The organism is Stenotrophomonas sp. CFBP8980 (assembly GCF_034046095.1).
In the GTDB taxonomy this organism is placed as follows: domain Bacteria; phylum Pseudomonadota; class Gammaproteobacteria; order Xanthomonadales; family Xanthomonadaceae; genus Stenotrophomonas; species Stenotrophomonas lacuserhaii.
In genome coordinates this window covers 1-57,671 of the sequence record NZ_JAXCXF010000002.1, presented here as the reverse complement: position 1 = coordinate 57,671, position 57,671 = coordinate 1, and the positions used below count along the sequence as shown (strand labels likewise).

Annotated in this window: 42 protein-coding genes, 1 pseudogene and 1 riboswitch (1 of these 44 running past the window's edge); of the genes and pseudogenes, 20 read left to right on the top strand and 23 right to left on the bottom strand. The window is 67.5% G+C overall.

Features of this window, described 5'->3' with window-relative positions:
- The 4 genes from SOM47_RS06305 to hflK all read right to left on the bottom strand — a co-directional run.
- A protein-coding gene (locus tag SOM47_RS06305) for a gluzincin family metallopeptidase (protein WP_320505096.1) crosses the window boundary here: on the bottom strand, nt 1–505 show its start. It extends 1,736 nt beyond the left edge of the window; 505 of the gene's 2,241 nt are visible here — the first part of the coding sequence; it begins with the start codon at nt 503–505; its stop codon lies off the left edge, out of view.
- Nucleotides 506–639: 134 nt separating this feature from the next.
- On the bottom strand, nt 640–825 hold the full coding sequence (locus SOM47_RS06300) for a DUF2065 domain-containing protein (RefSeq protein ID WP_042613512.1): 186 nt from the start codon (nt 823–825) through the stop codon (nt 640–642).
- 64 nt (nt 826–889) lie between these two features.
- The gene (hflC, locus tag SOM47_RS06295) at nt 890–1,753 is read right to left on the bottom strand and encodes a protease modulator HflC (protein WP_042613511.1); all 864 of its coding nucleotides are present in this window, start codon (nt 1,751–1,753) and stop codon (nt 890–892) included.
- A complete protein-coding gene (hflK, locus tag SOM47_RS06290; RefSeq protein WP_042613510.1) occupies nt 1,750–2,886 on the bottom strand; it encodes an FtsH protease activity modulator HflK in 1,137 nt (378 codons plus the stop codon). Before hflK ends, hflC begins: the two co-directional genes overlap by 4 nt.
- A 143-nt stretch (nt 2,887–3,029) precedes the next feature.
- On the opposite strand from hflK, the gene SOM47_RS06285 reads away from it, so the two are divergent.
- Together SOM47_RS06285 and pilH are read left to right on the top strand one after the other, a co-directional pair.
- Nucleotides 3,030–4,025, top strand: a complete 996-nt coding sequence (locus SOM47_RS06285; protein ID WP_320505095.1) for a YhdH/YhfP family quinone oxidoreductase — start codon at nt 3,030–3,032, stop codon at nt 4,023–4,025.
- Nucleotides 4,026–4,113: 88 nt separating this feature from the next.
- Complete coding sequence (pilH, locus tag SOM47_RS06280; protein WP_101099900.1) at nt 4,114–4,485, top strand: twitching motility response regulator PilH; 372 nt, start codon at nt 4,114–4,116, stop codon at nt 4,483–4,485.
- A gap of 523 nt (nt 4,486–5,008) precedes the next feature.
- Here pilH and SOM47_RS06275 read toward each other — a convergent pair.
- Entirely contained in the window at nt 5,009–5,908 is a 900-nt protein-coding gene (locus SOM47_RS06275) for a DnaJ C-terminal domain-containing protein (RefSeq protein WP_320505094.1), read from the bottom strand.
- 190 nt (nt 5,909–6,098) lie between these two features.
- Here SOM47_RS06275 and SOM47_RS06270 point away from each other — a divergent pair, with 190 nt between their 5' ends.
- Both SOM47_RS06270 and SOM47_RS06265 read left to right on the top strand, forming a co-directional pair.
- Nucleotides 6,099–6,581: a peroxiredoxin gene (locus SOM47_RS06270; protein ID WP_320505093.1), complete on the top strand. Its 483-nt coding sequence runs from the start codon at nt 6,099–6,101 to the stop codon at nt 6,579–6,581.
- 41 nt (nt 6,582–6,622) lie between these two features.
- Nucleotides 6,623–7,192 carry a ferritin-like domain-containing protein gene (locus tag SOM47_RS06265; RefSeq protein WP_042613477.1) on the top strand — a complete coding sequence of 190 codons (570 nt, stop codon included), beginning with the start codon at nt 6,623–6,625 and terminating at the stop codon, nt 7,190–7,192.
- 7 nt (nt 7,193–7,199) lie between these two features.
- Here SOM47_RS06265 and pbpC read toward each other — a convergent pair whose 3' ends face one another.
- The 6 genes from pbpC to prpB form a co-directional block, all read right to left on the bottom strand.
- Nucleotides 7,200–9,572, bottom strand: coding sequence for a penicillin-binding protein 1C (gene pbpC, locus SOM47_RS06260; RefSeq protein WP_320505092.1), 2,373 nt, complete (start codon nt 9,570–9,572; stop codon nt 7,200–7,202).
- 46 nt (nt 9,573–9,618) lie between these two features.
- Nucleotides 9,619–14,553, bottom strand: a complete 4,935-nt coding sequence (locus tag SOM47_RS06255) for an alpha-2-macroglobulin family protein (protein ID WP_320505091.1) — start codon at nt 14,551–14,553, stop codon at nt 9,619–9,621.
- A gap of 145 nt (nt 14,554–14,698) precedes the next feature.
- Complete coding sequence (gene prpF, locus SOM47_RS06250; protein WP_320505090.1) at nt 14,699–15,883, bottom strand: 2-methylaconitate cis-trans isomerase PrpF; 1,185 nt, start codon at nt 15,881–15,883, stop codon at nt 14,699–14,701.
- Between the two features lie 36 nt (nt 15,884–15,919).
- Nucleotides 15,920–18,535, bottom strand: a complete 2,616-nt coding sequence (gene acnD / locus SOM47_RS06245) for a Fe/S-dependent 2-methylisocitrate dehydratase AcnD (protein WP_320505314.1) — start codon at nt 18,533–18,535, stop codon at nt 15,920–15,922.
- A gap of 149 nt (nt 18,536–18,684) precedes the next feature.
- On the bottom strand, nt 18,685–19,842 hold the full coding sequence (prpC, locus tag SOM47_RS06240; protein ID WP_101099894.1) for a bifunctional 2-methylcitrate synthase/citrate synthase: 1,158 nt from the start codon (nt 19,840–19,842) through the stop codon (nt 18,685–18,687).
- Nucleotides 19,843–19,872: 30 nt separating this feature from the next.
- Nucleotides 19,873–20,763, bottom strand: coding sequence for a methylisocitrate lyase (gene prpB / locus SOM47_RS06235; RefSeq protein ID WP_320505089.1), 891 nt, complete (start codon nt 20,761–20,763; stop codon nt 19,873–19,875).
- A 153-nt stretch (nt 20,764–20,916) separates the two neighbouring features.
- Between prpB and prpR the strand changes: the two genes are divergently transcribed.
- Nucleotides 20,917–22,506, top strand: coding sequence for a propionate catabolism operon regulatory protein PrpR (prpR, locus tag SOM47_RS06230; protein WP_320505313.1), 1,590 nt, complete (start codon nt 20,917–20,919; stop codon nt 22,504–22,506).
- A gap of 189 nt (nt 22,507–22,695) precedes the next feature.
- Here prpR and SOM47_RS06225 read toward each other — a convergent pair whose 3' ends face one another.
- Both SOM47_RS06225 and pdxH read right to left on the bottom strand, forming a co-directional pair.
- Nucleotides 22,696–23,163, bottom strand: coding sequence for a DoxX family protein (locus tag SOM47_RS06225; RefSeq protein ID WP_320505088.1), 468 nt, complete (start codon nt 23,161–23,163; stop codon nt 22,696–22,698).
- A gap of 134 nt (nt 23,164–23,297) precedes the next feature.
- Nucleotides 23,298–23,897, bottom strand: coding sequence for a pyridoxamine 5'-phosphate oxidase (gene pdxH, locus SOM47_RS06220; protein WP_320505087.1), 600 nt, complete (start codon nt 23,895–23,897; stop codon nt 23,298–23,300).
- Between the two features lie 39 nt (nt 23,898–23,936).
- Here pdxH and SOM47_RS06215 point away from each other — a divergent pair, with 39 nt between their 5' ends.
- Nucleotides 23,937–24,764 (top strand): kinase, encoded by an 828-nt coding sequence (locus SOM47_RS06215; protein ID WP_042613486.1) that lies wholly within the window; start codon nt 23,937–23,939, stop codon nt 24,762–24,764.
- A gap of 26 nt (nt 24,765–24,790) precedes the next feature.
- On the opposite strand, the gene SOM47_RS06210 is transcribed toward SOM47_RS06215, so the two are convergent.
- Nucleotides 24,791–24,994, bottom strand: coding sequence for a dodecin family protein (locus tag SOM47_RS06210; RefSeq protein ID WP_320505086.1), 204 nt, complete (start codon nt 24,992–24,994; stop codon nt 24,791–24,793).
- Nucleotides 24,995–25,092: 98 nt separating this feature from the next.
- On the opposite strand from SOM47_RS06210, the gene SOM47_RS06205 reads away from it, so the two are divergent.
- The 5 genes from SOM47_RS06205 to SOM47_RS06185 all read left to right on the top strand — a co-directional run bounded on the left by SOM47_RS06205 (nt 25,093) and on the right by SOM47_RS06185 (nt 29,693).
- Entirely contained in the window at nt 25,093–25,635 is a 543-nt protein-coding gene (locus SOM47_RS06205; protein ID WP_192083995.1) for a shikimate kinase, read from the top strand.
- Complete coding sequence (gene aroB / locus SOM47_RS06200; protein ID WP_320505085.1) at nt 25,632–26,744, top strand: 3-dehydroquinate synthase; 1,113 nt, start codon at nt 25,632–25,634, stop codon at nt 26,742–26,744. The genes SOM47_RS06205 and aroB overlap by 4 nt, the downstream gene beginning before the upstream one ends.
- 88 nt (nt 26,745–26,832) lie before the next feature.
- Entirely contained in the window at nt 26,833–27,072 is a 240-nt protein-coding gene (locus tag SOM47_RS06195) for a WGR domain-containing protein (RefSeq protein ID WP_320505084.1), read from the top strand.
- A gap of 54 nt (nt 27,073–27,126) precedes the next feature.
- The gene (hemE, locus tag SOM47_RS06190) at nt 27,127–28,200 is read left to right on the top strand and encodes a uroporphyrinogen decarboxylase (RefSeq protein WP_320505083.1); all 1,074 of its coding nucleotides are present in this window, start codon (nt 27,127–27,129) and stop codon (nt 28,198–28,200) included.
- Between the two features lie 95 nt (nt 28,201–28,295).
- Nucleotides 28,296–29,693, top strand: a complete 1,398-nt coding sequence (locus SOM47_RS06185) for a multidrug transporter subunit MdtD (RefSeq protein WP_152620622.1) — start codon at nt 28,296–28,298, stop codon at nt 29,691–29,693.
- A 54-nt stretch (nt 29,694–29,747) separates the two neighbouring features.
- Here the strand turns inward: SOM47_RS06185 and SOM47_RS06180 are convergent, their stop codons facing one another.
- Complete coding sequence (locus SOM47_RS06180) at nt 29,748–33,284, bottom strand: sensor histidine kinase (RefSeq protein WP_414715771.1); 3,537 nt, start codon at nt 33,282–33,284, stop codon at nt 29,748–29,750.
- A 144-nt stretch (nt 33,285–33,428) separates the two neighbouring features.
- Nucleotides 33,429–36,977, bottom strand: a complete 3,549-nt coding sequence (locus SOM47_RS06175) for a hybrid sensor histidine kinase/response regulator (protein ID WP_052811920.1) — start codon at nt 36,975–36,977, stop codon at nt 33,429–33,431.
- 207 nt (nt 36,978–37,184) lie between these two features.
- Between SOM47_RS06175 and SOM47_RS06170 the strand changes: the two genes are divergently transcribed.
- Genes SOM47_RS06170 through SOM47_RS06160 form a run of 3 tightly spaced genes read left to right on the top strand, consistent with a single transcriptional unit; the run spans nt 37,185 to nt 38,975 of the window.
- Nucleotides 37,185–37,829 (top strand): YceI family protein, encoded by a 645-nt coding sequence (locus SOM47_RS06170; protein WP_320505082.1) that lies wholly within the window; start codon nt 37,185–37,187, stop codon nt 37,827–37,829.
- Nucleotides 37,826–38,395, top strand: a complete 570-nt coding sequence (locus SOM47_RS06165; RefSeq protein ID WP_042613495.1) for a cytochrome b — start codon at nt 37,826–37,828, stop codon at nt 38,393–38,395. The genes SOM47_RS06170 and SOM47_RS06165 overlap by 4 nt, the downstream gene beginning before the upstream one ends.
- A 4-nt stretch (nt 38,396–38,399) precedes the next feature.
- On the top strand, nt 38,400–38,975 hold the full coding sequence (locus tag SOM47_RS06160; protein WP_042613496.1) for a YceI family protein: 576 nt from the start codon (nt 38,400–38,402) through the stop codon (nt 38,973–38,975).
- Nucleotides 38,976–39,012: 37 nt separating this feature from the next.
- Here the strand turns inward: SOM47_RS06160 and SOM47_RS06155 are convergent, their stop codons facing one another.
- Entirely contained in the window at nt 39,013–39,243 is a 231-nt protein-coding gene (locus SOM47_RS06155; RefSeq protein WP_042613497.1) for a glutaredoxin family protein, read from the bottom strand.
- Nucleotides 39,244–39,339: 96 nt separating this feature from the next.
- Between SOM47_RS06155 and SOM47_RS06150 the strand changes: the two genes are divergently transcribed.
- Nucleotides 39,340–40,722, top strand: a complete 1,383-nt coding sequence (locus tag SOM47_RS06150) for an L-serine ammonia-lyase (RefSeq protein ID WP_042613498.1) — start codon at nt 39,340–39,342, stop codon at nt 40,720–40,722.
- Between the two features lie 77 nt (nt 40,723–40,799).
- Nucleotides 40,800–41,792: an alpha/beta fold hydrolase gene (locus SOM47_RS06145; protein WP_320505081.1), complete on the top strand. Its 993-nt coding sequence runs from the start codon at nt 40,800–40,802 to the stop codon at nt 41,790–41,792.
- 45 nt (nt 41,793–41,837) lie between these two features.
- Here the strand turns inward: SOM47_RS06145 and SOM47_RS06140 are convergent, their stop codons facing one another.
- Nucleotides 41,838–43,682, bottom strand: coding sequence for a S8 family peptidase (locus SOM47_RS06140; protein WP_320505080.1), 1,845 nt, complete (start codon nt 43,680–43,682; stop codon nt 41,838–41,840).
- Nucleotides 43,683–43,754: 72 nt separating this feature from the next.
- Nucleotides 43,755–48,419 carry an ESPR-type extended signal peptide-containing protein gene (locus SOM47_RS06135; protein WP_320505079.1) on the bottom strand — a complete coding sequence of 1,555 codons (4,665 nt, stop codon included), beginning with the start codon at nt 48,417–48,419 and terminating at the stop codon, nt 43,755–43,757.
- 338 nt (nt 48,420–48,757) lie between these two features.
- Here SOM47_RS06135 and SOM47_RS06130 point away from each other — a divergent pair, with 338 nt between their 5' ends.
- The gene (locus SOM47_RS06130) at nt 48,758–50,023 is read left to right on the top strand and encodes a sensor histidine kinase (RefSeq protein WP_320505078.1); all 1,266 of its coding nucleotides are present in this window, start codon (nt 48,758–48,760) and stop codon (nt 50,021–50,023) included.
- Here the strand turns inward: SOM47_RS06130 and SOM47_RS06125 are convergent, their stop codons facing one another.
- Genes SOM47_RS06125 through metX form a run of 4 tightly spaced genes read right to left on the bottom strand, consistent with a single transcriptional unit; the run spans nt 50,024 to nt 54,131 of the window.
- A complete protein-coding gene (locus SOM47_RS06125) occupies nt 50,024–50,728 on the bottom strand; it encodes a winged helix-turn-helix domain-containing protein (RefSeq protein WP_192084002.1) in 705 nt (234 codons plus the stop codon).
- Between the two features lie 51 nt (nt 50,729–50,779).
- Nucleotides 50,780–51,868 (bottom strand): homoserine dehydrogenase family protein, encoded by a 1,089-nt coding sequence (locus SOM47_RS06120; protein WP_320505077.1) that lies wholly within the window; start codon nt 51,866–51,868, stop codon nt 50,780–50,782.
- The gene (locus SOM47_RS06115; RefSeq protein ID WP_320505076.1) at nt 51,865–53,103 is read right to left on the bottom strand and encodes an O-succinylhomoserine (thiol)-lyase; all 1,239 of its coding nucleotides are present in this window, start codon (nt 53,101–53,103) and stop codon (nt 51,865–51,867) included. Before SOM47_RS06115 ends, SOM47_RS06120 begins: the two co-directional genes overlap by 4 nt.
- Nucleotides 53,100–54,131, bottom strand: coding sequence for a homoserine O-succinyltransferase MetX (gene metX / locus SOM47_RS06110; protein WP_042613502.1), 1,032 nt, complete (start codon nt 54,129–54,131; stop codon nt 53,100–53,102). The genes SOM47_RS06115 and metX overlap by 4 nt, the downstream gene beginning before the upstream one ends.
- Before the next feature lie 79 nt (nt 54,132–54,210).
- Nucleotides 54,211–54,328, bottom strand: a riboswitch (SAM riboswitch).
- Between the two features lie 236 nt (nt 54,329–54,564).
- Between metX and SOM47_RS06105 the strand changes: the two are divergent.
- From SOM47_RS06105 to trhA, 3 genes and pseudogenes are all read left to right on the top strand, one after another.
- Nucleotides 54,565–55,059 (top strand): annotated as a pseudogene (locus SOM47_RS06105) (M23 family metallopeptidase); the annotation flags it as partial.
- A 112-nt stretch (nt 55,060–55,171) separates the two neighbouring features.
- Complete coding sequence (locus tag SOM47_RS06100) at nt 55,172–56,773, top strand: peptide chain release factor 3 (RefSeq protein ID WP_320505075.1); 1,602 nt, start codon at nt 55,172–55,174, stop codon at nt 56,771–56,773.
- 55 nt (nt 56,774–56,828) lie between these two features.
- Nucleotides 56,829–57,497, top strand: coding sequence for a PAQR family membrane homeostasis protein TrhA (gene trhA / locus SOM47_RS06095; RefSeq protein WP_320505074.1), 669 nt, complete (start codon nt 56,829–56,831; stop codon nt 57,495–57,497).
- Nucleotides 57,498–57,671: the final 174 nt, after the last annotated feature.

The following is a 57,671-nucleotide window of genomic DNA, read 5'->3' as shown; positions in this document are numbered from 1 at the left end:
GGTCGGTACACGGATCGGCGAACCAGGCCGCGATGCCCTGCCACAGCAGCGACCGACCGCCGCCCACGCTCTCTTCGGCCACCAGCAGCGCCTCCTGTTCGGCCAGCTCCGCCAGCGGATGCCTGATCTGCGGCAACACTGCGGGATGGAACGCATGCAGCGCGGGGGCCTGTTGCACATCAGACTGCGTGGCCCCAGCGGACGGGTCGCTTGGCGAGACGACGCTGCGCGGCAGCAGCCTGCCGATTCCAGCGGCTGATCGGCCGGGCTGCAACGGGGGTGTGGCCAGCGAAGGCGCCGGGGCGTCGCTGATCCTTGCGGCAGCACCGGCGAGATGGCTCCCCGCCAGCAACATCACCGTACCGGCGGCCAAGGTGGCGCGCGCGTTCCAGGGCTGGTTCGCCACCCGCCACACCATGCCAGCGGGCTGCCGCGGCACACGCTGCAGATGGCCGGAGACCGGCCTGCCCCGTTGCATCTGGAGATACTCGTTACGTCCGTTCATGTCGCGTGCAACGCCATTGCTCACTGGCATCGTTCGTTCCCCCACACCATGGAGGTTCCGACGCTAGCAACGGGATTTTCAGCGAGACATAGCCGGACACGACAACGCGCGAATTCTGCAGGAAAGGCGCATTCCTAGTGGCGTGCCCACCACAACAGGCTCAAGCCCGCCAGCAAAACCAGCCCGCCGAAGCTGCGCAGCGCCGGCCCGGGCAGGTCCATCAAACGCTCGGCCATGCGTTTCCACGCCAGTGGCGCGGCAAACAACAGCAGGCCTTCCAGCACGGCCACCAGGCACAGCGCGGCGAACAGGTCTTTCATCCAACTGCTCCACAAAAAGCACGGGGCCCGGACATGCCGGGCCCCGTGCGGAAACGATGGCGACTCAGCGGTCGCTTTTCAGGTACTGCAGGAACGGATCATTTTTGTCCAGCACGATCACCCCGTTGCCATCGGTCAACGAGTTGCGATAGGCCTCCAGGCTGCGGGTGAACGCAAAGAACGACGGATCGGCCGAACCGGCCTGGCCGTAGATCCGCGTGGCTTCGGCATCACCTTCACCGCGCATGCGCTGGGCATCGCGCTCGGCTTCGGCCACCAGCACCGTCGCCTCGCGGTCGGCCTGGGCGCGGATGGTGAGCGACTGCTCTTCGCCCTCTGCCCGCAGCTTGGCCGCTTCCTGCTTGCGCTGGGCGCGCATGCGCTCGTACACGTCGTTGATTACCTGGCTGTCGGTTGGCAGGTCGATCTGCTTGATGCGCAGGTCGATGATCTGCATGCCCAGGCCCTGCACCGCTTCGTTGATGCCGGTCAGCTGGTCGGCGATCAGTTCGCTGCGGTCACCGGACACCAGCTCGGTCAGCGAACGCGAGTTGATCTGGTTGCGCAGCGAATCGGTGATGATCGGTGCCAGGCGGGCGTTGGCCACGCGCGGATCGCCGCCGGTGGCGCGGAAGTAATCGCCCACGTTGGAGATGTAACCGATGGCGAAGAAGTCGACGCTGACGTCCTTCTGTTCGGCGGTGAAGTAACGCGCCGGCGCGGTGTCGAGCACCTGGAAGCGGCGATCGAACACGCGCACCGTTTCCACCAGCGGCACCTTGAAGTGCAGGCCCGGCTTGATGTCCGCACGGACCACGCGGCCCAGGTTCAGCACCATGCCGGTCTGGTCCTCACGGACCACGAACACCGACCCCAGCAGGCCGAACAGGATCACGACCACCAGGCCGATCCACAGTGAACTCCTCATTGGCTGCCCTCCTCACGGCCGCTCGGTCGCCCCGTCGGACGGCCTGTCGGCCGGCCTGCATCACGCGGGGTGGGGCTTGCACTGCTGCCGGTCACGGCAGGCAGCACGACATCCGGATTGGACAACGGCAGCTGCGCTGCACCGGTCGGGCGTGTTTCGCCCGGGAACGGCACGTACAGCACCTGGCGGCTGTCGCCACCGATCACCTTGCGGTTCTCGGCCAGCACCTGCTCGACCGTTTCCAGCCACAGGCGCTTGCGGGTCACGTCCGGCGCGTTCTTGTACTGCTGCTGCAGCAGCGTGAAGCGCTGGGCATCACCTTCTGCACGCGAGACCACGGCGGCCTTGTAGCCTTCGGCGGTGGTACGGGTGCGGGCGGACTGGCCGCGCGCTTCCGGAACCACCTTGGCCGCGTAAGCCTGCGCTTCGTTGATCAGCCGTTCCTTGACCTGCTGCGCACCATTGACCTCGTCGAAGGCCGGCTTCACTTCTTCCGGCGGACGCGCATCTGGCAGGGTCAGGCCGGTCACGGTGACGCCGGTGCGGTACGCGCCCAGCAGGGTCTGCAGGCGGGTTTCGGCGGCGGTCGCCAACGGGCCACGGTTGTTGAGCACCGAGTTCAGGTCGGCACGACCGACTTCTTCGCGCACCGCGCTCTGCGCCGACTGCTCCAACACCTGGTTGGCATCGAAGGTGCCGAACAGGAACAGGCGCGGGTCATCGATGCGGTACTGCACGTTGAGCGAGACGTTGACGATGTTCTCATCGCGGGTCAGCACCGGCACCGAGACCGAGAAGGTCTTGATCTCCGTGGCGTTGACCTTGGTCACCGACTCGATCGGCCAGGGCAGCTTGAAGCTGGGGCCTGGCTGCAGGATGCGCGAGAACTGGCCGAAGCGCAGCACCACGCCACGCTGCTGTTCGCCGATCAGCTGGAAGCTGGAGAACAGCAGCAGCAGGACCGCCGCAATGACGATCCAGCGGACGATGCCGCCATCGAACATGTCTTTCAACGGCCCCGGGAACCCACCCCAGCCACCACCAAATCCGCCGCCGCGGGGCTTGGAAGGCCCCCGCCGGTTGTCTTCGGGACGTTGTCCGTCCCTGTTGCCGCCGGGTGTATTCCAGGCCATGCACGCTCCATCTGAATTGGGCCGCGCCACGGGCCCTTCCCGTGACACCAGCCTTGTACCGGTTTCCCTGATTCTACAAGATGGGGCGGACCAGAAGAATTGGAAGGGGGTAAGGTGACATTTCCCCGTCAGCGAGCGTTCCAATGTCCCTGCCCGACAGCTTCAGCGCCTTCCGTATCCACAAGGACGAGCACGGCCACCACAGCGGCCTGGCGCCGCTGCAGGTGGACGATCTTTCCCCCGGGCAGGTGCTGATCCGCGCGCAGTGGTCATCGGTCAACTACAAGGACGCCCTGGCCGGGACCGGCCGCGGCCGCATCCTGCGCCGCTTTCCGCTGGTCGGCGGGATCGACGTGGCAGGCGTGGTGGTCGCTTCGAGCGTCCCGGCCTGGCGCGAGGGCGATGCGGTGCTGGCCACCGGCTGCGGCCTGAGCGAAACCCGTGACGGCGGCTACAGCCAGTATGTACGGCTGGAATCGAGCGCGGTCATCGCCCTGCCGGCCGGGCTGACCCCGCGCGAGGCGATGGTTCTCGGCACGGCCGGCTTCACCGCAGCGCTGGCCCTGCTGCGCATGCAGGACAACCGCCTGACGCCCGGGCATGGGCCGCTGGCGGTGACCGGTGCCAGCGGCGGCGTCGGTAGCCTGGCCGTGGATATCTTCAGCCGCGCCGGCTATGCCGTGCATGCGGTGAGCGGCAAGCCGGAGCAGGCCGACTGGCTGCGCGCGATCGGTGCCAGCGAGGTGCTGCCGCGTGAAGCGCTGGCCGACACTGCGCCGCTGCAGTCGGCCCGCTTTGGCGGTGGGCTGGACAATGCAGGCGGCCCGATGCTGGCCAGCCTGCTGGCACAGACCGTCGGCTACGGCAGCGTGGTCAGCGCGGGACTGGCCGCCGAGCCTTCGCTGGAGATGACCGTGATGCCGTTCATCCTGCGCGGCGTCTCGCTGCTCGGCGTGTCCTCGGCCAGTGCACCGCGGGCGCTGCGCGAGCAGGTCTGGGAACGGCTGGGCGGCGACTGGAAGCCGGTGCACCTGGACGCGATCTGCACGCGGGAAATCGGGCTTGCCGAGCTGCCGCCGGTCTTTGACAGCATGCTTTCAGGCGGCTCGCGCGGGCGCACCGTGGTACGGATCGACTGAACGTCGCAGGCGGGCGACGGACGGCACGTTGTCGGCTTCTCCCCGGGGCAAGCGGCACACTACACTGCGGCATCACCTGGGGAGCAACATGGCACGCATCCTGATCGTCGACGATTCACCATCGCAGCTGTTGGGGATACAGCGCATCGTCGAGAAGCTGGGCCACCAGATCCTGACCGCCACCGATGGGGCGGCCGGCGTGGAAACCGCGCGCGCCGAACTGCCGGACCTGGTGCTGATGGACGTGGTGATGCCCAACCTCAACGGCTTCCAGGCCACCCGCACGCTGGCCCGCGATGAAACCACCCGCCACATCCCGGTGATCCTGGTGACCACCAAGGACCAGGACACCGACCGCATGTGGGGCATGCGCCAGGGCGCGAAGGCGTATATCACCAAGCCGTTTTCCGAGGACGAACTGTCCGAGGTACTGGAGCGCGTGTTCGCTGGGCAGCCCTGACGGGGCGTTGGTCGAACGGGTGAGACCCCCTCGCGGGTGACTGCTGTTTGAAGCTGCAGCTGGGTTTGGGCCGGGCGGTGGGGCTGGTCGGGGGACGGGTACACGTCATCGCATTCGCGCTGCCGCTCCCACGCTTTGCTGCGCAAACCGTGGGCCCCGTCTCACCAGCCCCCACACCCCGCCGCTTCGCGGCCGCCCCTGACTCAGGGGCTCCCTCCACCCGACGCATGGCGCGGCCTTGGTAGCGCCGACCCATGGTCGGCGGAATGTTCCCGCCGACGGCCCGCTGCGCTCGCCGACCATGGGTCGGCGCTACCAAAGCGCCATGGCCGCCATGGACCTGTCGAAGGTGGGGCGGGGTGGCTGTGCAGGACCGTCTTTTCGCATGGATGCGAAAAGCGAGCCTACACGGACGTACTTGTGGCGTGTCCTGCACACCCACCCCGTCCCGCAAACACGCAGCCATGCAGCTTTTGACGTTGCTGTTGGCTGCGCTTCAAGCCGTGCGCAGCACAACACCCCCTCAGATCGACTCGCCGAACGCTTTGGCCAGGTTTCGGTAGGCCTCGGCCTGGGCCTCATCGCTGGCCGCCGGCGCCACGATCTCCAGCTCCACGATCTGGTCACCGTCCGGATTGCCCGGCAGGCCCCGCCCGCGCAGGCGCAGCCTGCGCCCGGCATCGGATCCAGCGGCTACCTTCAGTTCCACCGCACCGCCCAGCGTCGGCACGCTGATGCTGGTGCCCAGCGCCGCCTGCCACGGCGTCACCTGCAGGGTGTACAGGATGTTGCGGCCGTCCACTTCGAACTGCGGGTGCGCGGCATATTCCACTTCCAGCAGCAGGTTGCCGCCGTCGGTGCCCTGCCCGCCCAGCCGGATCACCTGGCCCGGCTTGATGCCCTTCGGCACGCGCACGTCCAGCTGGCGGCCGTTGACGGTGATACGCAGGGTATCGCCGTTGTAGGCCGCTTCCAGCGGGACGGAAAGCTTGGCCCGGGTGTCGCGCTGCGGGGCATGGCCGCCACTGCTGAAGCCCGGGCCCGGGCCGCGCGCGGCGCCGCCGCGCTGGCGCGCGAACAGGCTTTCGAAGAAATCGCTGAAGCCGCCGTTGGCACCGCCTGCGCCGCCGCCGAACACTTCCTCGAAATCGAAGCCACCGCCCCCGCCGTAGTTGGGCGGGACGTTGAACTCCTCGCCCGGCCGGTAACCCTGGGCCTTCAGCTGGTCATACGCCGCGCGCTTCTGCGGGTCGCGCAGCGCCTCGTACGCCTCGTTGATGCCCTTGAATTTTTCTTCCGCGCCGGCTTCCTTGCTGACGTCCGGGTGGTACTTGCGCGCCAGCCGCCGGTAAGCGGTCTTGATCTCAGCGTCGCCCGCGCTGGGCTCCACGCCCAGGGTGGCGTAGTAATCCTTGAATTCCATCGTGCTACCTCGATTGATCCGTCGGCACCGGGGGCGCCAACCCGCGCCTATTCTAGCGGCTGCCATGTGCAGGCCCAGCCCAGGCTGCCCCGTGACCCGCCAGATCGGGCATGCACACGGGATTTTCAATCCGTTGACACGGCCATCCCATCGGCGTGCCTACGCTGCTCGCTTACCAGGAGCCCCCCCGATGAGCATCCAAGCCGGCGAGCCGATTCCCGAAGTAACCCTCAAACGCATCCGCGACGGCGTGGAGACGATCGACACCAAGTCCCTGTTCGACGGCCGCAAGGCGGTGTTGTTCGCGGTGCCCGGTGCCTTCACCCCGACCTGCTCGGCACGTCACCTGCCCGGTTTCATCGAGCACTTCGCCGAATTCCGCCAACGCGGCATCGAGGTCTACTGCGTGGCGGTCAACGATCCGTTCGTGATGAAGGCGTGGGGCGAAAGCCAGCACGTGCCGGACGGGCTGCTGATGCTGTCCGACGGCAACGGTGAACTGGCCCGCGCACTCGGCCTGGAAATAGACGCCAGCGCGTCCGGCATGGGCATGCGTTCGCGTCGGTTCGCCCTGTACGTGGACAACGGCACGGTGCGCGAAGCCTGGATCGACGCGCCCGGCAAGTTCGAGGTGTCCTCGGCCGAGCACGTACTCCAGCACCTGCCTCACTGATCGACGCACCACCGCAACCAACGAAGGAGAAAAGGCCAGCCATGTCAAAGCCAGCCAAGCACCCGCATCCCGCCCATCCCGCCGGCATCAGCGATCGCCAGGTCCTGCGCGACAACGCCCGGCGCAACATCGAAGATGGCGCGATCACCGATACCTACAACGCCGACCGCAAGGCGGTGATCCAGTTGCTCAACGATGCGCTGGCCACCGAATACGTGTGCGTGCTGCGCTACTACCGCCACTACTTCATGGCCAAGGGCATGCTCGCCGATGCGGTCAAGGCCGAGTTTCTGGAGCATGCCCAGCAGGAGCAGGCACATGCCGGCAAACTGGCCGAGCGCATCGTCCAGCTGGGCGGCGAGCCGGACTTCAACCCGGACACCCTGACCGCACGCTCGCATGCCGAGTACAAGGAAGGCACCGACCTGCGCGACATGGTGCGCGAGAACCTCATCGCCGAGCGCATCGCCATCGACAGCTACCGCGAGATGATCAACTTCGTCGGCGACAAGGACACCACCACCAAGCGCATCCTGGAAGAGATTCTGGCCCAGGAGGAAGAGCACGCTGACGAATTCGCCGACCTGTTGGATGGCTGGATCGGCAAGTAGACCGCCCTCAACGCACCACGTTGAACCGCACCTGGGTCCAGGCCCCATCGCTGGCCAGTGCGGTCAACGTATGCCGTCCCGGCTGTCCGAAGCGCTGACTGAAAGGCTGGGCGCCGCGGGTGCGGGCGATCCAGCGCCCATCCAGCAACCAGTCGATGTCGTGCTCGCTGCCGAGCGCGCGCAGCTGCAGGCGCACGCCATCGACGGCACCCGGCGCGCGCGCCACCGACGCCCCGTCGTTGAGCCCGTCGATGTGCAGGGCGATGCTGGCCTGGCGCCCGTCGTCGCGGCAATCCGGCGCCAGCGCAGGCAATTGCGAGGCCGCACGTGCCGCCTGCGGCAACCACGGTGACAGCAGCGCCGGCCAGCGCGCGACCTCGCGGTCTTCCACCGCGTGCGGCGCAGTGCAGTCGGCGGACAGGCGCAGGCCACTGTGCGGGTCGGCCTGGTAGCGCTGCCGGCCCGGCTGCCAGCGCCGCGCATCGCGCTCGGCGAAGGTCGGCGGCACGTTGCCGTCGAGCAACCATGCAGTCAGTCGCCGCTGGCACAATCCATCGGGCAGTTCGCTGGCCAGGCCACCGGTAGGCCAGCACACATCGCCCTGGCTGACGCTGGCCGGGCGCGGCGGTGGGGCGCTGGCACGACCCTGCCGCGGCAGGCTGTCGACCACCTCGAACATCAGCGGCAGTGCAGTCACCGCACCGTACTGTCCCGGCAACGGTGTGCCATCCGGCCGCCCTACCCAGACTCCCACGGTGTACTGCCGCGTGCTGCCGATCGCCCACGCGTCGCGGTAGCCGTAGCTGGTGCCGGTCTTCCACGCCACCCGCGGCCGGCCCCCAAGGTCGAAGGTATCGGTGCCCTGCCCGGGGCGCGGATTGGCTTCCAGCATTTCGCGCACGATCCACGCTGCCCCCGGCGACACCAGCCGGCGATCCAGCACCGGATCCGAATCGGTGTAGCGCACGCGGCCGGCGATGCCATCGCGGTTCAATGCCGCGAAGGCACCGACCAGGTCCTCCAGCCGCGCGCCGGTGCCGCCCAGGATCAGCGACAGATTGGGCGAGCTTCCGCGTGGAAAGCGCAGCTGGATCCCGGCATGCGACAGCCGCGCGGCGAAGCGCGCCGAACCGACCCGGTCCAGCAGGTCCACCGAAGGCACGTTGAGCGAAAGGCGCAGTGCGGTGGCTGCGCTCACCGGGCCATTGAAGGCCTCGTCGAAGTTGCCGGGGCGGTAGCCGCCGAAACTCTGTGGTGCATCCACCAGCAGGCTTTCGGAGTGGATCAGCCCGTCATCCAGCGCCATCGCGTACAGGAACGGCTTGAGCGTGGAACCCGGCGAGCGCCAGGCCTGCACCATGTCCACGTGGCCCAGCCGCTGGCGGTCACCGAAGTTCAGCGTGCCAACATACGCGCGTGCCTGCAGGGTCTGGTTGTCGACCACCAGCAACGCCGCCGACGTCCGCTCGGGCAGCGTGGAGAAGTAGCTGGAAAGCCGGCCTTCCAGCGTGCGTTGCAGGTCGATGTCGATGCTGCTTTCGATGCGTGGTTGGCCCGGTTGCGCGGCATGCAGGCGCTGCGCCAACAAGGCGGCATGCAGCGGTGGACGCAGCGAACGGGTGACCACCGTTTCCACGCGTGCATCCTCCACCTCTTCGGTGGACCAGCGCCCCAGCGATGCCATCCGTGCCAGCACCTTGTCACGCGCCTGCTGCGCTGCCTGCGGGTGGCGGTCCGGACGCAGCCGGCTGGGCGCCTGCGGCAGCACCGCCAGCAGCGCGGCCTCGGCGTGCGACAGCTGCGCCGCCGGTTTGCCGAGGTAGGCCCAGCTGGCCGCTTCCACGCCCTCGATGGTGCCGCCGTAGGGCGCGCGCTCCAGGTACAGGGTCAGGATCTCGCGCTTGGACAGGTGCGCTTCCAGCTGCAGCGCGCGCAGCATCTGCTTGGCTTTGCCCCATGGCGTGCGCGTGTGCGGGTCGAGGATCCGCGCCACCTGCATGGTCAGCGTGGATCCGCCCGACACGATGCGCCCCTGCCCCAGCATCTGCGTGCTGGCGCGCAGCAGCGCGATCGGGTTGATGCCGGGATGGCGCCAGAACCAGCGATCCTCGTAGCCCAGCAGGGCCTGCAGGTAAAGCGGCGAGACCTGGTCCACCGATGCGGGATAGCGCCACACGCCTTCTGCATCGGCGAAGGCACGCAACGGGCTGCCGTCGCGCGCGACCACCAGCGTGCTGGTGTCACGCTGCTTCGGCAACGGCGGCGGGAACGCGAGGTCCAGCAGCAGCACCGCCAGCAGCAGCGCCGCGGTGCCCCAGCGCAGCCACGGCCACAACGGCCGCAGGCTGCGCCGCAACCGGCGCAGGCCGCGTTTGATCACCGGCGGCCCCGAGGGCAGGCCGCAGCGTGGCGGCCCGCCCGCCGGCTCACGGTTGCACCACCGTGATCGTGCTCGGGTTGCTGCGGCCGACGCCGCGCAGCTGCGGACGGTACATGTCTTCCACCAGCGACGGCGGCACCGTGTAGGTGCCCGGGGTGACCGCGCGCACCAGGTAGAACAGCGTCGCCTTGCTGCCGCGCGACAGGTTCAGCGCCGCCACGTAGCGGTCATCGCGGAACTCTTCGTGCTTCACGTCGGCGGCATCACCGCGTGCGCTGATGCCGATGCCGTCCACCACCACGTCGGCCCACTGCTTGGCATCACCGAGGTTGAAATTCTCGATCTCCAGCCCGGCCGGCAGCAGGTCGGTCAGCAGGGCATCGGGCATGCTGCTGTCCGGGGTGACGGTGACGCGCACGATCAGCGCCTCGCCTTCCTTCAGCGGACGCGGCGTCCACGGCTTGCCGTCGGTGCCGAACCAGCTGCGCTCCACCCCGATCACGCTGTTGTCCGGCGCCGGCGCGGTGCGCGGAATGCCCGCCACGTCGATGCTGGCGAACATCGGCGGCTCGCCGGCGGGCGCGAAGCGCACGCCACTGACCAGCTGCGCGGCATCGAAGCTGCGGCCGAACAGGCGCCGCTCGCCGATGCTTTCGGTCTGCGCGCCGATCACCAGCTCACCGGCCACCAGCTTCTTCTGGTTCGCGGCCAGCGCCTTGCCCAGGCGGGCGATGGCCACCTGTTCCTGGGTGCTCAGCCACATCCAGCCGCGGTTGCGACGCGTATCCAGCTCGCGCCCCAGATCCACCGAACGCGCATCCCAGGCCGGTTTGGCCAGGTTGTGCTCGTGGGTCAGCGCGATCATCAGCGCGTCATCGCGGATCGCGCTGCCGTAGTCGCCGAAGTACGACGGCCGTTCGCTGCTCGGCTTGGCGAAGCCGGCCGTGATGGCCGCTTCTCCGCGCTTGCGGTCGCCCTGCAGCGACAACGCCACGCCCAGGTGCACCAGCGGCAGGCCGCCGATGGCCTTGGCCCGTTCGTTGTCATACAGCGTACGCAGCGTGCCCAGCGGGGCGCGGTTGACCCGTGCCAGCACGTAGCCGGAGTAGGCCTGGTTGGCGAACTTCAGGTTGTCGCGACGGTCCTGGCCGTAGAACTGGTTGCCGCCGGACAGCAGGTCCTCGCTGAGCCGGTTCAACGCCTTCTGCAGCACGTTGTCGGGCACGGCGAAACCGGCATCGCGGGCATCCAGCAGGAACTCGGTGATGTACGGTGTCAGCCACGGATTGACGTAGCCGTCGTCGCCCCACATGGAGAAGTTGCCGTTGGCCACCTGCATCGAGGCCAGGCGACCAAAGGCACCTTCCATGCGCTCGCGGCGCACCTTGGCATCCAGCCCGTCGGCGCCGAGCATGGCCGAAGTGGCCTGGTCCAGGATCAGCGCGGCGTAGCCCTTGCTGGTGGTCTGCTCGGCGCAGCCATACGGATAGTTCAGCGCGCCCTGCAGCGCGCTGGCGAACGGGATCGGCGGCAGCGGGCTGACCAGCAGGCGCGCGGTCACCGATTCCGGCATCAGCCCGTCCAGCAGGCTGCCGTCCAGGCTGACCGCAGCCAGCGGATCCAGCGTGCGTACCTGCGAGCGCAGCACCTGCGGCCACGCCGCGCGCACCGGCAGGTCGTAGCGGCGATCGGCCTTGAAGCCGTTGCCGTCCACCCGCACGCGCACCTTGGCCACGCTGTGCCCTTCGCGCGCACTCAGCGGGAAGCTGAGCGTGGTCTTGGCGTCGGTCGCCAGCTGGACGGAGCGGGTGCCCTCGGCCAGGCTCAGCGGGCCTTCGGTTTCCACCCGCACGTTGAACTGCCCCGGCTTGCCGGTGAAGTTCTGCACATCCAGGGTGACCGTGCTGCGGTCGCCCGGGGCCAGCACGCGCGGCATGCTGGCTTCGGCCAGCAGCGGGGCGCGCACCACGGTCTCGACATCGCGCTTGCCGTAGCTCTCATCGGCATACACCAGCGCTGATACCCGTAGCGTACCGTTGAAGTCCGGCACCTTCAGCCGGACCCGGGCATTGCCCTTGGCATCGAGCTTCATCGGCCCGGTGAACAGGTCCACGGTCTGCACCCGCGCCGTCGGCCGCTTGGCCTGCGGCAACGCCGCCAGCGCCATGTCGCCGCCGAATTTCAGCTTGCCGCTGCTGCCGTCGAAGCTCTCGATGACGCGGCTGTAGATGTCATAGGCATCGATGCCCAGCCGGCGCTGCGCGAAGAAATGCGCCGCCGCATCGGGCACCGGGAAGCGGGTGATGTTGAGGATGCCCACGTCCACCGCGGACACGGTCACGTGCGCGACCTTGCCGGCCAGCTGCGGCACGCTCACGGTGACCGGCAGGTCCTGTTCCGGACGCATCTGCTTCGGCGCCACCAGGCCCACGGCCACCGTGCGCGCCTTGCGGTCCATCGGCACGTGCACCACGCCCACCGCGCGTGCCGGGGTCACCTTGCTCGGTGCGCTGCCGCCACGGAACACCAGCGCGGTGATGTACACATCGTGGCGCTCCCACTCAGCAGTGACCGGGATCTTGAAGGTGCTGCCCGGCTTGGCGTCGATATCCTGCACGTAGATCATGCGATCGGTTTCCACCATCAGCAGGCCACGGCCTGCGTGCGGCGGCGTCACCGTCACTTCCAGCGTGTCGCCGGCCTTGTAGCCGGTCTTGTCCAGGCCCAGCTTGACCTTGTCCGGGCGCGCATCCAGGCCACGGTTGTCATCACCCCAGCTCCAGCCGGCACGGAACGGGTAGCGGCTGGTCAGGCCGGTGGCCGGATCGAACACATCCACCCGGTACTCGCCCCACTCCACCGGCACGTCGAAGGCCACCGCGCTGGAGCCGGCATCGACGGTACGGGTGTCCTTGTTCTCGAAACGACGGGTGAAATCGTAGTCCCAGCGATTGTCGTTGAACGCCCAGTGGTAGTCGCGAAGCTCGCGTACCAGCGTTACCTTCAGCCCCTTGGCGGGCTGCGGCGTGCCGGCCGCATCCACGCGCATCAGCTCGAAGCGCGCGGTGCCGTTGGCATCGGCGCCATCGTCCGGGTTGAACAGCGGGCGCACGCCGACCAGCGCCGCGGCCGGCCACATCACCCGCTTGAGGGTGCGATTGACCGTGCGTCCACCGCTTTCATACAGGCTGCCCGACAGCACCACCGCCACCGGGGTCTTCGCCTTGGCGGCTTCTTCCGGCAGGTCCACATCCTGCTTCAGCCTGCCATCGGCCGGCAGCGTGGTATCCACCACATCCTTGGCTTCGCGCGGCAGGCTCACCGTCGGGTCGCCGAAGAAGTAACCCGGCAGGCCTTCCACCGGCTTTTGTTCCACCGCCACCGCCAGGCGCGCGGTGAAACGATTGCCATCGGCCGGTGCGCCATACAGATAGGCACCGTCGGCCTGCAGGCGCAGTGCATCACCGGGTTTGAGGCTCTTCTGTGCGCTGTCCAGGTCCAGCTTCATCCGCTCAGGCAGGAATTCTTCGATGCGCAGGGTCATGCCCTGGATCGCTTCCTTGCTGGCCGGATCGGTGCGGAACTCGACCTGCCAGCGGCCGGTCGGCGCATCGGCCGGGATCAGCTGCTCGAAGTTGAAGTAACCCTGTTCGCCGGGCTGCAGCTGGGTCTCGCGGAAGATCTTGCCATCGGGCTGCTTCAGCCGCAGGAACACCGGCTGGCGTGCCTTGGCATCCTTGCCCGGTGCCACCGGCTTTCCATCGTTGTCGCGCAGCAGCGCGGACAGCCGCACGGTCTCGCCGGGACGGTACAGGTCACGCCCGGACCAGGCGAACACATCGAACCAGGCGTTGTCCCGACCGGCCACCGCGAACTCGCTCAGGTCCAGCGCAGGCTGGTTGAACGGCAGGAAGCTGGTGTCCTTGCCGCTGCCGGCGACCAGCACGTGACCGGCATCCAGGGTGTAATCCAGCAGCGCGTTGCCATTGCCGTCGGTGCTGCCGCGCAGGACCACTTCGCCCTTGCCGTCCAGCACGCGCACGTCCACCTTCTTCAGCGGCGCACCGTCCTTCAGCGAGGCGGTGTGGACGAACAGCTTGTCCTTGTAGGCCCGGGTATGCAGGCCGATGTCGCTGACGCTGAAGAACGCCGTATCGAACTCACCATCAAAGGCACCGGTGCGCTTGAGCACGGCGAAGTACAGCCCCGGCTCCTGCAACTCCTTGATGTCCTGGGTCGGCAGGTAGGTCAGCACGCGCTCGTTCTGCTTGCCGCCCAGGATGAAGCGGTTGACGTAGACCGGCTCGGCCAGGCGGCTGATCGGCGTGCGTTCGCTGTAGTCGCTGTCCAGTTCCCAGCTGCCGCGGCGGCCGCCGCGCTGGTACTGGCTGAAGAAGGTCGGCAGTTCCTTTTCGCGCACGCGCAGGAACTCCACGTCCACTTCCGGCACGTTGACCGACACCACCGGCAGGCCGCGGCTGTCGCGCGCCGGCAGCACGCTGCCCTGCGAGGCGAAGCCGGCAACCGGGGTCAGCTCGCCGCTGAACACCTTCTGCCGCAGTTCCTTGCCCAGCCGGCTGCCGTCAGCGGCCAACAGGTCGGCCGACACCACCAGCGAGTATTCCTTGGCGGCTTCCACGAACGGGTAGCGCAGGGTCTTGCCGTCGTCGGACAGGGTCCAGCTGCTGTCATCGGTACCGACCTTTTCCTCGAAGCGCACCAGCGCATCGAAGTCCTGGGTACCGACCAGCGGGCGCGAGAACTCCAGCGCCAGCGACAGTCCATCGTTCTTCTGGTCCGGGTAGGCGCGCAGCAGGGCGAACTCGGTCACCTGCTCGGCCTTGGCGGTGATCGCCTCGCCGCTGGCGGCGGGCAGCTGCCCGCTGTCATTGCGGTTGCAGCCGGCCAGGCCGGCCAGCAGGCTTCCCGCCACCAGGGCTGCCGCCCATCCCCACTTCCGAAGCCGCAGCGGACCGGTCATGTCGTCACTCCTTGAACAAGGCGTGCATTATGCCGTCAGATCCTTGACGGCGGGGGTACTCTTGGTGGGTGACGACCGTTGGTCGTCACGCTGCTGCTGCCTTGGGCTGTGACGACCAACGGTCGTCACCCACCAGGCATTCGGGTCAAAGGGTATCGGCGGGGACGCGTACGCTGCCTTCCATCAATACCCGGGCGCTGCGGCTCATGATCGCCTTGGTCACGGTCCACTGCCCGTCCACGAGCGCCGCCTCGGCGCCGACCCGCAACGTGCCCGAAGGATGACCGAACACCACCGAGGTGCGCGCCCCGCCGCCTGCGGCGAGGTTGACCAAGGTGCCCGGAATCGCCGCGGCAGTGCCGATGGCGACCGCGGCGGTGCCCATCATCGCGTGATGCAGCTTGCCCATCGATAGCGCCCGCGCATGCAGGTCGATCGACGCGGCGGCAATCGCCTTGCCACTGGACGAAACAAAGTCCTGCGCCGGAGCCACGAAGGCGACCTTCGGCGTGTGCTGGCGGGTAGCCGCCTGTTCGATGCGCTCGATCAGCCCCATGCGCACCGCGCCGTGTGCGCGAATCGCCTCGAAGCGCTCAAGCGCGGCGCGGTCTTCATTGATGGCCGGCTGCAGTTCGGTGCCGGTGTAGCCCAGGTCGGCGGCGTTGAGGAAGATCGTCGGGATGCCGGCGGTGATCATGGTCACCGTGAAGGTACCCACACCGGGCACCTCCAGTTCATCGACCAGATTGCCGGTGGGGAACATCGCGCCGCCGTCCTGGTCGTCTGAAGGGTCGAGGAATTCCAGCTGGATCTCAGCCGCCGGGAAGGTCACCCCATCCAGCTCGAAATCGCCCATCTCCTGCACCTGGCCATCGCGCATCGGCACGTGGGCGATGATGGTCTTGCCGATGTTGGCCTGCCAGATGCGCACGGTGCACAGCCCGTCGCGCGGCACCCGCGCCGGATCGATGAAACCGTTGCTGATGGCGAACGGACCGACCGCCGTGCTCAGGTTGCCGCAGTTGCCGCTCCAGTCGACAAAGGCGCTGTCGATCGACACCTGGCCGTACAGGTAATCGACATCATGGTCGGGCACCGAGGCCGCCGAAATGATCACGCACTTGCTGGTACTCGACGTCGCCCCGCCCATGCCGTCGGTGTGCTTGGCATACGGATCGGGCGAACCGATCACCCGCATCAGCAGCGCATCGCGCGCCGGGCCAGCAACCTGCGCGGCGAGCGGAAGATCCTGCAGGCGGAAGAACACGCCCTTGCTGGTACCACCGCGCAGGTAGGTAGCAGGAATGCGGAGCTGCGGAAGAAAGGTCATGGGGTCAATCCAGCAAGAAGAGGGTCGGCGAGATCGTCATGCAACCTGCGATGCCTCCAGGAAGTCCTGCGCGAAGCGCTGCAGCACGCCGCCGGCCTCGTAGATGGACACTTCCTCGGCGGTATCCAGCCGGCAGGTCACCGGCACCATCAGCTGGCTGCCGTCGCGGCGGTGGATGACCAACGTCAGCTCCGCACGCGGCAGCCGCGCACCGGTCACGTCGAAGGTTTCGGTGCCGTCGATGCCCAGCGTCAGGCGGGTCACGCCCGGCTTGAACTCCAGTGGCAGCACGCCCATGCCGATCAGGTTGGTGCGATGGATGCGTTCGAAGCCTTCGGCCGCGATGGCTTCCACGCCCGCCAGGCGTACGCCCTTGGCCGCCCAGTCACGTGAACTGCCCTGCCCGTAGTCGGCACCGGCGATGATGATCAGCGGCTGCCGACGCAGCATGTAGGTTTCGATCGCCTCCCACATGCGCATCACCTGGCCTTCGGGTTCCACGCGGGCCAGCGAGCCCTGCTTCACCGCCCCGTCGACCACGGCCATTTCGTTGATCAGCTTCGGGTTGGCGAACGTGGCACGCTGCGCGGTGAGGTGGTCACCCCGGTGCGTCGCGTAGGAATTGAAGTCCTCCTCCGGCAGTCCCATCTTCGCCAGGTACTCGCCAGCGGCGCTGCTGGCCAGGATCGCGTTGGACGGCGACAGATGGTCGGTGGTGATGTTGTCGCCCAGCACCGCCAGCGGACGCATGCCGCTGAGGTTGCGGGCACCGGCCAGCGCGCCCTCCCAGTAAGGCGGGCGGCGGATGTAGGTGCTCTGCGGACGCCATGCGTACAACGGACTGATCGGCGCGCCATGCTCCACCTTGAAGGTGAACATCGGGTCGTAGACCTTGCGGAACTGCTCCGGCTTCACGCTGGCCTTGACCACCGCGTCGATCTCCTCATCGCTCGGCCACAGGTCCTTCAGGGTGATCGGGTTGCCTTGCGCATCGACGCCCAGCGCGTCCTTTTCGATATCAAAGCGCACGGTGCCGGCGATCGCATAGGCCACCACCAGTGCCGGCGATGCCAGGAACGCCTGCTTGGCATAGGGGTGGATACGGCCATCGAAGTTGCGGTTGCCCGACAGCACCGCCGTGGCATACAGGTCACGGTCGATGATCTCCTGTTGGATCACCGGGTCCAGCGCGCCGCTCATGCCATTGCAGGTGGTGCAGGCGAAGCCGACGATGCCGAAGCCTAGCTGCTCCAGCTCACCGAGCAGGCCGGCCTCTTCCAGGTACAGCTGTACCGCCTTGGAGCCCGGTGCCAGCGAGCTCTTCACCCAGGGCTTGCGGGTCAGCCCGGCACGGTTGGCATTGCGCGCCAGCAGTGCCGCACCGATCACGTTGCGCGGGTTGCTGGTGTTGGTGCAGCTGGTGATGGCGGCGATGATCACCGCGCCATCCGGCATCAGGCCATCGGCCTGCTCGACCTTGCCGGAGGCCAGCTTGGCTTCATCGGCGATGCCGCGTGCGGCCAGTTCACTGGTGGCAACGCGCTTGTGCGGGTTGGACGGGCCGGCCATGTTGCGCACCACGCTGGACAGGTCGAACTGCAGTACGCGCTCGTACTGCACCTGGGCCAGGTCATCGGCCCACAGGCCCGCGGCCTTGGCATAGGTTTCCACCAGCTGCACCTGGGGTTCTTCGCGGCCGGTCAGGCGCAGATAGTCCAGGGTCTGCTGGTCGATGGAGAACATCGCCGCTGTGGCGCCGAACTCCGGCGTCATGTTGGAAATGGTGGCGCGGTCGCCGATGCTCAACGCGCTGGCGCCTTCGCCGAAGAACTCGATCCACGCGCCGACCACCCGGGCCGCGCGCAGGAACTCGGTCAGCGCCAGCACGATATCGGTGCAGGTGATGCCCGGCTGCGGGCGACCGGTAAGTTCCACGCCGATGATGTCGGGCAGGCGCATCCACGAGGCGCGGCCGAGCATCACGCTCTCTGCTTCCAGGCCACCGACGCCGATGGCGATCACGCCCAATGCATCCACGTGAGGGGTGTGGCTGTCGGTGCCCACGCAGGTATCCGGGAAGGCCACGCCGTCGCGCACCTGCACCACCGGCGACATTTTCTCCAGGTTGATCTGGTGCATGATCCCGTTGCCCGGCGGGATCACGTCCACGTTCTTGAAGGCCTTGCGGGTCCAGTTGATGAAGTGGAACCGGTCTTCGTTGCGACGGTCTTCAACGGCACGGTTGCGCTCGAAGGCGGCCTTGTCGAAGCCGGGATGTTCCACCGCCAGTGAATGGTCGACGATCAGCTGGGTCGGCACTACCGGGTTGATCTGCGCCGGGTCACCGCCGGCATCGGCGATGGCATCGCGCAGGCCGGCCAGGTCCACCAGCGCGGTCTGGCCAAGGATGTCATGGCAGACCACGCGGGCCGGGAACCACGGGAAATCCAGGTCCTGGCGGCGCTCGATCAGCTGCCGCAGCGAGGCTTCCAGGGTCGCAGGGTCGCAGCGGCGCACCAGGTTTTCGGCCAGCACGCGCGAGGTGTACGGCAGCGTGGCGTAGGCGCCGGGCTGGATCGCATCGACCGCCTCGCGCGTGTCGAAATAGTCCAGCGCGGTGCCGGGGAGGTTCTTGCGGTACGACTCGTTCATCAGGGGGCTGGTCATGGCTGGCTCTTGGACTATGGCGGGCCGGGCGTCGCGTCACCGGCAGGGACGGCGTTGCGAGGCCACGACGGAACCGGGACGGCATCGCCGTCCCGCTCCGCACGGCACCCTGCGCGAGGATGCCGGGTCTTGCATCAGGCGCGCTTGTCGATGGGCACGAACGCCTGGTCTTCCGGGCCGGTGTAATTGGCACTGGGGCGGATGATCTTGCCATCGATGCGCTGTTCTATGATGTGCGCGCTCCAGCCGGAGGTGCGCGCGATGACGAACAACGGGGTGAACATCGCCGTCGGCACGCCCATCATGTGGTAGCTCACCGCGCTGAACCAGTCCAGGTTCGGGAACATCTTCTTGATGTCCCACATCACCGTTTCCAGGCGCTCGGCGATGTCGTACATCTTCATGCTCGACTGTTCTTCGGACAGTTCGCGGGCCACGTCCTTGATCACCTTGTTGCGCGGATCGGACACGGTATACACCGGGTGGCCAAAACCGATCACCACTTCCTTGCGCTCCACGCGCGCCTTGATGTCCGCTTCGGCTTCATCCGGGCTGTCGTAGCGCTTCTGCACCTCGAACGCCACTTCGTTGGCGCCGCCGTGCTTGGGGCCGCGCAGCGCGCCGATGCCGCCGGCAATGGCGCTGAACATGTCGCTGCCGGTGCCGGCGATCACGCGGCAGGCGAAGGTCGAGGCATTGAACTCGTGTTCGGCATACAGGATCAGCGAGGTATGCATCGCCTTGACCCACGAATCCTGCGGCTTTTCGCCGTGCAGCAGGTGCAGGAAGTGACCACCGATGGAGTCATCGTCGGTCTCCACGTCGATGGCGCGGCCGTTGTGGCTCCAGTGGTACCAGTAAAGCAGCATCGACCCCAGGCAGGCCATCAGCTTGTCGGCGATGTCACGCGCGCCGGGATGGTTGTGGTCGTCTTTTTCCGGTGACACGCAGCCCAGCACGGACACGCCGGTGCGCATCACGTCCATCGGGTGCGCCGACGGCGGCAGCTCTTCCAGCGCGGCCTTGACGGCGGCCGGGATGCCGCGCAGCGACTTCAGTTTGGCCTTGTAGGACACCAGCTCGGCGCGGGTCGGCAGCTTGCCGTGCACCAGCAGGTGGGCGATTTCCTCGAACTCGCTGGTGGTGGCCAGGTCCAGGATGTCGTAGCCACGGTAATGCAGGTCATTGCCACTGCGGCCGACGGTGCACAGCGCGGTGTTGCCGGCAGCGGTGCCGGACAGGGCGACGGACTTCTTCGGCTTGAAGGTCGGGGTGGCGGTCGTATCGTTCATGGTTTTCCTCCCGGAAATCGTGGCAGCAGGTTACTTCCTGGCGGCGAACAGCGCATCGAGCTGCTGCTCGAAGGCGTGGTAGCCAATGCGGTCGTAGAGTTCGTTGCGGGTCTGCATGGCGTCCACCACATTGCGCTGGTGGCCGTCGCGGCGCACCGCTTCGTACACGCTTTCGGCGGCCTTGTTGGCGGCGCGGAAAGCGGAAAGCGGGAACAGCTGGATGGCCACGCCGGCCGAGGCCAGCTCGTCACGACTGAACAGCGGGGTGGCGCCGAATTCGGTGATGTTGGCCAGCACCGGAACCTTCACCGCATCGACGAAGCGACGATAGGTATCCAGGTCGTAGGCGGCTTCGGCGAAGATGCCGTCGGCACCGGCCTCCACGCAGGCGATGGCGCGTTCGATGGCTGCATCCACGCCGTCGACCTGGATGGCATCGGTGCGCGCGATCAGGAAGAAGTCCGGATCAGTCTTGGCATCGGCAGCGGCCTTGACCCTGTCCACCATCTCGCCCTGCGAGACGATCTCCTTGCCCGGGCGGTGGCCGCAGCGTTTGGCTCCGACCTGGTCTTCGATATGGCAGGCGCCGGCGCCGGCCTTGATCAGCGACTTCACCGTGCGCGCGATGTTGAAGGCGCTCGGCCCGAAGCCGGTATCGATGTCCACCATCAGCGGCAGGTCGCAGACATCGGTGATGCGGCGCACGTCGATGAGCACGTCTTCCAGGGTGTTGATGCCCAGGTCCGGCAGGCCCAGCGAACCGGCGGCGACGCCACCGCCGGACAGGTAGATGGCGCGGTAACCGGCGCGTTTGGCCAGCAGCGCATGGTTGGCGTTGATCGCACCGATCACCTGCAGCGGTGATTCGGCAGCCAGAGTCTGGCGGAAGCGGGCGCCGGCGGAAACAAGGGAAGCAGTCATGCAGCAATCCTGTCAGGGGTCACCCCATACAGCGCAAAGAGCGTGCCAACCTGCAAGTCATTGATCCAGTTGTGTTGGGGACGCCTGGCACTGAAACGTATGAAACGTTGAAACAGATGTATCATGAAACACCCCCTGCGACCGCGACACCCCATGTACGTGCCCCGCCATCCCGACAGCCCCGGCGATACCGATCCCACCCAGCCGGTGATCTGGACTGTGAGCGTGTCCCGGCTGACCGGGCTGCTGGGCGATGTCATACCCGAATTCGACCGCCGCGCCCGCATCGAGCAGATCAACCTCGGCTTCGAGGATGCCGTGGCGGTGATCAACCAGCGGCTGCGCCAGGAACACTGCGATGTGGTGATTGCCGGCGGTTCCAATGCCGCCTGGCTGCGCAGCCGGCTGGACGTGCCGCTCGTGCCGATCCAGGCCAACGGCTTCGACCTGATGGAAGCGCTGGCACGCGCACGCCGCATCGCCCCGCGCATCGGCCTGGTCACCCATGCCAGCGATGTGCCGACCTTCGGCAGCTTCCAGGACAGTTTCGGCCTGCAGATCGAACACCGTCGTTTCGTTACCCGCGAAGACGCGCGCGACTGCATCGCCGACCTGCGCGCCAATGGCATCGAAGTGATCGTCGGCACCGGCATGGCCATCGACCACGCCGAAGCAGCCGGGCTGCAGGGCGTGCTGCTGTATTCGGCCGATTCGGTTCGCCAGGCCTTCGAACATGCACTGGAGCTGACCCACACGCTGGCGCGTTCGGGCAGCCGCCGGCTGCCGGTGCGGCAACGTCGCGGCAGCCGCGCCGGCCAGGGCACGGCGCTGCTCGGCGACAGCAGCGCGATGGCCGAGGTCCGCCAGCACATCGCGCTGTACGCCCCGCATGACAGCACCGTGCTGGTCAGCGGCGAGACCGGCACTGGAAAGGAGCTGGTGGCGCGCCAGCTGCATGCCGACAGCGGTCGGCGCGGCCGCTTCGTCGCGCTGAACTGCGGGGCGATCAGTGAATCGCTGCTGGAATCGGAACTGTTCGGTTACAGCGATGGCGCCTTCACCGGCGCCCGCCGTGGTGGCCGTATCGGGCTGGTCGAAGCATCCGACGGCGGCACGCTGTTCCTGGATGAGATCGGCGAGCTGCCGTTGCCGCTGCAGACCCGCCTGCTGCGCGTACTGGAAGAACGCGAAGTGCTGCGCGTGGGCGCCACCGAGCCCACGCCGGTCAACCTGCGGGTGGTCGCCGCCACCCTGCAGTCGCTGGAGCAGCGCGTGCAGGCGGGGCAGTTCCGCCGCGATCTGTACTACCGGCTGGCGACGTTGCGCATCGTGTTGCCACCGCTTCGCGCGCGACGCGGCGACGTCGCCCTGCTGGTGCACCACTACTTCCAGCAACTGCGTGGCATCGATGCCCCGCTGGACGACGCCGCGATGGCGCTGTTGAGCGCAGCGCCGTGGCCCGGCAACGTGCGCGAACTGCGCAATCTGGTCGACCGCCTGCGCATCCATTGGCAGCCTGCCGAAGGCAGGATCGATGCGTCCAGGTTGCTGTCACTGGCGCCGGAACTGGCGCACGATCCGGCCTCCTCGACTGCTCTGCAGCCCGCTGCCGGACGCCCGTCCAGCGCGCAGCTGCAGCAGCTGCTGGCGACCCACCGCAACGATCGCGAGGGCATGGCGCAGGCGCTGGGAATTTCGCGTACCACGCTGTGGCGCTGGCTGCGCGCAGCGGGGCTGGGGTGAGTGGCTGTGGAACGGTCGGGCAGTGACGACCAACGGTCGTCACCCACCAAACCAACGGTCGTCACCCACCGGGGCGAGGGCTGACGGCCAGCGGCCGTCACTACTCGGATGCAGGGTAGCGCCGAGCCATGCTCGGCGAGCGCAGCGGCGTGACGACCAACGGTCGTCACCCACCAAACCAACCGCATCCTACCCCTGCGGAGCCCAGCGCGCGTCGAGCGCGAAACGTCCGCTTCCGGCCAGCGCCAGCCACAGCAGCAGCACTGCCAAGGGCACCTCGGTCAGATAGAAGAACCAGCTCAGCCAATCCAGCACGCCCAGTCCGCCAGGGATGCGTGCGATGCCATCGGTCAGCGCGGCCACCACGCAGATGGCCGCCAGCAACACCGCTGACGGACGACTGAGCAGGCCGACCACCAACAGGGCCCCGGCCACCCATTCGATCGCGCCGAGCACCGGGGCGCTCAGCCCCGGCCACGGAATGCCCGCCTCATGCAACGTCGCCACCATGCGGTCGCGGCCTGGCACGGTGAACAGCTTGTTCCAGCCAGACACGCTGAACATCACACCTGCGACCACACGGGCGGCCAGCATCAGCCACGCCTCCAGCCCGACACGCAACGGGGCAACGGACCACATCCGGCGCAGAACTTCCATCCCGACTCTCCTTCCTGAAAAGAACGCGAGGCTGCGACGGCTCGCCCTGCCGGTACCTGAAGCAGCCGCCGGACGGGGCCTGCGGCAATGCGTAGCGACATGCAGATCACGTCACGGCACGCACAGCGCGCGCCTCAGGGGTACAGCAGGCGCTTGCTCCAGCGGCCATCGGCTGCCTTCTCATAGCACCAGCGCTCGTGCAGACGGAACTGCGCGCCGTACCAGAACTCGATGCGGTCCGGTACCACCCGCAGCCCGCTCCAGCCCGCCGGGCGCGGGACGTCCTGGCCATCGAAACGCGCCTCCACCTCGGCGACCCGCGCATCGAATTCCCCGCGTGAATCCAGCGTACGGGACTGGATCGAGGCCCACGCACCGATCTGGCTCAAACGCGGGCGCGATGCAAAGTACGCATCGGCCTCGGCATCGCCGACCTGCTCCACCGCCCCTTCGATGCGCACCTGGATGCCGGCCTCGCGCAGGCTGCGCCACAGGAACAGCAGCGCGGCCTGCGGATTGGCCTGCAGCTCACGCCCCTTGTGGCTGTCCAGGTGGGTGTAGAACACGAAGCCACGTGCATCGAAGGCCTTCAGCAATACGGTGCGCGCGGAGGGGCGCCCGGAGGTATCGGCGCTCGCCACGGTCATCGCGTTGGGCTCGATCTCGCTGCCCTGCCGGGCCTCGTCGAACAGCGCGGAGAAGGTGGACAACGCTTCGTTGTAGAGATCGCTCATGACACGTCATTCCGGAAGGGATTGGGCTATTGTGGCGGCATGAAGGCGAGTGCGTACACGACCACGACGAAAGGATTCCCGGACACATTGGCCGAGCAGGCGCTCGATGACGCGCTGGCCAGCGGCGCGCAGGTCCCGGTATTGGCCATCAGCGGCCTGCAGGGCAGCGGAAAATCGACGCTGGCCGCGCAGGTCGTGGACCGTGCGAAGGCACGTGGCCTGCGCGCTGCGACGCTGTCGGTGGACGATGTCTACCTGACCCGCGGCCAGCGCCAGCGCCTGGCGCGCGATGTGCATCCGCTGCTGGTCACCCGCGGTCCACCTGGCACGCATGATCTGCCGCTGGCGCACGCGGTGCTCGATGCAGTGATCGCGCGCGCGCCCACCGCACTGCCACGCTTCGACAAACTGGCCGATGAACGGCTGCCCCCGGCACGGTGGCAGGCCCTGGATGCACCACTGGACCTGCTGGTGTTCGAAGGCTGGTTCCTGGGTACCCCGGCGCAGCCGGCCGACGCACTGCAGGAACCGCTCAACGCGCTGGAACGCGAAGCCGACCCCGACGGTCGCTGGCGGCGCTGGTGCAACCAGGCACTGGCCGATCACTACGCGCCACTGTGGCAGCGCTGTGACCGGCTGTGGTTCCTGCAGCCACCGGATTTCGCGGTGGTGCCGCGCTGGCGCTGGCAGCAGGAACAACACCTGCAGGCCGCCCAGCCCGGACGCAGCGGCATGACCCGCCCGCAGCTGGAGCGCTTCGTCCAGTACTACGAACGGGTCAGCCGCCAGGCCCTGCGTACACTGCCGGCGCTAGCCGACCGGGTCATCGCGCTGGACGCCGAGCGCCGCATCATCGAGGTCCGTTGAGTCGCGACCGCCCGGGACCGGAGCCTTCACTCCACCAGGAAGGTGACCTTCAGGCTGACCCGCCACTCGGTGATCTCGCCGTTGCCGCTGGTGACCACCTTGGTCTCGTTGATCCACGCGCCCTGGATGTTTTTCACGCTCTCGGCAACCTTCTTCAGGCCGCTGCGTACCGCATCCTCGACACTGGTCTTGGACGAGGCATTGGTTTCGATGACCTTGGCGACCGACATGGCTGCTGCTCCGGGTGGCGCGCGGGGAAGTCCGCGCCGGCCAAGGCTGGGCCGTGGAGGCGTAAAGGGATGTCACGGAGGTGTTAGCATCACAGGGCATGAATCCAGCACCGAACCTGATCCTGATCGGCCCCATGGGGGCCGGCAAAACCTGCATCGGCCGTCGCCTCGCCGAGCGGTTCACGCTGGACTTCATCGACCTGGACCAGGTCATCGTCGACAACGCCGGCGCCAGCATTCCCACCCTGTTCGAACTGGCCGGCGAAGCCGGCTTCCGCCAGCACGAGCGCCAGGCCCTGCAGCAGGTGCTCGCCGGCCATGGCCAGCTGGTGTCCACCGGCGGCGGCGCGGTGCTGGATGCGGGCAACCGCGAGGCGATCGCCGCGCATGGCTATGTGGTCTACCTGCGGGTCAGCGTGGCCGCCCAGCTGGAACGCCTGGCACGTGACAAAGGCCGCCCGCTGCTGCAGCGGCCGGACCGCGAACAGGTGCTGCAGGACCTGGCCTACCATCGCGATCCGCTGTATCGGCAGTTGGCCGACCTCACCCTGGACACCGACCTCTATACCGCTGCCGAAGCCACTTCACACCTGGTGGTGAAGCTGGCCGCGCGCTGGCAGCGACAGGACCTCATCGCATGACCGATACCCCCCACCTGCATGTCGCCGTCGGCGGTGAGCATCCCTATTCCATCACCATTGGCCCGGGCCAACTGGCTGATGGACCTGCGTTGGCCCGCCATGTGCGCGGCCGCCACGTACTGCTTGTCAGCGACAGCGAAGTCGCCCCGCTGTACCTGGCCGGCGTACGCAGCGCGCTGCTGCAGGCGCGACCGGACCTGAAGATCGGCGAACACGTTCTGCCGGCAGGCGAGGCGTCCAAGAACCTTGCCGAGTTCGGACGCGCCATCGATGCACTGGCCGCGCTGGGCGCCACCCGCGATGCCTGCGTGTTTGCACTGGGAGGCGGCGTAGTCGGCGACCTGTCCGGCTTCGCCGCTGCCTGCTGGATGCGCGGCGTGGACTGCGTCCAGCTTCCCACCACGCTGCTGGCGATGGTCGACTCGTCGGTGGGCGGCAAGACCGCCGTGGACCTGCCCGCAGGCAAGAACCTGGTGGGCGCCTTCCATCCACCGCGCGCGGTGGTCGCCGATACGAACGTGCTGGGCACACTACCGGTGCGCGAGCTGCGCGCAGGGCTGGCGGAGGTGGTCAAGTACGGGGCACTCGGCGATCCGGCGTTCTTCGACTGGCTGCAGCAACACGCCCACGGCCTTGTCGCCGGCGACAGCCGCCTGCTTGCCGAAGCCATTGCGCGCAGCTGCGCGCACAAGGCGGCGATCGTCGAACGCGACCCGCTGGAAAAAGGCGAGCGCGCGCTGCTCAATCTCGGTCATACGTTCGGGCACGCCATCGAAACCGAGCAGGGGTACAGCGCCCCGGGGCGTGATGCGCTCATCCACGGCGAGGCCATCGCGGTCGGCATGGTGCTGGCCGCACGACTTTCCACCGCACTGGGGCGGGCACCGGCGGCCGATGCGGATCGACTCGTCGCCGTGCTGCAGTCGCTGCAGCTTCCCGTGCAGTTGCCGGCGGGCCTGGCGCCGGAATCGCTGCTGGAGCGCATGCGGCTGGACAAGAAGAACGTGGCCGGACGCCTGCGCCTGGTGTTGTGGCGTGGCATCGGGCAGGCCGAAGTGGTGGCCGACGTACCGGAACAGGACGTGCTGGACGTGCTGGCCGGCGGATGAGCCGACGCAGCTGTACGCCGGGGAACCCGCCGGTGCGCACCGCCGCCAGTGCGAGCCGCCGGGCGTGGCCCGGCGCTACACTTGCGCCATGCATGCCTTCCTGCAACAACCCGCGATCGGCACCGATGCGCCCCGCTTCCTGCGCCTGACCCTGCTGCCGGACCTGTTCGGCGGCTGGGAACTGCTGCGCGAATCGGGCCGCATCGGCAGCCGCTCGCAGCTTCGACGCGAGCTGTACCTGGAGGAATCCGAGGCCCGCGCGGCCTTCGACAAAGCGCGCGATGCGGAGCTGCATCGGGGCTTTGCGGTCCTCCACCGCAGCCCGTGACCGCCCCATCCCGGAACAGCGCCCCACGCCCTACCGCACAAGGAACACCCTTACGTGACCAGTCCCCTTCGCAACGATCGCCTGCTGCGCGCCCTGCGCCGCGAACCGGTAGACCACACCCCCGTCTGGCTGATGCGCCAGGCCGGCCGTTACCTGCCGGAATACCGCGCCACGCGGGCCAGGGCCGGCAGCTTCCTGGCCATGGCGAAGAACCCGGAGATCGCCTGCGAAGTCACCCTGCAGCCGCTGCGCCGCTTCCCGCTGGACGCGGCGATCCTGTTCTCCGACATCCTGACCATCCCCGATGCGATGGGCCTGGAGCTGTACTTCGTCGAGGGCGAGGGTCCGAAGTTCCGCCATCCGGTCCGCGATACCGCTGCCATCGCCCGACTGGCGGTGCCGGATATGGAGCAGGAACTGCGCTATGTCATGGACGCGGTGCGGGTGATCCGCCGCGAACTGGATGGCCAGGTGCCGCTGATCGGTTTTTCCGGCAGCCCGTGGACGCTGGCCTGCTACATGGTGGAAGGCGGCGGCAGCAAGGATTTCGCGCGCATCAAGGCGATGGCGCTGAACCACCCGCAGGAACTGCATCGGCTGCTGGAGGTGGTGACCGATGCGGTGATCGCCTACCTCGGCGCCCAGCGCGCGGCCGGTGCGCAGGCGCTGCAGGTGTTCGACACGTGGGGCGGTGTGCTGTCCCCGGCGATGTACCGCGAATTCTCGCTGCGCTATCTGCAGCGGATCTCCGCCGAACTCGAACGCGGCCAGGGCAGCGAGCGCACGCCGCTGATCCTGTTCGGCAAGGGGACCGGCCTGCACCTTGAAGCGCTGTCGCATACCGGCGCCGATGCGCTCGGCCTGGACTGGACGCTGGACCTGGACGAGGCCGTGCGCCGTACCGGCGGACGGGTCGCGCTGCAGGGCAACCTGGATCCGACCACCCTGTATGCCAGCCCCGAAGCGATCACCGCGGCGGCCGGACGCGTGCTGGACACCTATGCGGCCGGCAACGGCGGGTCACGCGAAGGCCACGTGTTCAACCTCGGCCATGGCATGTCGCCGGACATGGATCCAGCCAGCGTGCAGGTGCTGGTGGACGCGGTGCACCGGCTCAGTGCGCGCTGACGCTTTTCCCGACGTGGCGGCACGGCGTGCGTTGATCGCGCCATGACCGCCCTTCGGCGATGATGGCGCCTCCTGATCGCGCGGATCCCGGCCCGATGACAGCAAGCTACGCCTCCATCCGTCCCCTGCTGTGGCTGGTGTCGCTGGCGATCTTCATGCAGATGCTGGATTCCACCATCGTCAACACGGCGCTGCCGGCGATGGCGCGCAGCCTGGGCGAAAGCCCGCTGCAGATGCAGTCGGTGGTGTTCAGCTACGCGCTGGCGGTGGCCACCTTCATCCCGGCATCGGGCTGGATCGCCGACCGCTTCGGCACCCGGCGCACGTTCCTGGTCGCGATCATTCTGTTCACCCTCGGGTCGTTGGCCTGCGCCCTGGCGCAGAGCCTGCACCAGCTGGTCGCCGCACGCGTGCTGCAGGGTATCGGCGGGGCCATGCTGCTGCCGGTCGGGCGGCTGGCGGTGATGCGTTCGGTGCCGCGGGAAGATTTCCTGCGCGCGATGAGCTTCATCGCCATCCCGGCGCTGATCGGCCCGCTGATCGGCCCGACGCTGGGTGGCTGGCTGGTCGAAGTCGCCTCCTGGCACTGGGTATTCCTGATCAACCTGCCGATCGGGGTGATCGGTTATTTCGTGGCCATGAAGGTGATGCCCGACCACTACGCCGCCCATCGCAGCCGCTTCGACCTGCGCGGCTATGTGATGCTGGCCTTCGGCATGGTGGTGTTGTCGCTGGCCCTGGATGGCATCTCCGGGATGGGTACTCCGCATGCGCTGGTGATGCTGATGACGGTGGCCGGCCTGGCCGCGCTGGTCGGCTACTGGCTGCACGCGGCCAACTCCACCGCGCCGCTGTTCTCGCTCGCCCTGTTCCGCGTGCCCAGCTACCGCATCGGCATTCTCGGCAACCTGTTCTCGCGCATCGGCAGCAGCGCCATGCCGCTGCTGATTCCGCTGCTGCTGCAGGTGGGCATGGGCATGAGCCCGATGAATGCCGGCCTGATGATGATCCCGGTCGCGGCGGCCGGCATGGTCGCCAAACGGCTTGCGGTGAAGCTGGTGGAGCGCTTCGGCTACCGCCGCGTGCTGATGACCAACACCGTGCTGGTAGGCATCGCGATGGCCAGCTTCGCGCTGATGTCGCCGGACCAGCCGCTGGGCTGGCGGCTGCTGCAGCTGGCGCTGTTCGGCGCGGTCAATTCGCTGCAGTTCACGGTGATGAACACCGTGACCCTGCGCGACCTGGACGTGGGCTTCGCCAGCGCGGGCAACAGCCTGCTGTCGATGGTGATGATGCTGGCGGCCGGCTTCGGCGCCGCTGCCGCCGGCAGCCTGCTGGCGGCCTTCGCGCCACTGGAATCACATGGCGCCACCGCGGCCCTGCACGCCACGTTCCTGTGCGTGGGCGCGATCACGCTGACCTCCACGCTGATCTTCTGGCAGCTGCCCGATACCGGTCCGGAGCCGAAGCAGATCGAGGAAGTCGCCGAATAGGCTGCAGGCGGGGCGATATGGCGGTGCCGATCATGGCCGGCACTTCGGATCGCCCTACGCCGACATCGCCCGTGCGATGGCTTCGGCCAGCAGATCCCCGGTCACCGGCTTGCGCAGGAAGCCCTGCATGTCCGAGGCGGCGACGCGCTCGGCCAGATCGCCATCGGTGCGCGCTGTCACCGCCAACAATGGCAGCGCGTGCCCCTGATTGCGCAGGTGCAGCGCCAGGTCGAAGCCGCTCAGCCCAGGCAGGTCGAGGTCGAGCAGGCCGATGTCGAAGCGCTCCCCGGCCATCTCGCGCAGGGCCGCCAGGGCGTGCTCGGCATGCACCACCTCGTGCCCGCGCGCGCGCAGCAGGCCTCCGACCACCTCGGCAACGGTCGGATCGTCCTCCACCAGCAGGATGCGCAGCGGAAGCGCCGGTGTCCGCCGCACGTCCGCGGCCGGCGTGCCGGTAGCCCCGAGCGGGTGCAGTGTCAGCGGCAGCTCGACGCGGAAACGCGTGCCGCGTCCCAACTGACTTTCCACGATGATGTCACCGCCCATCGCCAGCGCCAGCTCACGGCTGATCGCCAAGCCCAGCCCACTGCCGCCGTACTGGGCGGCGGTACGTGCGCCGTCGGCCTGTTCAAAGCGCCGGAACAGGCGTTTCTGCAGTTCGTGGCTGATGCCTGGGCCGGTGTCGGTGACCTCGAAGCAGAGGCCACATGCGTCGTTGCCAGCGCGCGCCAGCAGGGTGATCGAACCGCGCTGGGTGAACTTCACCGCATTGCCGAGCAGGTTCAGCAGGATCTGTCTCACCCGCAGCGGATCACCCTGCGCGGCCAGACCCGGGGCCAGCTCGTTGTACAAGGTGAACTGCACCGCCTTCTGCCGGGCCAGCGGCGCGGTAAGCGCCTGCACCTCGGCAAGCAGCGCGTGCAGATCGATGCTCTGCGCCTGCAGCTCCAGGCGACCGGACTCGATCCGCGCCAGGTCCAGCGCATCGTTGACCAGCAGCAACAGGTGCTCGCCGGCGCTGCGGATCGATTCGGCCTGGCTGCGCTGGCGGGTGTCCAGTGGCGATGACAGCAGCAGTTCGGTCATGCCCAGGACACCGGTCATCGGCGTGCGCACCTCGTGTCCCAGATTGGCCAGGAAGCGGGTCTTCGCCGCTGATGCCTGCTCGGCCACTTCCTGCTTGTGCACGGCCATCTGGTAATCGTGGCGCCGGTGCAGGCGCCGCCGATACAACCAGGCGAAACCGCTCAGCAGCAACAGCGACGCTGCGGCCAGCACCAGCACACCGGTGACGCTTCGCCACCAGGGTGGCAGCACCTGGAACTCGAGCGTCTGGATCCGCGACCAGACGTGGTCGGCAGAACGCGCCTGCACTTCCAGTGCGTAGCGGCCCGGCGGCAGCGCCGAGAACACCCGCTCTCCGCCCGCCCCGCCATCGACCCAGTCCGGGTCGTACCCAGCCAGCCGGAAGCGATAGACGTTCGATGCCGCATCACTGAAGGAAAGCAGTCGCGCCACGATGTGCAGGTCACGGTCGCCATCTTCGATGGTCACCGCGGCATCGTGGGTCAGATCGACCACCTTGTCGCCGCGGCTCACCTCGACCCGTTCGATCACCAGCGGCGCCTGCCGCGTTGGCGGCCCCACTTTGAGCGGATCAAACACCACCAGCCCGGCCGGCGTGCCGGCCAGCAGGTGCCCACTGGTCGCGGTGACCAGCGTGTTCTCGCGGAACTCCTGGCTCGGCAGGCCGTCATGCACACCGTACAGGCGCACGTTCGGGGTGCGCGGGTCCACCCGCAGCATGCCGCGCGGGCTGCTGGCCCATACGATGCCGCCGGCGTCGACCGCCAGCCCGTTGGCCGCCAGCGCCGGATAGCCCTGCACCGCGCCGATCGCCCGGTGCCGCTGCAGGGCATTGCCGTTCCACCGATGCTGGACCAGGCGACCATCCTGGGAGAGCCACACCTGATCGTCGGCCGCCAGCACCATGGCGTGCACCGCACCCGATGGGCCACCATCGACCTGGACAAAACGCGCCCCCACCGCATCCCACTCCTGCACGCCGGCGCTGCTGGTCAGCCACGGTCGGCCGCGCGGTCCACATTCCAGGCTGGTCGCAAGCTGTCCCGACTGCAGCCCCCCCTGGCCGAGCGGCACGTCGTGCAGCAGGTGTCCGTCCAGGTCGCGCGCCTGCACACCGGAAGGCGACATCGTCCAGACCTGGTCAGCGCACACCGCGATGTCCTGGACGTTGCCCTCCATCACCGCATCCTTGCCTGCAGCGGTGCCCCAGCGCAGCAACTGGCGGCTGGCCGGGTCGTAGCGCTGCAGGGCGTCCATCGACCCGATCCACACCCGCCCGCGCGCGTCCTCGGCCACCGACATCAACCAGTGGTTACCGTTCACCCAGGTCAGGTGCTGCTGCACTTTCCCGGTCACCGGGTCCAGCTTGTCCAGCGCGCCATGGCCGCCGACGGTCCACACGCCGCCGTCGTGCGAGGCCGCGGCGCCCAGTACGTACGCGTTGCGCAGCGACGTCGGCTCGTCCTCCAGCCGCGCCAGTACCGAAAACTGCCACCAGCGCGGCAGCAGGTGCCATAGGCCGGCATTGGTGCTGGCCAACCAGATGCCGCCTTCGCGGTCCTGGAATGCGCCAGTCCAGTTCGGGCGTACCCGGCCGCGCGCCAGTGCACTGTAGAGCGGCACCTGCTGGTAACGGCCATCAACGCCGCGCCCAAGCCCGGAGCGGGTGTCCAGCCAGTAGCCCCCCTGCTCGTCGTGCAGCATCACCCCGAGCACCTGGTCGTTGTCCGGGACCGGCCAGGGCGCGGGTTCGAAACGTCCGTCGGCACGCCGCACGATGACACTGCCCAGGGTGTTGATCCACAGGCTGCCATCGGCGTCGGCGGTCATGCCATTGATCACCGCGTCGGCGGGCAGCGCATCCGGTGCGCGTTCGAAATCAGTCCCGGTCCAGCGCGCCAGGCCCCGCTTGGTACCCACCCACAGCGTGCCATCGGGCAGCGTGGCCAGGAATGGGACGCTGTTGGACGGCAGGCTGCGCGGGTTGCCCGGCTCGGGCAGGAAACGCTGCAGTCTGTCCTGCGCATCAAGGCGGTACAGGCCGCCCTCGTAGGTGCCGAACCAGATCGCACCATCGGGGGTGGAAGCAACGCTCCAGACCGTGTTGCTGGCCAGAAGCGGCTGGCTGGCGCGGTCATAGAAATGCATCTGCCGACGATCGGCGGACAGGCGCACCAACCCGGCATTTTCCGTACCTATCCACAACTGATTACGCGCGTCGGCCAGTACCGTCCAGATCCGGTTGTCGCGCAGGCCATCCTCGGCGCGCCAGATGCGATAGCTGCGCCCATCGAACCGCGCCAGACCGTCGTTGGTGGCGATCCAGAGGTAGCCCAGGCGGTCTTCGGCCATCCGGTTGACGGTGTTGGAAGGCAGGCCGTCGAATACGGTCAGCTGTCGTGGCGTGGGCGGAACCGGCTGCGCCAACGCACGCGCAGGCGCAAGCAACAGCCAGCCCGACAGCAACAGCGCCATCGCCGTACGCAGACCCGTCAACCTTGCCATCTCTGCATTGCCGTCCCTCACCTGCCAGACCGCGCGTTCAACGCAGCGGTGGATGCGACAGCACATCGCCGTCCCGGCATGGTAAACCGAAGCCCGCCTCTTCGCGCAGGACGCGGCATGCCCTACCCGCTGCCGGCGGTGGTTTCACTCCGAAGCTCGACGCTGGCGCGCCCGGGCGATCGCCTCGACCAACATGTCCCCGGTCACCGGCTTTCGCAAAAAGCCATCGAACCCCGCCGCCAGCACTTCGGCTTCGGCATAGGCATCCGAACGCGCGGTCACCGCCACCAGCGGGAACTCATGCGCCAGCGCGCGCAGCTGCCGTGCCAGTGCCAGGCCGTCCAGTGCGGGCAGGTCCAGGTCGAGCAACCCGACATCGAACGCAGCGGTGGATGCTTCTGCCAACGCGGCCAGCCCATGCAGTACGTGGACCACGCGGTGCCCGCGCGCTGACAGCAGACCGACGATGACCCGGGCCACGGTTGGATCATCTTCCACCAGCAGGATCGCCAGCCCAGGCAGATCAAGCGACAGCAGACCGGCGCCGGGCGCTGGGGGACACGCCTCCGTCTGCCACGGAAGCGGCAATTCGACGCGGAAACAGGCACCTTGGCCGGGCCGGCTCTGCACGCCAATGCGGCCGCCCATTGCCACGGCAAGCTCCTGGCAGATCGCCAGGCCCAGCCCGGAGCCACCGAACCGAGACGCGGTGCGTGGACCGTCGGCCTGTTCGAAGCGCTCGAACAACCGCGCCTGCTGCTCGACAGTGATGCCCGGCCCGGTGTCGGTGACCTCGAACACGATTCCTGCGCCGCCATCGGACAGCTGCACCGCCAGGCGCACCTCGCCGCGCTCGGTGAATTTTATGGCGTTTCCCAGCAGGTTCATCAGGATCTGCCGTACCCGCATTTCATCGCCGCTGGCCGAGACATGACCCGGCACGTTCACCTGACGCTGGAAGGCCAGCCCACGCTGCCCTGCCAACGGCTCCATCAGGCCCTGCACTTCGTCCAGCAGTGCCTCCAGGCCGAACGGGCGGATGTCCAGCTCCAGCCGCCCCGCCTCGATGCGCGCAAGGTCCAACGCGTCGTTGACCAGGCGCAACAGGTGCGTGCCGGCCTGGTGGATGGCCCCGGCGTAGCCGCGCTGCTGCTCGTCCAGTGGGCTGTCCAGCAACAGTTCGCTCATCCCCAGCACGCCGGTCATCGGCGTGCGTACTTCATGGCCCAGCGTGGCCAGGAAATGACTCTTGGCCTGGGATGCCTGTTCGGCAAGATGCTGTTTGTGCAGCGTCAGCTGCCACTGCTGGCGACGGCGCAGCCGCAGCCGCACGTACCACGCCAGGGCAGCCAACAGCAGCACGCTGGCCAGCACATACAGCAGCAACGCGGTGCCATTGCGCCACCACGGTGGAAGCACCTCCATCCGCAGGTCCGGGGCGATGGTCCAGTCCCCGCCGGCGCGGCGCGCCTGCACTTCGATGCGGTAGCTGCCTGCAGGCAGGCGCGACAGCGTGCGCTCGCCGTCGACAGCCTGCACCCAGTTCAGGTCATACCCGTCCACGCGGAAGCGGTAGGCGTTGCTCAGCGGGTTGGCGAAGGAGAGCAGGCGTGCGTTGATCTGCAGGTCGCGATCGTCCGGCCCCAGCACGACCGGGGCATCCAAGGGCAGCTCCTGCCACCCTTCGCCATCGTCGCGGCGCACCCGCAACGCACCGACCACCAGCTGCGATGGCGGCAGCTGAGCGTCGGGCTGGTTCGGATCGAATCCTACCAGGCCGATCTTCGATACGGCCAATACCCTGCCTGCGGCATCCTGCGCAGGCGGGCGACCGTTGAACTCCGCATCGGGCAAACCATCGCGCTCGGTGTAGATGCGCAGCTGTCGCGCCAGGGGATCCCAACGCATCAGACCTCGCGGACTGGTGGCCCATATCTGTCCGTCGGCCGCGGGCACCAGTCCGCCGATCGACACCGGCGGCACGCCTTCTGCCGCAGCAACCTGCTCGCGCAGGTTCAGGCCCAGGCCGTCCCAGTCGTAGCGTTCGAATGCCCCCTGCCGTGCCAGCCACACACGGGTCGGCGAAACCCAGGCGATATCGAAGATCGGGCCACGCGAGACGCCCGGCACGGCCAGGAACGCGCTGTCCTGGAAGCGCAGCACGCCCATGTCGCCCACCACCCATGGCTGCCCTCGGGGATCGAAGCGGATCTGTTCGATCGGCGCTTCACTGCGTCCAGGCAGATCGCTGGAACGTATTTCCTGCAGGAGTCGCCCGCCCGCATCCCGGTGCTGCAGGCCATGGTTCATCACCGACAGCCACACGGTTCCATCGGGCGCGGCGCGCATCAGGTCGATGCGCTGGCGCAGGTCCGCGCCGCCGTGGATCAACCAGTCGCGATGGCTGCCGCGGCCGGGGTCGTACACCGTGATGCGCCCTGCGCGCCCCAGCCACAACGTGCCGTCGGGACGCGGCAGCAGCGACCAGACCGCACCGCTGCCGATGGTCCGGTCGCTGACCAGCAACGACAGCGTGCCCTTTCCATCGAGCCGATACACGCCCGGCGCTGCACCGATGTAGAAGTCCGTGCCGTCGCTTGCCGCGCTCAGCAGGTACTGGCTGTCCAGTGGCTTGCCGTCCAGCTGGTACCAGGTCGAGAAACGTTTCCAGTCCGGCGGCAGGTAAGCCAGTCCTTGGGTCAACAGCGCGATCCAGATGCCTCCTTCGTGGTCCTGCAGCAGATCCACCACCCCGCTGTGCACGGTCAGGAAACCACTGCCGCGGTCGCCTTCCAAGCGGCGCAGCCGTTGCTCATCGCCGCGCAGCAGCCCATCCGAGCTGCCTACCCAGAAGCCGCCCTGGCGATCATGCAGCACCTTGGAGGAGCGCAGTGTGTCGCCCTGTGACCACGGTGGACGTTGGACCGCATCGTGCGCATCGATGTGGAACATGCCGTCGGACTGCGTGCCAACCCATACGCCGCCGGCCGCATCGCGACTGAGCCGCAGCACCGCGGTGGCGCCCAGGGTTGCCGGCCCGATCCGATCAAAGCCAGTGCCGTTCCAGCGCGCGACACCCCGCTCGGTGCCAATCCACAGGCGTCCCCGTCCATCAACCAGGCTGGAAAAGACCGTGTCACCGGGAATGCTGTGCCGATCATGCGGATCATGACGGAACAGCTGCACCTTGCCCGCTTCGTCGCGTCGGCACAGCCCGTAGGCGCTGGTGCCGATCCACAGCGCCTTGTCGTGTTCGGCCAAGGTCCAGAACTGCCCGTCACACGCCTCGTTGATGTCGTCGAGCGTTTCAAAGGCGTCACGGGCCGGTCCCATGCGGACCAGACCCACGCCGTTTATGCCCAGCCAGAGGCGGTCCTGGACGTCCACCAGCAGCGTTTCGATCTCATCGCCAGGCAGGCTGCCCTCGGCCTGCGGATCATGGCGCCAGCTGCGCAGCGACACGCCGTCGTAACGCGCCAATCCGCCATCGGTTGCAGCCCAGATGTAGCCTTGGCGATCCTGCGCCAAGGCCGTGACCATCCGCGATGGCAAGCCTTCCGCCGGGCCCAGCCGCCGTAGCCGGGGCGTTTCGGTCGCATCCTGCGCGCCTGCCAGCGCCTGGCAGGGGAACAGCCCTGACAACAGCAGGCCGGCCACTGCCAACAGCCATCCCAGCGCTCGTCCTTGATGCATGTGCTTGGCCATCGCTCCCCCTTGGATGCAGGCGATTGTCACACAGCCTTGACGATGCGTCCGGCGGGCGGGATGCTGCCGGTGGCATTGCCGACGGGCCTTGGCAGGCAAGGACCACCGGCACCATGATCTGTTGCAGCCATGTGGCTGCTCGCGAAGCCGGTGCCGTGCGTATGATCGTCACGTCCCCCTGCAGGAGCCTACCGCGTGCTGCGACGCCTTACCCTTGCCTTGCTGCTGTCCGCGCTGCCCGCGATCAGCGTGGCGGCCACGCCGACGTACCGGCTCGACCCGGTGCACACACGGGTCCTGTTCGCCATCGAACACGCCGGCTTTTCCCATGCGCTGGGCACCGTATCCGGCAGTGAGGGCGAGTTGTCGTTCGATCCCGCCGACTGGGCCGCTTCACGCCTGGACGTGCGTATTCCGATCGCCCGCCTGGACCTGGGCGATGCCAAATGGAACCAGGCCTCGCTGGCGCGCAACCTGCTCGATGGCGAACGCTTTCCCGAAGCACGCTTCGTGTCCACCGGCGTCGAGCAGATCGATGACACCCATGGGCGCGTCAAAGGAGACCTGACACTTCGAGGGGTTACCCGTGAAGTCGTGCTGGACGTCAAGCTCAACGCCCTCAAACGGCATCCGTTGCCGCCGTTCCGCCGCACCGCCGGTTTCTCGGCGACTGCCACGCTGAGCCGCCGCGACTTTGGCATCACCGCATGGTCCAGCATGATCGGCGACAGCGTGCAGCTGCGCATCGAAGCGGAGGCCGTTCGCGACCGCAACGCCAGTGATGACGGACCACCCCCCGCCCCCGTTCCGCCCGAGCCCACTGACAGGAGCACGCCATGACCCGTCCCAATGCGCAGCGCTGGGGTGGCGTGAGCCAATCCCTGCACTGGCTGATCGCGTTGCTGATCCTCACCCTGGGCGTGGTCGGCCTGACCATGGGCGAGCTGCCGAAGACGCCGAAGTATTTCTGGGTCTACACCGCGCACAAGTCACTGGGCATCAGTGTGCTGGCGCTGGTGGTGCTGCGCCTGGGCTGGCGCCTGTATGCCGGCGCACCACCGGCGGTACCCGGCACCCCAAGCTGGCAGGAACGCATCGCCAGCGCCACCCATGGGCTGCTGTATGTCCTGATGTTCGCCATGCCGTTGTCCGGCTGGATCTACGACTCGGCAAGCGGGCTGCGTCCGTTCCGCTGGTTCGGCCTGGTCGACGTGCCCAAGCTGGTGGCGCCGGATCCACAGAAGGTCGCCATTTCCCATGCCATCCACGAATACGGGTTCTGGCTGTTGATCGCGGTGGTGCTGGCCCATGCCGGTGCCGCGCTCTACCACCACTTTTTCCAACGCGATGCCACCCTGGCGCGCATGCTGCCGCGCGACTGGCTCGCCTCTTCCCAGAAGGACTGATTCGATGAGCATCAAACTGAGCACTCCCTCGGCCGTCGCCGCTGCGCTGGCCGGCCTGCTGGCCGCCTCTCCGGCGATCGCCGCCGACTACGTACAGGCGGCCGGTGCGCCAGGTTCCAACCTGGCCTTTGCCACCAAGTACGACGGCGAGGTCTTCGCCGGCACCTTCCCCGGGTTCTCCACCCAGCTCAGCTTCGATCCGGCCAACCCTGCGGCCGGCAAGCTGGAGGTGAACATCCCGCTGGCCGGTGCGAAAAGCGGCAACAGTGACCGCGACTCCACCCTGCAGGGCGCGGACTTCTTCGATGTCGGCAAGTTCGCCACCGCGCGCTACTCCGCCAGCGGCTTCCGCGCACTGGGCAGTGATACCTACGCTGCCGATGGCACGCTGGAACTGCGCGGCGTCAGCAAGCCGGTGACCCTGACCTTCACCTGGACCCCCGGCACCCAGCCGGTACTGAAGGGCAAGGCCACCGTGAAGCGCCTGGACTTCGGCGTGGGAGGAGGCGACTGGGCCGACACCAAGAGCATTCCGGACGAAACCGCGATCAGCACCGTGGTGACATTCAAGGCGAAATGACCGACGCAGGTCCGCCAGCGCCGGGCGAGGTCCGGCGCTACGGATCCGGGTGCCTCCATGCCGCCAGTGCCGCGGCGTCGAATGGCCAATCCAGCTCACGGTCCGCACCGGCATCACGCAGCACCGGCACGCGCGCTCCATACCGGGGTTCCAGCGCGGGATGCCCATCGATGAACACCGGATCGAAATCCGGAAAACGCGCCTGGGCGAGCACGGCCAAGGCCTGGTCACACAGCTGGCAGTCATCACGCTGGTACAGGATGAACACAGGCAGGGCTCCGATGGCTTTGCTGCGGCGCAGCCAAGGATGCGCTGCGGCAACCGTTAGAATAGCGCCTTTCCCGGTACCCGCAGCACGGCATCCATGGCAGTCAGCACGTTCGACGTCTTCAAGATCGGCATTGGCCCGAGTTCCTCGCACACCGTAGGCCCGATGAAGGCGGCCGAGCGCTTCGTGCACCGGTGGCTGCTCGATCCTGGCCGGCTGCAGGACGTGGTGCGCATCCGCGCCGACGTCTACGGTTCGCTGGCACTGACCGGTCGCGGGCACGGTACCGACAAAGCGGTACTGCTGGGGCTGGAAGGCCAGCGGCCGAACCTGATCGACCCGGACATCATCCCGGCCACGTTGGAACGCATCCGGACCAGCAAGCGCATCAACCTGATGGGCCAGCATGAAATCGCCTTCGACGAGAAGCGCGACCTCGGGCTGAACAAGCGCCAGAAGCTGCCCTACCACACCAACGGCATGCGCTTCACAGCCTATGGCGCCAACGATGAGCTGATTGCCACGCGGGACTATTACTCGGTCGGCGGCGGCTTCGTGGTCAACCAGGATGATGCGGCCGACGACCGCATCGTACCCGATGAGACCCCGCTGCCTTATCCGTTCAAGAGTGGCGATGAACTGCTGGCGCAGACCGCGCGGAGCGGGCTGAGCATTGCCCAGCTGATGTTCGAGAATGAAAAATCCTGGCGCAGCGAAGACGAGATCCGGGACCAGCTTCGTGAAATATGGGAAGCGATGCAGGCGTGCGTGGCCCGCGGCATCCGCCAGGAAGGCGTACTGCCAGGCGGACTGAAGGTCGGCCGGCGCGCACCCGCCCTGCACCGCGAGCTCTCGTCCAAGCCGGAAGCTGCGATGCGCGATCCGCTGACCACGCTGGACTGGGTCAACCTGTACGCGCTGGCGGTGAACGAAGAGAACGCCGCCGGCGGCCGCGTGGTGACCGCCCCCACCAACGGCGCCGCCGGCGTGCTGCCTGCGGTGCTGCATTACTTCGACCGCTTCTGCCCGGGGGCGAACGAACAGCGGATCTTCGACTTCCTGCTGACCTCGGCGGCGATCGGTATCCTGTACAAGGAAAACGCCTCGATTTCCGGCGCCGAAGTCGGTTGCCAGGGCGAGGTGGGCGTGGCCTGCTCGATGGCCGCCGGTGGTCTGGTCGCCGCGCTGGGCGGCAGCCCCAGCCAGATCGAAAACGCCGCCGAGATCGGCATGGAGCACAACCTGGGCCTGACCTGCGATCCGATCGGCGGTCTGGTGCAGATTCCCTGCATCGAACGCAACGCGATGGGCGCAGTAAAAGCGATCAATGCCTCGCGCATGGCGATGCGCGGCGATGGCAAGCACAAGGTATCGCTGGACAAGGTCATCAAGACCATGCGCGACACCGGCCGCGACATGCAGGACAAATACAAGGAAACCAGCCGCGGCGGGCTGGCGGTGAACGTCATCGAGTGCTGACGCCACTGGTGGTGGGTGACGACCGTTGGTCGTCACGCCTTTCCGGTTAACCTCGAGCTTTCCCCCCGGAGACCACCATGCGCCTGCTGGCCACCGCCCTGCTTGCCTGCCTTCCAATCACCACGTTCGCCGCCGGGAGCTACGGCGCCCGGCTGGAAGGCTTCCACTATCCCCATCCGGTCAGGATGTTCGCGCTGCAGTCGCAGCGCCAACCACTGGAAATGGCCTACCTGGACCTGTTGCCGCCGCGTGCGCCGATCGGCACGGTGGTCCTGCTGCACGGCAAGAACTTCTGTGCCGCTACCTGGCAGGAGAGCATCCAGCCCCTGCTTGATGCCGGCTATCGGGTAATCGCACCAGACCAGGTGGGTTTCTGCAAATCCAGCAAACCGCAGGGCTACCAGTATTCGTTCGGCCAGCTGGCGGCCAATACGCATGCCCTGCTGCAGCAGCTCGGCGTGCAGCGCGCGCACATCGTCGGCCATTCAATGGGCGGCATGCTGGCTGCCCGCTATGCACTGCTGTACCCGGATGCCACCCAGTCGTTGTCGCTGGTCAATCCGATCGGCCTGGAGGACTGGAAAGCGTTGGGCGTACCGTGGCGCAGCGTGGATGCGTGGTACGCCAACGAGCTGAAGACCAGCTTTGAATCCATCAAGAAATACCAGCTTGATGTGTATTACAACGGCGATTGGAAACCATCCTTCGAGCACTGGGCGCGCATGCAGGCCGGCATGTATGCCGGCCCGGGCAAGGACGCCGTGGCATGGAGCCAGGCGTTGACCTCGGACATGGTGTTCAACCAGCCCGTGGTTCATGAGCTCAAGAACATCCGCGTACCGACCACGCTGTTCATCGGCCAGACCGACCGCACCGCCATCGGCAGGGACCTGGCGCCGCCGGCACTGAAGGCAACGCTGGGTGACTACCCCGCCTTGGGCAAGGCCGCTGCCAGGTCCATTCCAGGCGCGGCGCTGGTCGAATTCCCCACACTGGGACATTCCCCGCAGGTGCAGGATCCACACGCGTTCAACGTCGCCCTGCTGCGTTCACTGGTCGCCAACCGGTAAGGCAGGGAGGGGCACGCATCGCGCGTGCCCCAAGGCCAGCGTCGATCAGCGTGTGATCGCCAGCACCCCCACATCGGTGAACGCCGCCTCGCCCACGATACGCAGGTACCAGGTACCTGCACGCGGATTGCTCACCACGATGGTCTCCGCATTGCCGGGACGGTTCGACCGGAACTGGGCATCGTCCGGCGTCGGCGCGGTCCCCTGCGAGGCGTACAGGCTGACATCACCACGACCGCCCACTGTGCGCAGATTCAAGCTCCGCGTGCCGGCCGGAACAGTGAGCTGATAGACGAACGACTGCGCCGCAGCGCCGCCGAGACCGCTGGACAGCACGCCATTCTGCAACCCGGGAATGGGCGGCTCGGGCAAGGGATTGCCGAGCGCCAACTGCACCGCGCCGGCGGCATCGGCCAGGCCCGCGCCGATCTGCCTGTCTGCAGGCGGCGCTATCGGGAAGGGACGCGCGGAATCAACCAGCAGTTGTCGTACCTGCGCCGGCGACAGCGCACCCCGGTCCGCGCCGACCGATGCAGACTGCATCAGTGCGACGATGCCCGCCACATGCGGGGCGGCCATCGATGTACCGACCATGCCGACCAGGATGTCCCTGCCTGCGACGGTCGCACCTTCATTGCCGGTGGACCACACGTAACCCTGCGAAATGCCTGCGCTGCTGTCCGGGTCGCCGCCGGGAGCAGCCAGAGCCACATTGCTGCCGTAGTTGGAATAACTGGCGATGCGTCCACCGATACCGGTCGCCCCGACGGTGATGACGTTCCTGCAGCTGGCCGGGCTGTAGTTCACCGCGTCGGCGGCCTGGTTGCCAGCGGCCACCACCACGGTGGTACCGCGAGCGGTCGCCAGATCGATGGCCTCCTGGGTTGCGGGGTCCTCTGCACACCTGCCCGAACCGCCCAGGCTCAGGTTGATGACATCGGCCGGCGTAGGATTGTCCGGCACGCCATCAACGTGGCCGCCAGCGGCCCAGACGATGGCATCGGCGATGTCGGACGTCAGTCCACCGCAGTGGCCCAGCACCCGCACCGGCTGTACCTTTGCTCCCCAGGAGGTACCTGCCACGCCGATTCCGTTGTTGGTCATGGCAGCCACCGTGCCGGCGACGTGGGTGCCATGCCAGCTGCTGCTGGAACTGCCACCACACCACGGCATGGAGGCATCGACCCAGTCGCCCGGGTCGGTCGCATCGGGATCGCGGCCATCGCCATCGCCGGCGACATCGGGTTGATCCGCCGATTGGCCATACCAGGAGATGAAGTCATAGCCCGGGATCAGGTTGTCTTTCAGGTCGACGTGCGGGGCGGCGCCGGTATCGAGTACTGCTACCACAACGCCTTCGCCGGTGCTGTGCTCCCAGGCGGCCGGGCCCCGGATGCCGCCCACGGTATTGAGCAGGTCCCATTGATAGATCGGCAGTTGCGGATCGTTGGGCATCAGGTCCAGCGCGTATTTGCGCGTGTCGAGCTGTGCGTAGGCCACGTCCGGATCCGCGCGCAGCTGCTGCAACAGCGCCTGCGATTCGGCAGGCGCCAGCACTCGCGAGGCGATGATGATCTCGGCACCGGTTGCCCCGCGCCGCACGCTGTGCAGGCGCGGCAGTGTCTGTGCCGACTGCACCACGATGCCACGCGAAGTAGCGGCCGCCAGGCTGGCCGGCACCCGGCTGCGATCACGTGCCGGCGCACTGCCCGGCCTGTATTTGACGATGAAGTTCGTCGCGCCGTTCGATGCCTGCGCGCCAGGCAGCTGACGCAGTGGCATGACCCGGTTGCCCGTGGCCAGGTCGGCAGCAGCACTCGACAAGGAGAAGGTGCCCAGCGCCACGCCGATGGCAACGCCGCAGGCACAGAAGGAAAGCGGCTTGTTCATGGGTTTTACATCCATATGAGGGGTAACACACGACCCCGGGAAGAGGCCGCCCCGGACGGGGCGGCCGGGGGGTTACAGGTCGATGCCGAAGCCGACGCCGGCCGAGCGGTCACTGCCGCTGAACGCTCCGCCCAGGCTGAAGCTGGCACGCTCGCCGACCTGCTTTCCATAACCGACCGACAGCGCCTGCTCTCCGTTCTGCCAGCCGGCACCAACGGCCACACGGCCGCGCGGGCTGCGGCTGCCAGCGGCATTGAGCGCCATGTTCATCATGGCGCTGCTCATGGCGCCTTGGCGGTCGATGCGACGATCCTGCTGGTGTAGGCGTTGGTCCACGCCCTGGGACAGGTCGACGAAGCGATCATCCATTTCCTTGAAGCGCGAGTCGGTATAGGTTCGCGCCGACGCCAGCGTCTGTGCATCGCCTGCCTGCATCTGCCCGACAGTTGCCGCATCGCTTGCGGCCGTGCCCGAACCGACATGGGTGATCCGGCGCAGGTTGTCGGTGCTGCCGACAGACACCGTATCGGCATCATTGGCGATCGAACCTTCACCGATCGCCACCGCGCCTTTGCCGGTCCCGGCAGCCACCAGGCCGTGGCCCGGCCCGCCCGCATCGGCGCCTTCACCGGGCCCTGTGCCGATCGGCAACTGGCCACCGCTTTCCCCGCTGCCGCCCGCTCCGGTGCCGGGCCCGGGCGCCGGAGCAGCAGCCGATTCCAACACGCCTACCCGCGTGCCGAGCGCACTGACCGCGCCATCCAGGGCGCCCACCGCACCGCCGACGTTGCCGAAACGAACCCCCTGCACGGTGTAGACCGGTCGGATCAGCATGCCGTCGCCGCCCAGCGCAGCACCGCCCCCCAGCGCGCGCACTACGTCATTGTGCTGGTCGACGTTGACCGCATCGGTTGATGCCACGCCGGCGCGGACGTTGCTGATCGTGGTGCCCTGCTCACCGCCCAGGGTGATGCGTGCCTTGCCCTTTTCATCGTAGCGGACCGCCGTCGCGTCCAGATCCCCCAGGCCGTCGCCGAGATCGGCGATGGCGCTGTCCATCTGGCGCTTGTTGACCGCATCGGTGCCTTCAGTGGCATCGGCAACATTGACGATCTGACGCTCCGCGCCAACACGGCCCACGGACACGGTATTGGCCCTGTCGGCCAGACTGGATGCGCCGATGGCTACCGAGCCTTGCGCCTCGGCCACGGCCGACGCACCGAAGGCGACCGACCCGTTGCTCGAGGCCTTCGCAGACGAGCCAATCGCCACACTCTCATTTCCAGTTCCAGCAGCAACTTCGCCGATGGCGATGCTGCCCTCGCCCATCGCGTCGGCAAAATCGCCTATCGCCAGCGCACCCCATCGCGTCGCGCGGCTGCCGAGGCCGACGGCGATGGAGTAGAGGCCAGTGGCCTCCGCGTTCCAACCGACCGCTGTGGAACCGTACAGCAGCGCCTTGGCGCCGTATCCGATCGCGGTGCCTTCGGACTGTGCATGGCTGTAGGTTCCCACTGCGGTGCCAAAGCCATCGCTGGAGATAGCGCCGAAGCCCACTGCGGTTCCCTGCGCGTCTGCACTGGAGGCGGTACCCACGGCAAGGGAGTTTATGCCGATCGCTTGTGCACCCGCGCCGAATGCAGCCGCACCGGAACCCGAGGCTGTCGTCGTGCGCTGCACCGGTAGGCCATCGACGAGCCCGTCATAGGCACCACCGACGGCCGTATTGAAGTCCCCGCTTGCCACCGCACCCTGACCGATCGCCAACGCATTGGCGCCGAGCGCGGAGCCGGCGCTGCCAATGCTTAGCGCACCCTCACCAAGTGCGAGGGCCTGCGCACCCATCGAAATGGCGTCCGCCCCGATGGCATTGGCCTGGTGACCGGCAGCCAGGCTGCCTGCTCCTTCGGCACTCGCCTGCGGCCCGATCGCCGTAGCCCCCTTACCATTGGCGAAGGGATCCTCACTGCCATCATCGGTACCGTCGACCGCAACGAAGCGACCACTACCCGCCTTGGCTTCCACGCCTTTCAGCTGGGCAAGGTTGACCGCATCATGGTCCTGGGTACCGGCGGCAACGTCGGTGATCTGACGCTGCATCACCCCGTGGTAGTCCCCCATCCGGTCCCACCATTCCTTGGATGCGCCCACCGACACCGTATTGGCGCGGCTGGCAACCGATCCGTGGCCCAGCGCGACACTATCAGTAGCCTGCTGCTCCACCCACGAAGTGCCGATGGCAACACTGCGGTCACCGTAGGCCACCGCCATCGTGCCCAGCGCGGTGGCGTATTCCCCATGGCTGTAGGAGAACTTGCCGACTGCCACGCTGCCCAATCCGTCGGCCGTGCTGCCGCCACCGAGGGCGGTGGCTGCACTGCCAGACGCACGCGCCGATGCACCGATGGCCGTTGCCTGGTACGCATCGGCATGGCTGTCGTAGCCCATTGCCACGCCGAATGCCTCGCTGGCGCCAGCCGAGCTGCCCAGCGCGATAGCGTTCCATGCCGATGCCGTCGCGTTCCAGCCCAGCGCCGTGGAGCCCAGCCCGGTGGCATGTGCGTTGGTGCCCATCGCGGTGGAATATGCGTAGTCGGCCAGGCTGTCCGTACCGATGGCGATGTTGTTGCTGAGCACGGCGGGATCGGTGCCGCCAGCCGCATGCGCCTTGTTGCCCAGCGCAACGTTGTTGGCCCCCTTGCTCATCGCGTCCTGGCCAATGGCGGTGCTGTTGTTGCCATGCGCTTCAGAACGCAGCCCAAGCGCGACTGCGCTCTGGCCGAAGGCACCGCTCAGCGGCCCCAATGCCATCGAATCGTTGCCGAACGCACGCGCCGAAGCGCCCACGGCCATGCTGTTGCTGCCAATGGCGGCGGTGTTGGTTTCGATGCAGGTGCCTTCACAGATGTACTCTGAACCGAGCGCCATCGCGCCCTCGCCGTCGGCTGACGACTTGAAACCTGCCGCGATGCTGGTGGTTCCGGCAGCGGTGCTGGAGTTGCCCATTGCCAGGCTGCCGTGGCCGCTGGCCCGGCTGAACGAACCCAGCGCGGAAGAGAAATCACCGTCAGCCGATGAGCCCACACCGACGGCGACGCCGGCCGGGCCCCCAGCGACGGCCTGGGTACCCACTGCGACCGAGCTGTTGCCGTTGGCTTCGGCCAGGCCGCCAACAGCGACGCTGCCGTAGCCGCGGGAGGCCGACAAGGAACCCAACGCCATCGACCCCGCACCCTCGGCCGTGCTGCCATCACCCAGTGCAATGGCCGACTGTGCCGTGGCGCTGGCACCGCTGCCCTGCGCGATGGCGCGCTCGGCCAGCGCGGTTGCGCCGCTTCCCACTGCAATGGACCCTTCGCCTGCAGCCAGCGCACTGCTACCGATGGCGACTGCGTGCGCGGCATCGGCCAAGCTGTTGGAACCGAATGCACTGCTTTCCATGCCGTACGCCGAAGCGTTGTTGCCAGCAGCCAGCGCTGCATCGCCATCCGCCGTGGATTCACTGCCGAGTGCCGTCGCGTTTTCGCCGCGGGCCAATGCGCCAGCACCCAGGGTCGAGGCGCCAGTGCCTACTGCCTGCGCGTTGCCGCCTACCGCCACGGTGAAGTCACCGCCAGCGGCACGCGCGTTGGCGCCGATGGCCACGCCCGCTTCGCTGTTGGTGCCGGCGTTGTAGCCTGCGGCAAAGCTGCCTGGACCGTAGGCCTGCGCGTTCGCACCCACTGCGGTGGAGCCTTGGCCCATGGCAGTACTCCTCGCACCCAGCGCGGTCGCCGCCTGGTCAGCCTCCGCCGATGCGCTGGCCCCTACCGCGGTGTTGCCGAACCCGACCACCGAGCTGCCCTGGCCGATGGCCGTACCGGCATCGCCGATCACCGTAGCCCCTTGGCCGAATGCCGAGCTGCCGATCCCCTGCGTCCAGGCTTCTGCACCCACTGCCGTGGTGCTGTTGCCATCAGAGGTGGCCCGGGAGCCGATCGCGATGGCCTTCTCGCCGCTGACCGAAGCACGGTCATTGCGGTCGGTGTCGCCATCGATGGCGATATAGTCCAGCGCCCCCATCTGCGCCTTTACCTGGTCCAGCTGGGCAACGTTGACGGCATCGGTCGCCTCGCTGCCGGCCTTCACGTTGGTGATCTGGCGCTCCTGTCCGCTTCGCCCTACCGACACCGTACCGACACGGTCAGCCAGTGCATTGCTGCCCAGCGCCACCGCGTCGGCAGCATCGGCCTGTGCGTACGCACCCAGTGCAACCGAGCCCGTGCCCGCTGCGCTGACTGTCGCATTGTGCCCCACTACCGCGGCTCCGGTAGCCAGTGCGCGGGCACTCTGCCCTACCGCCGTGGCCGACCCTGCCGTTGCCCGCGCATTGCTGCCGAACGCCGACGCGCCCACCGCTGTTGCCCGCGCCTGGCTGCCCACTGCGGTGGCATCGGCCCCCTGTGCACGAGCCAGCACACCTACCGCCACGGACGCATCACCGATGGCCTGCGCGTCATCGCTGCCGTCATCACTGCCGCCAACGGCCACGTAGCCACCAGAGGGGGTCGCTTGGGGCTGGATGAGCGGATCGTCCGATGCCACGGCCGCCCATGCAGGCAGCAACAAGGCGCCGGCCATCACGCACCCCGGCAAGCGCCGCCTGCCGCCCTGGCAACTTCCACGGGTGGCAAGTTCAGATGCCACCACCAGTTGCTGCAGCGAGCGGCTCCATACACGACTGAAAATCTTGTTCATCCAGCACCTCACGGTTCGAAGGGCAAAGCACTCCCGTCCCTGACGCCGCACGGTGCGCTGCACCGATCCGTACGTTGGGCGCGAGTGGTCAAAGAAGTGCCACGTGGCGCGTGGCGTCCGGTCCGGTTGCACACGTCCAGCAGCGGCGCGGATGAACGTAAGGTTCAGCCATGTTCGTTGTCACGCACCGGTTGTCACCGAATACTCGCCACTCCTCACCGTTGATCGAAATCGCGCGTCGCATGCCACACCTCTCCCCGCCACGCCCCGCTTCGAGGTGGCGCCGCTGGCTGCATGCCTGCACACCGCTCGCTGCACATGACGACGTCGACAGGCGAATGGCACCGGCCTTTCAGTTGCTGCTGTTCTTCTATGGCCTGGCCCTGCCGCTCAACTGGGCATGGCAACTGGCGGACCGTCCCGTTCCACCGGGCTGGATGCTGGTGCTGGCAACGGATCTGTTGACCGCAGCAACCGCGCTGGTCGGCGTAGTGCTGGTGCGGCGAGGGTATCTGCGACGCGCCGTGCGCCTTTTCATCTGCGCCCTGCTCGGCAGCAGCGTCATGACCTGGCACACGCTGGGCGCGCATGCGCTGCTGATCGACCAGACACCGTTGCTGCTGTTGCTGGTGATGGCGGGACTGGTGCTGGGGCGCCGCGCGTTGTGGTCGACCTGGTTCGGCATCCTGCTGGTGGTCGCGGTGGGCATGCACACCGACTACCACCTGGGGCACGACAGCCAATGGACCGCCAACGCCATGCGCAACGGTCCATCGCTGGTGCTGGCGTGGCTGATCATCGCCTTCATCCTGGACCGTACCGCCAGCGCCCTGCGCGACAGCCTGCTGCGCGAACGCCGTCACAGCGCCGCACTGCGCGGTGAAATGGACCAGCGCGAGATGCTTCAGCAGCACCTGTTGCATGCACAGAAACTGGAAATCGCTGGCCGCCTGAGCAGCGGCATCGCCCACGACTTCAACAATCTGCTGGCGGTGATCCGTGGCTTCTGCGACGAGCGCAATCGCGTTGCCGGTAGTCCGCAGCAGCGCGAAGCTGCGCTGGTGGATGCATTGGAAGGCATAGAGACGGCGGCGCGCAGGGGCGACTACATCTGTCGCGCCCTGCTTCGCCTCAGCCGCCATGACAGCGCGCATGCGGAACGCTTCGGCGTGCGCGCCGCACTACTCGAACTGCAACCGATGCTGGGCAAGCTTTTCATCAGACGCAGCCAGTTGAAGATCGGCGACGTCGATGGCGACGCGCACCTTTTCATGGATCGTAACCAGTTCGACCTGATCATGCTCAATCTAGTCGCCAATGCCCGCGATGCGTTGGGTCCGTTATCGCGTGGCCAGGTCGTGATAGAAGTGATGCAGGACAAGGGATCGGTGCAGCTGACCGTTACCGACGACGGCCACGGCATGGACGCCCTGACCCGTCAGCGGATGTTCGAACCCTTCTTCAGTACCAAGCCGCGTGACCAGGGAACCGGCCTGGGGCTGCCGGTGGTCAGCGATGTGGTGCATGCCAATGGCGGACGCATCGAGGTGCACAGTACCTGCCAGGTGGGAACGCAGATCCGCCTGCTGTTTCCCGCTGGCTGATCAGGGCGCGAACACGTAGCCGGCACCGTGCGCGGCCGAAAGCGGAAAGGGGTGCGTGCTCGCCGCGGCGATCTTGCGTCGCAGCCGGTGAATGAGCGACTCCAGCCGGTGCATGTCGAAGGCGAGCGTGTCACCGGTCAGCGTGGCGACCAACGCCTCACGGCCGACCACTTCCCCAGCGTGCTGCATCAGGCAGTGCAGCAGCGGTCGCTCACTGCGCGTCAATGCCACCTGTTGTCCACACGGTGTCAGCAGCCGCCAGCCGCTGCCATCCAGCCGCCACCCCGGTGCGCCGCGGCTGCTGTCATCGCCGACCGACCGCAGGCGTCGCGCAAGGCTGTGCAGGGTTGCCGCCAGCAGCCCCAGTTCGGCCGGCTTGGTCAGATAGGCATCGGCACCATCGATCAGCCCGCGCACCCTGTCATCGGGACACTGGCGCCCGGTCAACATCACCATGCCGAGTGCGGGAAACCGTTGCCGGAGCGATTGCGCCAGCTCGAAGCCATCGGCGTCTGGCAGTCCCAGATCCAGCACGATGATGTGGGGCAGGCTGGCCACGAGCTGTCGCTCAAGCGCGGCGGCCGTGCCCAGCCCCACCACGTCGAATCCGTGCTCGCGCAGGCGCGGCAGGAGAATCCGTTCACGCAGCACCGCGTCATCTTCAAGCAGGGCCACGCGCAGGGAGGCAGGTTCCACGTCGCTCACTACCCCTTCATCGATAATCAGTATTGATCGATAATAGCCAGATCACCGGTCTCACCGGCGACCCGTGCGGCCATTTCGCGCAATACGCAGCACGTCATCCAACAGCGCTGCCGCCGTGACGTCGGCGCCTGCTCCCGGGCCCTGGATCAGCAGCGGCTGATCGCGATAACGATCGCTGTGTATCGCGACACGGTTGTCCGTTCCTGCACCCGATGCCAGCGGATGATCGGCGGCCAGCGACTGCAGCCCCACCCGTGCGGCGCCAGGCTGGACACTGCCGATGAAGCGCAGTACCTGCCCCGCCATGTGTGCCCGTCGCCAACGTTGCTGCACGGCTTCATCCAGCTGCGCCAGTTGTGCCAGTGCCTGCTCCGGTGGCAGCGCGGCCAGTGCCGCGGGCACCAGCGAGTCGATGTTCACCTGCCCATCGTCCACTGCCAGTCCGCAGGCACGCGCCAGGATCAACAGCTTGCGCCGGACGTCCTCTCCGCACAGATCCAGCCGCGGGTCCGGCTCGGTGAAGCCGGCAGCGAGCGCCTCGCGCACGGCCACCGAAAACGGCTGGCTACCGTCGTAGCGGTGGAACAACCAGGCCAGCGAACCGGACAATACGCCTTCGATGCGGTGGATGCGGTCACCGCCTTCGACCAGCGCGCGCAGGCTGCTCAGCAACGGCAAGCCCGCTCCGACTGTCGCACTGTCGCCGTAGCGCGCGCCGCTGTCGGCACAGTTCGCCGCAATCTGCGCTGCACGCTGCTGCTGCGCGCCCAGCCCCAGCTTGTTGGCTGTCACCACGTGCACGCCGCGCGCCAGCCAGCCTGCGTGTTCGGCGGCGACGCTTTCACTGCCCGTCGCGTCCACCACCACGTCGCCGGCGTGCAGGCTGTCGGCCTGCTTCCACGCCGTTGCTGCGGCCGTCAGCCGGGGGGCGCGCTGTATCTCATGCAGTGGCCGTTCCGGCGCACCGTCGCAGGCCAGTACCGCGCGCGAGTTGGCCAACCAACGGAACGGCGGCAAGGCGAGCCCGCGCGCCTGCAACGCCTGGTAGCGGACGACGAACGCGGTGCCCACCGTGCCGGTTCCCAGCAACGCCAGTCGCCCCGGGGCGGCGTGCGAGAGTTCGATGACCTGGGCGTTCATGCATCCACGACCTGTTTCTGCCGGGCGTGTGTGTCGACCACCGCCGCGGCGCGATCCAGCGCGGCGGCAAGATCGGCGAGCAGGTCGCGTTCGGATTCGATACCCACCGACAACCGCAGCAGACCCTCGCTGATGCCGGCGTCCTGGCGTGCCTGGACGGTCATCGCCGCATGGGTCATGGTTGCCGGATGCGCGACCAGGCTTTCCACGCCGCCCAGCGATTCGGCCAGGGTGAAGTACTGCAGGCCATCGACAAAAGCGCGCACGGCCGCATGCGGATCGCCGCCGTCGCAGCTCGCCAGTTCGAAGGACAGCATGGCGCCGAAACCGGATTGCTGGCGCGCGGCGATGGCATGCCCAGGGTGGTCGGCAAGGCCGGGGTAATACACCGCGCTCACTGCCGGATGGGCGGCCAGCAACGGCACGATCGCCGCAGTGTTTTCCTGGTGCACGCGCAGCCGCGCATCCAGCGTGCGCAGGCCGCGCAGGGTCAGGAAGGCATCGAACGGCGAACCGGTCAGGCCCAGTGCGTTGGCCCACCAGGTGAGCTGCTGCGCCAGCTCCGGATCGCGCGCGACCACCGCCCCGCCAACCACATCGCTGTGGCCGTTGATGTACTTGGTGGTGGAATGCAGGACCAGGTCGGCGCCGAACGCCAAGGGCTGCTGCAGGGCGGGCGACAGGAACGTGTTGTCGACGACGACCCGCGCGCCGGCCCTGTGCGCGGCATCGATGACGAAGCGCAGGTCGGTGATGCGCAGCAGCGGGTTGGACGGCGTTTCCACCAGCACCAGCTTCGGCGAGCTGGCCAGCGCCTGGGCCAGCGAGCGCGGGTCGGTCAGATCGGCGGTGACCAGCTTGAACTGGCCCTTGCCGGACAGCGCATTGAACAGCCGCCAGCTGCCGCCGTAGGCATCGTGCGGCACCACCAGGGTATCTTCCGGGCCCAGCAGCGCCTGCAGCACCAGGTTGATCGCGCCCATGCCGGTGGCCGTCACCACTGCGCCGGCGCCACCTTCCAGTTCGGCCAGTGCCTCGCCGAGCAGGTCGCGGGTCGGATTGCCGCTGCGCGTGTAGTCGTACTGGCGCTTGTTGCCGAAGCCGTCGAAGCTGAAGTTGGAGGACAGCACGATTGGCGGGGTCACCGCGCCGTGGGCAGTATCGCGGTCGATGCCGGCGCGCACCGCGGCGGTGGTGCGGCTACAGGGCGGCGTGCCGTGGATGTCGTGGCTCATGCGGTTTCTCCCGGGATGCGGATGGCGTTGGCGAGGATCGCGTCGATGCGATCGGTTTCTTTCAGGAAGGCGTCGTGGCCGTAGGGCGAGCGCAGCACGCGCAGGCTGCCGCGCGGGCCCAGGCCTTCGACCAGGCTGACCAGGTCGGCCAGCGGCACCAGGCGGTCACCCTCCACCGCCACCACCACGGTGGGCAGCAGCAGCTGCGCTGGTTCGATGCGATGCAGGTCGATGGATTCGGACAGACGCAGCCAGGCGGTGACCGGCGTGCGCGCGACGTACTGCGCGGCGGCCGCGTCCAGGTAATCTTCGGCGGCTACGCGCACGCGCCCATTGATCACTTCCGGCGCGGCATCGAAGCGCTCGCTGAACTCTTCCGGCGTGCGGTAGCTGAGCATCGCGAACTGGCGCGCCAGGGCCAGGCCGTTCTCGTCACTGCACTGCAGCTGGCCGAGCGCAACGGCACGCCGCTGCAGGGCGCGCCAGGCGGCCGCGTAGGGGTGCGCACGATGCGCACCGCTGACCACCACCAGCCGCTGCACGCGCAGGCGGTGGCGCAGGCCGAACTGCTGGGCGACCAGCGCGCCATAGGAGTAACCGACGAAGGCCTGCAGCTGCGCGATGCCGAGGTGATCCAGCAGGACAGCCAGCGCATCGGCCTGATCGGCGGTATCGATCGGCACGTCCAGCGCGCCATCGGCGCCGATGAAATCAAATGCCAGCACGCGCAGCCGCTGCGGGTCGAGGGTCCGCCCCGGGCCGACCAGGCCTTCGGCCCAGCCTTTCTCGCCGAACTGCGCATTGGCCGCCACGTGGCGGTTGGCCGAGATGCCACCGGCCAGCACCACCACCGGCGCATCGGCGGGGCCGACCCACTCATAGCGCAGGCGGATCGGACGCGGGCCGGCATGGCGCATGTCCAGCACCGCGGCGAACTCGCCGCGTGCGGCATGCACGCGGTCTTCGACCGGCACGCTGACGGGAACAAAGGCGTCGGGGCGGAGGGCGGTGTTGGGGGCGAAGCTCATGGCGGCATCCAATAAGGAAAACGGCCATCGAGCCTTCGCGGGGCTCGCGTCCAAGTCCTGCCCTTTCGGGGCACGGCTCGAACCATCTTCCGGTAGACACGGGGTCCCCGCAGGATTTGGCACCTACGCTGACGCTTGCGCGCCTGCGGGCTGCCCCGGCTTCAAAGGGCCTGTCCCTCTGCCGGTCTCGATGGTGAAGCCACGATGCCAGCGAATTCCGGGGCTGTCAATCCCTTCATGCGGATGAAGAGATGGATTCATTCGCAACTTCCACCGGACCCTGCGCGGGCTGCTACAGTCCGCCCTCCTGCTGCCACGCTGATCGTCAATGCGCCGCCTGCTGCTGTGCTGCCTGATGCTGCTGCCCCTGTGTGCCCGGCCCGCGATGGCGGCAGATACCATCGATTGGCGCGCCGGCTGGGGTCTGTCAGGCGCCCCCGCAGCGGATTCGTTCGCTTACCAGTTACCGTTCGATGCCCGCCGCTTCAGCGTGGGCCAGGCCCCACAGGGCCGATTCAGCCACCGCGACGCCGAAAACCGCCATGCAGTGGACTTCACCCTGCCCGAAGGCACGCCGGTATTGGCCGCGCGTGCCGGCCGGGTGACCCGGGTGCAGGCGGGCTTCAGCGGCAATGGATTGGACCCCCTGCGTGACCGCGATCGCGCCAACTATGTGCGCATCGTCCATGACGACGGCAGCATGGCCGTCTACGCGCACCTGCAGCACGAGGGCGTGCTGGTAGGTGAAGGCCAGCAGGTGCAGGCCGGCCAGCCGATCGCGCTGTCCGGCAATACCGGCTACAGCACCGCCCCGCACCTGCATTTCGCCGTGCAGCGACAGCGCGGCACGCAGCTCGAGTCGATCCCGGTCCGCATCGTCACCCCACGCGGCCAACTCCACTTCGAAAAAGGGGACGGAGGGGATTAAGGCGCATTCGGCCCGAACGCGGCTTTCACGTCTTAATCCCCTCCGTCCCCTTTTTCGGCGATAATCATCGGCTTACTTCATTGATCTGCGCCCCGGGCGGGCGCCCCCTGCCATGTCCGAAGTCGCCACCGAAGCCGCGCGCCGCCGCACGTTCGCCATCATTTCCCACCCTGATGCGGGCAAGACCACGCTGACCGAAAAGCTGCTGCTGTTCGGCGGTGCGATCCAGATGGCCGGTTCGGTCAAGGGCCGCAAGGCCGCACGCCACGCCACCTCCGACTGGATGGCGCTGGAAAAAGAGCGCGGCATCTCGGTGACCTCGTCGGTGATGCAGTTCCCCTACGAAGGCAAGATCGTCAACCTGCTCGACACACCCGGCCATGCCGACTTCGGCGAGGACACCTATCGCGTGCTTACCGCGGTGGACTCGGCGCTGATGGTGATCGACGTGGCCAAGGGCGTGGAAGAGCGCACCATCAAGCTGATGGAGGTCTGCCGGCTGCGCGACACGCCGATCATGACCTTCATCAACAAGCTCGACCGCGAGGGCAAGGAACCGATCGACCTGCTGGATGAAGTGGAAAGCGTGCTCGGCATCCAGTGTGCTCCGGTGACCTGGCCGATCGGCATGGGGCAGCGCCTGAAAGGCGTGGTCCACCTGATCACCGGCGAGGTGCACCTGTACGAGCAGGGCCGCAACTTCACCCGCCAGGACTCGACCATCTTCCCGTCCATCGACTCGCCCGGCCTGGCCGAGAAGATCGGCGCGCAGATGCTGGCTGATCTGCGCGATGAACTGGAACTGGTGCAGGGTGCCAGCCACCCGTTCGACCTGGACGCTTACCGCGCCGGCAAGCAGACCCCGGTGTTCTTCGGCTCGGGCGTGAACAACTTCGGCGTGCAGCCGCTGCTGGACTTCTTCGTCGAACACGCCCCGTCGCCGCAGCCGCGTGCCAGCACCGGCCGCGCCGTGCAGCCGCAGGAGAAAAAGCTGACCGGCTTCGTGTTCAAGATCCAGGCCAACATGGACCCGCAGCACCGCGACCGCGTGGCGTTCATGCGCGTGTGTTCGGGCCGGTTCGCGGCCGGCATGAAGACTCTGCACGTGCGTACCGGCAAGGACATGAAGCTGGCCAACGCGCTGACCTTCATGGCCAGCGACCGCGAGATCGCCGCCGAAGCGTGGCCGGGCGATGTCATCGGCATCCATAACCACGGCACCATTTCCATCGGTGACACCTTCACCGAAGGCGAGGCGATCACCTTCACTGGCATCCCGAACTTCGCCCCGGAACTGTTCCGCCGCGCACGCCTGCGCGACCCGCTCAAGCTCAAGCAGCTGCAGAAGGGCCTGGCGCAGTTGTCCGAAGAGGGCGCGACCCAGTTCTTCCGTCCGCTGATGAGCAACGACCTGATCCTCGGTGCGGTCGGCGTGCTGCAGTTCGACGTGGCCGCGTACCGCCTGAAGGACGAATACGGCGTGGAAGCCACCTTCGAGCCGGTCAGCGTGGTCACTGCGCGTTGGGTTACCTGCGGCAACGAGAAGAAGCTGGAAGAGTTCCGCGAGAAGAACGCGCTGAACCTGGCGGTGGATGCGGCCGGGCAGCTGGTCTACCTGGCGCCGACGCGGGTCAACCTGCAGCTGGCGCAGGAACGCGCGCCGGACGTGCGCTTCTCCGCTACCCGTGAAGCGGCGTACACCGCCACGTCCTGAACCACGGCGGTGGCCGGGCGTGCACGCGCCGGCCATCGCGGCGATGATAGGGGGGATGCAGGTCCCCCTCCCTGCGACCCACTCGTCCTTCATGACCTCTGTTGAATCGATCCGCGAGGAAATCGCCAGCGCGCTGACCCATGGCCTCGGTGCGGTGTTCGCCCTGGCGGGCAGCGCCGTGTTGATCACCCTGGCCGCCATCAACGGCGATGGCTGGCAACTGTTCAGTTCGATCGTGTTCGGCGTGGCGTTGCTGCTGCTGTACACCGCCTCCACGCTGTACCACGCGATCCAGCACCCGGTGGCCAAGGGGCGACTGAAGGTCTTCGACCATTGCGCGATCTATGTGCTGATCGCCGGCACCTATACCCCTTTCATGCTGATCGGTCTGCGCGGCCCCTGGGGCTGGAGCATGTTCGCCGCGATCTGGACGCTGGCCTTGGCCGGGGTGGTGTTCAAGCTGTTCTACACCGGCCGTTTCAAGGCCCTGTCGACCGGTATCTACATCGCGATGGGCTGGCTGATCGTGGTGGCGATCAAGCCGATGCTGGCGGCGATCGACCTGTGGACGCTGGGCTGGCTGCTGGCCGGCGGGCTGTCCTACACGTTGGGCACTTACTTCTACCACCGCGAATCGATCCGTTATTCGCATGCGATCTGGCATCTGTTCGTGATCGGCGGCAGTGTGTGCCACTTCGTCGCGGTGACCGCGCAGGTGTTGTGATTTTCTGCGCTTACGCGCGGGCTTGAAGCAACGGCAACGGCAACGGCAACGGCAACGTCAAAAGCAAACGTCAACCGCTGCAGGGCTGCTTGTTGGCGGGGCGGGGTGGCTGTGCAGGACACGCCGCAAGTACGTCCGTGTAGGCTCGCTTTTCGCATCCATGCGAAAAGACGG

Bases quoted from the DNA above. Each gene is read 5' to 3' on its own strand.
- hflK (WP_042613510.1), bottom strand. From the start codon at position 2,886: ATGGCCTGGAATACACCCGGCGGCAACAGGGACGGACAACGTCCCGAA.
- SOM47_RS06225 (WP_320505088.1), bottom strand. From the start codon at position 23,163: ATGGAAGTTCTGCGCCGGATGTGGTCCGTTGCCCCGTTGCGTGTCGGG.
- SOM47_RS06185 (WP_152620622.1), top strand. From the start codon at position 28,296: ATGACAGCAAGCTACGCCTCCATCCGTCCCCTGCTGTGGCTGGTGTCG.
- pdxH (WP_320505087.1), bottom strand. From the start codon at position 23,897: ATGAGCGATCTCTACAACGAAGCGTTGTCCACCTTCTCCGCGCTGTTC.
- aroB (WP_320505085.1), top strand. From the start codon at position 25,632: ATGACCGATACCCCCCACCTGCATGTCGCCGTCGGCGGTGAGCATCCC.
- hflC (WP_042613511.1), bottom strand. From the start codon at position 1,753: ATGAGGAGTTCACTGTGGATCGGCCTGGTGGTCGTGATCCTGTTCGGC.
- SOM47_RS06205 (WP_192083995.1), top strand. From the start codon at position 25,093: ATGAATCCAGCACCGAACCTGATCCTGATCGGCCCCATGGGGGCCGGC.
- pilH (WP_101099900.1), top strand. From the start codon at position 4,114: ATGGCACGCATCCTGATCGTCGACGATTCACCATCGCAGCTGTTGGGG.
- SOM47_RS06255 (WP_320505091.1), bottom strand. From the start codon at position 14,553: ATGACCGGTCCGCTGCGGCTTCGGAAGTGGGGATGGGCGGCAGCCCTG.
- SOM47_RS06160 (WP_042613496.1), top strand. From the start codon at position 38,400: ATGAGCATCAAACTGAGCACTCCCTCGGCCGTCGCCGCTGCGCTGGCC.
- prpF (WP_320505090.1), bottom strand. From the start codon at position 15,883: ATGACCTTTCTTCCGCAGCTCCGCATTCCTGCTACCTACCTGCGCGGT.
- prpC (WP_101099894.1), bottom strand. From the start codon at position 19,842: ATGAACGATACGACCGCCACCCCGACCTTCAAGCCGAAGAAGTCCGTC.
- prpB (WP_320505089.1), bottom strand. From the start codon at position 20,763: ATGACTGCTTCCCTTGTTTCCGCCGGCGCCCGCTTCCGCCAGACTCTG.
- SOM47_RS06135 (WP_320505079.1), bottom strand. From the start codon at position 48,419: ATGAACAAGATTTTCAGTCGTGTATGGAGCCGCTCGCTGCAGCAACTG.
- SOM47_RS06140 (WP_320505080.1), bottom strand. From the start codon at position 43,682: ATGAACAAGCCGCTTTCCTTCTGTGCCTGCGGCGTTGCCATCGGCGTG.
- SOM47_RS06175 (WP_052811920.1), bottom strand. From the start codon at position 36,977: ATGCATCAAGGACGAGCGCTGGGATGGCTGTTGGCAGTGGCCGGCCTG.
- SOM47_RS06145 (WP_320505081.1), top strand. From the start codon at position 40,800: ATGCGCCTGCTGGCCACCGCCCTGCTTGCCTGCCTTCCAATCACCACG.
- SOM47_RS06195 (WP_320505084.1), top strand. From the start codon at position 26,833: ATGCATGCCTTCCTGCAACAACCCGCGATCGGCACCGATGCGCCCCGC.
- metX (WP_042613502.1), bottom strand. From the start codon at position 54,131: ATGAGCTTCGCCCCCAACACCGCCCTCCGCCCCGACGCCTTTGTTCCC.
- SOM47_RS06270 (WP_320505093.1), top strand. From the start codon at position 6,099: ATGAGCATCCAAGCCGGCGAGCCGATTCCCGAAGTAACCCTCAAACGC.
- SOM47_RS06215 (WP_042613486.1), top strand. From the start codon at position 23,937: ATGAAGGCGAGTGCGTACACGACCACGACGAAAGGATTCCCGGACACA.
- acnD (WP_320505314.1), bottom strand. From the start codon at position 18,535: ATGAACGAGTCGTACCGCAAGAACCTCCCCGGCACCGCGCTGGACTAT.
- SOM47_RS06285 (WP_320505095.1), top strand. From the start codon at position 3,030: ATGTCCCTGCCCGACAGCTTCAGCGCCTTCCGTATCCACAAGGACGAG.
- SOM47_RS06100 (WP_320505075.1), top strand. From the start codon at position 55,172: ATGTCCGAAGTCGCCACCGAAGCCGCGCGCCGCCGCACGTTCGCCATC.
- SOM47_RS06210 (WP_320505086.1), bottom strand. From the start codon at position 24,994: ATGTCGGTCGCCAAGGTCATCGAAACCAATGCCTCGTCCAAGACCAGT.
- prpR (WP_320505313.1), top strand. From the start codon at position 20,917: ATGTACGTGCCCCGCCATCCCGACAGCCCCGGCGATACCGATCCCACC.
- SOM47_RS06150 (WP_042613498.1), top strand. From the start codon at position 39,340: ATGGCAGTCAGCACGTTCGACGTCTTCAAGATCGGCATTGGCCCGAGT.
- SOM47_RS06115 (WP_320505076.1), bottom strand. From the start codon at position 53,103: ATGAGCCACGACATCCACGGCACGCCGCCCTGTAGCCGCACCACCGCC.
- SOM47_RS06165 (WP_042613495.1), top strand. From the start codon at position 37,826: ATGACCCGTCCCAATGCGCAGCGCTGGGGTGGCGTGAGCCAATCCCTG.
- SOM47_RS06300 (WP_042613512.1), bottom strand. From the start codon at position 825: ATGAAAGACCTGTTCGCCGCGCTGTGCCTGGTGGCCGTGCTGGAAGGC.
- SOM47_RS06265 (WP_042613477.1), top strand. From the start codon at position 6,623: ATGTCAAAGCCAGCCAAGCACCCGCATCCCGCCCATCCCGCCGGCATC.
- SOM47_RS06180 (WP_414715771.1), bottom strand. From the start codon at position 33,284: ATGGCAAGGTTGACGGGTCTGCGTACGGCGATGGCGCTGTTGCTGTCG.
- trhA (WP_320505074.1), top strand. From the start codon at position 56,829: ATGCAGGTCCCCCTCCCTGCGACCCACTCGTCCTTCATGACCTCTGTT.
- SOM47_RS06275 (WP_320505094.1), bottom strand. From the start codon at position 5,908: ATGGAATTCAAGGATTACTACGCCACCCTGGGCGTGGAGCCCAGCGCG.
- SOM47_RS06120 (WP_320505077.1), bottom strand. From the start codon at position 51,868: ATGAACGCCCAGGTCATCGAACTCTCGCACGCCGCCCCGGGGCGACTG.
- SOM47_RS06130 (WP_320505078.1), top strand. From the start codon at position 48,758: ATGGCACCGGCCTTTCAGTTGCTGCTGTTCTTCTATGGCCTGGCCCTG.